This window comes from Methylobacterium frigidaeris (assembly GCF_022179185.1).
Lineage (GTDB): Bacteria > Pseudomonadota > Alphaproteobacteria > Rhizobiales > Beijerinckiaceae > Methylobacterium > Methylobacterium frigidaeris.
Window position 1 is genome coordinate 1 of the sequence record NZ_BPQJ01000051.1, and the last position, 45,434, is coordinate 45,434.

The following is a 45,434-nucleotide window of genomic DNA, read 5'->3' on the forward strand; positions in this document are numbered from 1 at the left end:
GATGCGCCGCTCGCCTTCGCATCGACACGTCGATGCGAAGGCGCGAGGGTATCAGACGGCCGCGCTGGTCCGCGCCGGGCCCCCGCTCCCGAAATACGCCCGCTCCAGCCGCTCGGCCAAGTCGGGCGCACCGGCCTCGGCCGCGAGCACGATCTGGCCTTGCGCCAGGGCATAGACCCGGTCGGAGACGGCCCGCGCCTTCTCGACCAGCTGCTCGACCAGCAGCACCGCGGTGCCCTGCCGGCGCAGGCGGGAAACCACCTCGAGCACCCGGTCGACCAGAACCGGCGAGAGGCCGGCGGACGGCTCGTCGAGCATCAGGAGGCGTGGGCGCTGCACCAGGCCTTGCGCCACCGCCAGCATCTGCTGCTGGCCGCCCGAGAGCGAGGCGCCCTTGTCGTGGCTCTTCGCGGCGATCTCGGGGAAGTGCGACAGGGCCTCCGCGATGCGCGTCTCGCGCTCGGCCCGGGGCAGGTCGTAGGCGGCGAGCAGCAGGTTCTCGCGCACCGTCTGCCCGGTGAAGACGCGGTGGCCCTCGATGACGTGCGACAGCCCGGCCCGCACGGCCGTTCGGGGCCCGGCGCCGGAGAGCAGGGCTCCCCCGAGCCGCACGGTGCCGGCCTGGACCGGCAGCAAGCCGGAGAGCGCCCGCAGCAGCGTCGACTTGCCGGCGCCGTTGGGGCCGAGCAGCGTGACGACCTCGCCTGCCCTCACCACCAGGTCGACGCCGTGGAGCACCCGGATCTTGCCGTAGCCCGCCTCCAGCCCCTGCACCTGCAGGAGGGGCGGGTTCCCTGGATCATGCGCCGAGATAGGCACTGACCACCTCCCTGTGGCTGCGGATCTCCGCAGGTGTTCCCGAGGCCAGGACCCGGCCGAGATTGAGCACCGTGACCTCGTCGCAGATCGCGAAGATCAGGTCGGCATGGTGCTCGACGAGGAGCACGCCGATCCCGGCATCCGCCACCGCCCGGATCAGCCCGCCGAGGCGCTGAATCTCGGAGGCCGAGAGGCCCGCCGCCGGTTCGTCGAGGAGCAGGAAGGCCGGGCGCAGCATCAAGGCGCGGGCGATCTCGAGGAAGCGCAACTCGCTGTGCTGCAGCCGCCCGGCCCGGACCTCGTCGAGGCCGTCGAGCCCGACCGCCCTGAGGGCGAGGCGGGCCGCCTCGCGCAACCGGCGCTCGTCCTCGCGGTGGCGCCTCGACGACAGCAGCGCCTCCGCCAGGGTGGCGCGTCCCGCGACGCTGCCGCCCAGCATCACGTTCTCGATGACGGTCGCCTCGCCGACGATGCGCGGGGTCTGGAAGGTGCGGGCGATGCGCAAGAGGGCGCGCGCCTCCCGCGCCTCGGCGAGGAGCGAGCGGGCGCCTAAGCTCACCTGCCCGGCTTGCGGCCGGTAATAGCCCGAGATGACGTTCAGCGTCGTCGTCTTGCCGGAACCGTTGGGGCCGATGAGGCCGTGAACGCCGCCGGGACGCAAGGTGAGGTCGAGCCCGTCGATCGCCTTCACGGCGCCGAAGCTCAGGCGCACGCCCGTGAGCGTGATCGGCTCAGCACTCGATGCGCCTGCCGCGAGGTCCTGCAGCGCCGCGGCGCGCGGGGCGATGCTGCGCTCGGCCGGGAGCGGCCGGTGCTGGCTCCGGTCGAGGAGGTCGGCGATGCCGCCCGGCAGCGCCACCACGATGACGAGGAGGAGGACCGCGTAGAGGAAGGTCGACCAGGCCGCGAGCGGGGCTGCCACCTCCGGCAGGATGGTGAGCACGATCGTGCCGATCAGCGGCCCCAGCACCGAGCCGCGCCCGCCGATCAGCACCGCGATGAAGAACAGGAGCGACAGGTCGAAGGTGAAGGCGTCCGGCGTGATGTAGGTCTGGAGCGAGGCGAACAGCCCCCCGGCGATCGCGGCGACGCAGCCGGCGAACAGGAACACCGCGACGAGGAGCCGGGGCTTGGAAATGCCGACGGCCTCGGCCGCGACCTCGGCGTCGCGGACCGCCACCAGCGCCCGGCCGTAGCGGCTGCCGGCGACGTTGAGGGTCATCCAGGTGCATAAGGCAGCGCCGGCGAGGCACAGGCCGTAGAAGCCGAGGCGCGAGTCGAACGGGGCCGGCATCTCCGGCCCGGTGATGCCGATGCCGCCGCCGGTCACGTCCTGCCAGGCGAGCGCGATCTGCGTGACGATGGTGGCGAAGCCCAGCGTCGTCATGGCGAAGTAGAAGGTGCGCAAGCGGAGCGCCGGCAGGCCGACGATCACCCCGACCAGGGCCCCGACGATCCCGGCGCAGGCGAGTGCCGCGACGACCGGAAACGCCGGCAGGACGGTGCCGGCCGCGAGCACGCTGGTGGTGTAGGCCCCCACCAAGAGCAGCGCGACGTAGCCGATGGCGAGCTGCCCGGCGAAGCCGACGACGAGGTTGAGGCCGGAGACCAGGATCCAGTAGATCGCCGCCCTTGTGGCGATCAGCGTCCAGTAATCGTTGCCGAAGAGCGGCACCGCGAGCGCGATGCCGAGGATCAGGAGGAAGGGTGCGGCAGCGGCGAGGCGCGCCCCCGCCCGGTCGCGGGCGGCAGGCCCGGAGGCCGCGAGAGCGGAAGGGACACTCATACGCGCCTCGCCTGGGCCGAGCCGAGGAGCCCTTGCGGAGCTGCCAGCAGCACGACGATGAACAGGGTGAAGACCGCGACGGAGGCGAAGATGCCGCCGACGACGAAGTTCGCGGTCTGCTGGAACAGCCCGAGGACGAGGCCGCCGATCAGGGCGCCGCGGTTGTTGCCGAGGCCCCCGAGCGCCACCGGGATGAAGCCGTAGAAGTTGAGATGCGGCCCGTTGGCGAAGAAGGCGAGCAGCAACTCGCCGCCGGCATAGCCGGCGAGCGCCCCGATGCCGCCGGCGAGCGCGTAGCTCATCACCCGCAGGCGCCGCTCGGGCAGGCCCAGCGCGCGGGCGGCGAAATTGTCCTCCGCCACGGCGAGGAAGGCGTGGCCCAGAAGCGTGCGCCGGTAGAGAAGTTCGAGGCCCAGGACGACGAGGAGGCAGGCGGCGACCGGCAGCCAGAACTTCTCGTCGAGGACGGTCTCGCCGAAGCCGCCGAGGAGGCGCGGGAAGGGCTGCGGCTCGGTGCTCCAGGTGATCGCCGTGACCTGCTGGATCATCAAGGCGAGCGCCAGCGTCGAGAGCACGTAGAGGTGCTGGTCGAGGCTCTTCAGCACCGGGCGCACCGCCACGAACTCGGTGACGATGCCGACGAGCGCGCCGCAGGCGAGGGTGAGCAGGAGCCCGAGCGGCCAGGGCAGCCCGAGGCGCAAGGTGAACAGCGAGCCGAGCACGCCGCCGAGCATCCCGAGCTGCCCGGCGGTGAAGCTCATCACCCGGGAGGTCGAGAACATCGTGTTGTAGGTGATGCCGATCAGCGCGTAGATCGCGCCGACGGCGAGGCCGGAGGCCAGGATCGAGGCGAGCATGGCGGCGCTCCCCCTCCCCTTCGTCAGGAATAGCCCGGGGCGAGCCGGAAGCTGCCGTCGCGGCCGCTATTGGCCGCCGACATCACCACGTCCTCGGTCGGGTAGCCGTTATGCTCCTTGGGCGTGTAGGTGTAATCGCCGAAGATGCCCGGATATTTCGTGAGACCGTTCCAGTGCTTGACGATCGCGTCGGGCGCGCTGGAGCCGGTCTCCTCCACCGCCTTGGCGATCAGGGTCACGGCGTCGTAGCCGGCCGCCACCCACCACAGCAGGGTGTCGGAGAGCGCGACCTTTCCTTTCAGCCGCGCCACGAACTCCTCGCTGCGGGCGTTGAGCTTGCCGGATTCGTCGTAGGAGCAGCTGCGGTAGCCGACCGCGTAGACCTTGTCCCAGTTCGCCGGCTTCTCGAGCAGCCCGCCGATCTCGCCCGAGGCCATCGAGGGATGGCCGACGAACGGCACGTCCCAGCCCATCCGGGCGCGGGTGTTGAACAGGCGGGCATCCATGCCGGTCGACACGCTCCAGACCACGATCACCTCGGCGCCGGCATTGCGGGCGCGCAGCAGGTCGGGGGTCATGTCGGGCTGGGTCGAGTCGATGTTGCCGAGATAGACCACCTCGGCCCCGTCCTGCTTGAACGCCGCGGCCGAGGCCTTGGCGGCGGTGACGCCGTAGCCGGTCGTGTCGCCGATGACCGCGACGCGCTTCACCTTCAGCACCTTGAGGCAGTAGCTGCGCACCGCGTCGTCCCACTGGGTGTTGGAGGGGGCGATGCGGAAGGCGTTGGGGTACTTCGCCGGGTCGATCAGGCTGTCGATCACGCAAGGGTGGATGTTCGGCATCTTGGCCCGCGCCATGATCGGGGTCGTCGCCAGGGCCTCGCCGGAATTGGTCGGGCCCCAGATGGCGTGGACCTTGGCCTGGCTGATCATCTCCTGGACGGCGTTGACCGCCTTGGTGGGATCCCCTTGCGAGTCGCGGGTGACGATCTCGATCTTGCGGCCCTTGACCCCGCCGGCGCCGTTGATCGCCTCGGCGGCGAAGACCACGCCGCGGTTGAAGCCGACCGTCGGGGCCGAGCTCGGGCCGGTCATCGCCGCGAGCCAGCCGACGCGCAAGGGCTCGCCCTGCGCCAGGGCCGGCCGGGGGAACCCGAGGGCCACCGCCCCCGCGAGGCCGGCAGCATTCATCACGAGCGCACGACGGTTCGTCGTCACCATGGCGTTCTCCTCCCGTTGTCGTCTCGGCCGGCGCGGTTGTTCTAGGCGCCTTGCCGCTCCAAGTGCCGGATCCGGTCCTCGTCGAAGGTGAACCCGAAGCCTGGCCGCTCCGGTACGATGGCGTATCCGTCGGCGAAGTCCAGTCTCTCGCAGTACAGTTCGGAGAACCATGGCATGTATTCGAGAGAATGGGCATTCGCGAGGGCGCCGAGCACGCTCAGGCTCTGCTCGGGGAAGAGATGGCTCGAGACCGGCAGGTCGTGCGCCTCGGCGAGGTGGCCGACCCGCATGAACTCGGTGACGCCGCCGACCCGCTGCAGGTCCGGCATCAGGATGTCGGCCGAGCGCAGCTCGATCATCCGGCGGAAGCCGTAGCGGGTATAATCGGTCTCGCCGCTGGCGATCGGGGTGTCGAGGGCGGCGGCGACGCGGGCCAGCCCCTCGACGTCCCAGGCCGGCAGCGGCTCCTCGAACCAGGTCAGGTCGAACTCCTCCAGCCGTCGGCCGAGGCGGATGGCGTCAGTCTCGGTGAGGCCCTGGTTGGCATCGGCCATCAGGCGGATCTTTGGGCCGATCGCCTCGCGGACCGCCCGCACCCGGACGATGTTCCAGTCCGGATCGCCGGCCGAGAGGCGCATCTTCATCATCCGGAAGCCCGCCGCCTTGAAGCTGTCCGCCTCGGCGATCAGTTCGTCGGTCGAGCGGTCGAGCCACAGGCCGCCGGAATGGTAGACCGGCACCCGGGCGCTGGCGCCACCGAGCATGCGGTAGAGCGGCAGTCCGGCGCGCTTGCCCGCGAGGTCCCACAGGGCGCTGTCGAGGGCCGAGATGCCCATGACGGGCATGCCCTTGTGGCCCATGAAGTTGACGTCGCGCCAGGCCCGCGACCAGAAGCCGGCGATGTGGCCGGCATCCTGGCCGATCACCAGGTCGGCCATCTCGTCGATGAGCGCGCGCAGCACCTTGGTGCGCCGGTCGTTCAACGTGAACACGACGGTCTCGCCGGTGAGCCCGTCCGCCCGCACCGTGACCAGGATGCAGCCGAAGGAGTGGAGCTGGCCGAGCGCCGAGCCGATCGGCCGCTCCGGGCGCAAGGTAACGGGACGCGTCTCGACGCGGTCGACCTTCATGGCATGTCCTCCCTTATGCCGTGCGGACGATGCCACCGACCCGGTAGCGGTCGAGCACGTCCGGATCCGGATCGCAGCCGAGGCCGGGGCCGGGGGGCAGCCGCACGTGGCCGTTCTCGGCCCGGATCCAAGGATCGAACGGGTTGGCCTCCATGTCGAGCCACAGCACCTCGACCAGCGGGTCTTCGACGCGGGCCGCGATGACGTGCATCGTGGCGACGAGGCCGGGGCCGAAATACGGGCTGTGGGGGGCGGCCCGGACCCCGTGCGCCTCGCAGAGCGTGATCACCCGCAGCATCTCACCGATGCCGCCGATCTTGGTGACGCTCGGCTGGGCAACGTCGATCGCGCCGGCCTCGATCAGCGCCTTGAAGCCGAACAAGCCGGCGGTGTTCTCGCCGGCGGCGATCGGGATGCCGCGGGCCCGCACCTGGGCGAGGCCGTGCGCGTCCTCCGGCGGCCAGACCGGCTCCTCGAACCAGGTGAGGTCGTGGGGTGCGAAGGCGTCGGCCATCCTGAGCGCCGCCGGCACGCTCCAGGCGCAGTTGACGTCGACCATCAGGGCAGCGCCGTGCGCCCGCGCCACCTCGGCGCCGGCCGCGACCGCTTCCTCCGTCACCTCGTGCAGCTTGATGTGGCGGTAGCCGGCGGCGCAGGCCGCCTCGACGTTGCGGCGCACGAGCGCCGGATCGTGGTAGGCGAGCAGCGAGGCGTAGGCCGGCAGCCGCTCGCGGACACCGCCGAGGAGCCGCGCCACCGGCTGGCCGGCGCGCTTGCCGGCGAGGTCCCACAACGCGGTCTCGATTCCCGAGTAGGCGAAGACGAACGGGCCGTTGCGGCCGAGCAGATGCGTGGCGTGGAGCACGCTGCGGGTCAGCGCCGCGATATCGCCCGACGAGCGGCCGAGGACGAGCGGCGCCACGATCCCGTCGAGGGCGGCGCGGGTCGCCCCGATGCCGGCATGGCCGAAGGCCTCGCCCCATCCGACCAGGCCCTCGTCGGTCTCGACGCGCACCAGCAGGATGTCGAGATGGGTCCAGGCCTTGCCGGCGAATGTGGCCGGGGGGCCGCCCATGTCGAAGGGAAGCGAGACGATCTGTGACTGGATGTCGACGATGTTCAATCGTATCTCCCTGGATCGTAATCTTTTCGATCGATCGAATATATCGTCACAATCTCATCCTGGAGTCGCAGGTGAGAATCGAAGTCTTTCTCACCCCGCACCCCCCTGCCCCGCCGGGATCCGCTCCCGTTCCATCAGGTCGGCCTCCCGGCGCAGCGCCTCGGCCAGTTCCGCCTCGCGTGCCCGGATACGCGTGGTGAGCGCCGCGATGCTGAGAGCCGCCACGGTGCGGCCGGCCGTGTCGCGCACCGGCACGCCGATCGCCCCCATCGTGTCGACGACCTGATCGAGGAGCACGACGTAGCCGCGCGCCCGCGAATCGGCGATGCGGGCGCGGATCTCCGCCTGGCTCAGGCGCGGATAGAGCCCGAGGCGCTGGACCACGATGCCGAGGATCGCGTCGACCTCCCGGTCGGGCAGCCAGGCGAGCAGCGCCATGGCGCCGGCCCCGACCCCGAGGGGGCGCCGGCTGCCGATATCGAGGTAGTTCGCCCGGATCGGATAGGAGCCGATCTCGCGCTCGACGCAGACCGCCTCGACGCCGCTCCTGACCGAGAGCAGGACCGTGTCGCCGGAAAGCTCGGCCAGCCGCACCAGGCTCGGCCGCGCCAGCGCCCGCAGGTCGTCGGGCCGTCCGGCGCTGGCGGCGAGCGCCATCAGCTCAGGCCCGGGCCGCCAGCGCCGCCCGTCGGCCGCGCGGGCGGCGAAGCCCTCCTGCGCCAAGGTGTCGAGGATGCGCAGGGCCGTGACCTTGTTGAGCCCGGTCTCGGCCGAGAGCTCGGTGAGGCGCCGGGGTGCGGGGGCGGCGAGCGCGCGCAGCACGGCGCAGACCTTCTGGACCGCGTTGGGCTCGGGCATGGCGGGCGAAGGGGGTGGGGCGTCGTCGGCGGACCTCATGCGTCCCCCGGCGACGCACGCGAATCCAGACCCGGCTGAGGGTGCATGGCGCCTCTCACGCGTTCCCGATGCTGCCGCCCTTGATGGGTCAGTTCCGTGTAACGGAACCAATTCGGTCAGTGTCGGCTCTCCCCATCCGTCGACAGATGCAATCGATCTCCGGCATGGACTAGTGTTGACAGGCTATTCGCCGGAAGGCAACCATCCTCCGAGAAGAGGTCGCCGGCCCGAGGCTGCGACGGCCCGGCCCGGAGGACGCCCGATGCAAGGTTCTGCCAGGCGGAAGAGTGTGCGTGCCTGTTGCCCCGTGGCGCCCACCCGATGAGCCGCATCACCGGCATCGGCCTCACCCCGTTCGGGCGTCTCGCGGGCGCCTCCACCCTCGACCTGATGAGCCGCGCCGCCACCGACGCGCTGACGGATGCCGGGCTGGAGCGGCGCGAGATCGACGGCCTGATCACCGGCTACTCGACCACCCACCCGCACCTGATGCTCTCGACGGTGTTCGCCGAGCATTTCGGGTTGCGGCCGGCCTATGCTCACGCGGTGCAGCTCGGCGGCGCCACGGGCTTCGCCCTGGTGATGCTCGCCCATCTGCTGGTCGAAGCGGGCGCGGCGCGGCGCATCCTGGTGGTGGCAGGGGAGAACCGGCTGTCGGGCCAATCCCGCGACGCGGCGATCCAGACGCTCGCCCAGGTCGGCCATCCGACCTACGAGGTGCCGCTCGGGCCCACCATCCCCGCCTATTACGGCCTCGTCGCGTCGCGCTACGCCCATGAATACGGCATCGACGAGATCGCCGAGCTCGCGGTGCTGATGCGGGCGAACGCCGCCCGCACCCCCGGCGCCCACCTGACCGAACCGATCACCGCCGCGATGGTGCGGGACTCGAAGCCGATCGCCGCCCCCTTGCGCCTGCTCGATTGCTGCCCGGTCTCCGATGGCGGCGCGGCCTTCGTCATCGAGCGCGCCGATCCCGCGAGGCCGGGACCGAGGATCCGGGGCGCCGCGCAGGCCCACACCCACCAGCACGTCAGCGCCGCGTCCTCCCTGACCGCCTTTGGGGCCCGCGACAGCGCCGGCCGGGCGCTGGCGCAAGGAGGCGTCGCGCTGGCCGACATCCGCTATGCGGCGATTTACGACAGCTTTACCATCACGCTGGCGATCCTCTTGGAAGAGATCGGTTTGGCGCCGCGGGGCGCCGCCGGGCGGCTCGCCCGCGAGGGGCATTTTTCCCCCGAGGGGGCGATGCCGCTCAACACTCATGGCGGCCTCCTCAGCTACGGCCATTGCGGCGTCGGCGGCGCCATGGCTCACCTCGCCGAGACCGTGCGGCAGATGCGGGGAGAGGCCGGCCCGCGCCAGGTCGCGGAGCCGCCGCTGGCGCTGCTGCACGGCGACGGCGGCGTGCTCTCCTCCCATGTGAGCCTCGTCCTGGAGAACGGCCGATGAGCGCGGAGATCCCGGACTGGACGACCGGCCGCGAGGGCCTCGCGCTCGCGCGCTGCCGGGCCTGCGGCCACGTGCAGTATCTCCGCCGCCCGTTCTGCCCGGAATGCGGCAGCGAGGACTTGGGCGTGGAACAGGCCTCCGGCCGCGGCACGGTCTACGCCGTCACGGTGGTGGCCCGCGCGCCGTCCCCGGAGCTCAGCGCCCACGCCCCCTACGGCCTCGCCCTCGTCGATGCCGAGGAAGGCTTCCGCTTCATGGCGCATTGTCCGCCTGAGGGCGTCGCGATCGGCGATCCCGTGCTCACGCGGTTTCGCAGCTTCGGGGCCGGCCTCGTCCCGTTCGTCACCCCGGAGGGCACCCCATGACCGCGAGTCTCCAGGCCGCCCTCGACCCAAGCGCGATCGCGGTGATCGGGGCCTCCGAGAATCCCGACAAGATCGGCGGCCGGCCGCTCCTCTACCTGTCGCGATTCGGGTTTCGTGGCGAGGTGTGGCCGGTCAACCCGCGGCGGGACGAGGTCCAGGGCCGGCGCACGGTGCCGCACCTCTCGGCCCTGTCGCGGGCGCCCGACCTCGCGATCATCGCGGTGCCGGGCGAGGCGGCGGTGGCGGCCCTCGACGAGTGCGCCGAGATCGGCGTCAAGGTGGCGATCATGATGGCCTCGGGCTTCGGCGAGACCGCGGACCCCGAGGCCAAGGCGGCCGAGCGGGCGATGGTGGCGCGCGCCCGGGCCCGGGGCCTCCGGATGATCGGCCCGAACTCGCAAGGCCTCGCCAATTTCGGCACCGGGGCAGTGGCGAGCTTCTCCAGCATGTTCCTGGAGGTCGAGCCGCAGGACGGCCCGGTCGGCATCGTCAGCCAGAGCGGGGCGATGAGCGTCGTTCCCTACGGGCTCCTGCGCGGCCGCGGCATCGGCGTGCGCCACGCCCACGCCACCGGCAACGACGCCGACGTCACGGTATGCGAGCTCGCCGCCGCGGTCGCGGCCGATCCGGGCCTGAGGCTCCTGCTCCTCTACCTCGAGAGCATCCCCGACCCGCACCACCTTGCGCAGGCCGCGGCGATCGCCCGCGATCGCGGCCTGCCGATCGTGGCGCTCAAGGCAGGCCGCACCGCAGCCGGGCAGGCGGCGGCCCGGTCGCATACCGGGGCGCTCGCCAACGAGGACCGGCTGGTCGACGCTTTCCTCGAGCAGCACGGGATCTGGCGGGCGCAGGACACGACCGACCTCGTCGCGGCCGCCGAGCTGTACCTGAAGGGCTGGCGCCCGGAGGGCCGCCGGATGGTGGCGATCAGCAATTCGGGGGCGACCTGCGTGATGGCGGCGGACGCGGCCTCGACCGCGGGGCTCGACCTCGCCCCGTTGGGCGACGAGACGCAGGCGCGCCTGCGGGCGATCCTGCCGAGCTTCGCCGCGACCCGCAATCCGGTCGACATCACGGCGGCACTGATGACGAACTCCGCCCTGTTCAGCCAGATCCTGCCGGTGATCGCCGAGGATCCGAGCGCCGACGCCTTCCTGGTCGGGGTGCCGGTGGCGGGCCGGGCCTACGCGGTCGACGATTTCGGCCGCGACACTGCCGCCTTCGCGGCGGCGACGGGCAAGCCGGTGGTGATCGTCGCGCCCCAGGAGCTGGTCGCCGCGCCGTTCCGCTCGCGCGGCCTGCCGGTCTTCTCCGGGGAGGGCGAGGCGGTCCGGGCGCTGCACCAGTTCATCGCCCATCACGAGCGGATCGCGGCGGCCGGGGGCAGGCCGCCCCCTCCGGCCCCTCCCCCGCCGAGCGAGGCGGCGCTGCGCCTTCTCGACGAGGCCGAGAGCCTGGCGCTGCTGGCGCGGGCCGGCGTGCCGGTGGTCCGCCACCGCCGCTGCCGCACGGCCGACGAGGCTGTGGCCGCGGCCGAGACGATCGGCGGTCCGGTCGCCGTCAAGGGCTGCTCGGCCGAGGTCGCGCACAAGAGCGAGCTCGGCCTCGTCCATCTCGGGGTGAGCGGAGAGGAGGCCGTGCGCGCCGCTTTCGAGGCCTGTCGGGCGGGGCTGGCGAAGGCCGGCCACGCACCCACCGGCGTCATCGTCGCCGCGATGGCGCGCGGGCGGCGCGAACTGGTCCTCGGCGCGCATCGCGACCCGTTCTTCGGCCCGGTCGTGGTGGTGGGCGACGGTGGCACCTACGTCGAGGCGATGCCGGACGTCGCCCTGCTGCTGCCGCCGTTCACGCAGGCGGAGGTGCGGCGGGCGCTCGGCCGCCTGCGGATCGCGCCGCTGATCGCGGGCGTGCGCGGCGAGGCTCCTTGGGCGATCGAGCCCTACCTCGCCGCCGCGGTGGCGGTGGGCGAGCTGATGACGATGGAGCCGCGGATCGCCAGCCTCGACGTCAATCCGATGCTGGTCGGCACCGAGCCCGGCGACTGCCTCGCCCTCGACGCCGTCGTGTTCGGGGACGGCCTGCCATCGCCTTGACGCCTTTGCGCCAAGCGCGACGGCGGGACATCCGTCCCCGGACCGCGCGCACGAACGCGACGAAGCCCGGAAAGCGTGCTTTCCGGGCTTCTCACGCCTGTCGATCAGAGCCCCGTCACAGGAACCCGATCGAGAACCACGGCACGAAGGTGAGGACCAGGAGGCCGAGGAACAGCGCGCCGAGATAGATCCAGATCCGGCGCATCCCCGCCTCGGGCGACACCTGCCCGATGATGCAGGCGGCGTAGTAGCAGAGGCCGAAGGGCGGGGCGAAGAGGCCCAGTCCCATCGCCAGGATCACGATCATGCTGTAGTGGACCTCGTGGATCCCGAACTGATGCGCGATCGGGAAGAGCAGCGGGCCGAACAGCACGATCGCCGGGATGCCTTCGAGCAGGCTGCCGAGCACGATGAAGGCGACGACCGAGATCAGCAGGAAGCCGGTCTTGCCGCCCGGCACCGCCGCCATCGCCCGGGCGAGGTCGTGCGAGAAGCCCGATTGGGTCAGCGCCCAGGCCATCGCGCTCGCGGCCCCCACGATGAACAGGATTGCCCCCGACAGCGAGGCGGTCCGCGCCAGCATCGGGATGATCTCCCGGCGCTTGAGCCCGCCGCGATAGATCACGAGGCCGAGCACCAGCGAATAGGCGATGCCGATGGTCGAGACCTCGGTCGCCGTCGCGACGCCCTCCACCACCGCGGTGCGGATGAGGAACGGCAGCAGCAGGGCCGGCAGGGCGACCAGGAGCGTCTTCTTCACCACCGAGGCCGGGGCCCGGGGGAACACGGTCGCGTCCTCCTCCTTGCCGGCGCGGTAGCGGGCCACTGCGGCCAGCACCAGGGCGAGCACCAGGGCGGGCAGGATCCCGGCGGTGAACAGGGCGGCGATCGACACTCCCGTCGCCGAGGCGATGGCGATCAGCACGATCGAGGGCGGGATCGTCTCGCTCATCGCCCCCGAGGCGGCGAGGATCGACAGCAATTCGCCGTCCTTCATGCCGCGCCGGCGCATCTCGGGAAACAGCACCGGGGCGACCGCCGCCATGTCGGCGGTCTTCGAGCCGGAGATGCCGGAGACGAGCAGCATCGCACCGAGCAGCACGTAGGACATGCCGGCCCGCACGTGGCCCAGCAGCGAGGCGAGGAACGCCACCATCACGCGGGCCATCCCGGTCGCGTCGACGAGCTGGCCGAGCAGCACGAAGAGGGGAATCGCCAGCAGGATCAGGCTGCTCATCCCCTCGTCCATCCGCCCGACCACGATGGTCAGCGGCGTCGAGGTGGTGGTGAGCAGGTAGGCGGACGTCGCGAGCGCGAACGAGAACGCGATCGGCACGCCGGCCAGGATGCCGATCCCGAGCAGGCCGACGAAGAAGACCAGGAGGGCCCAGTTGCCGATCCCGGCAAGCCACGGCGCAGCGAGGCTGAGGAGCGCGACGAGACCGAGGAGCACCGCTCCGACGCCGAGGAGGTCCGTCACGCGGTGACGGGCGAGGCGCAAGGCGCAGGCGAGGAGCGCCAGCACGAAGCCGACCGGCACGGCGAGCGCCCGCACCGTGCCCGACCAGCCGAGCGCCGGCGTCTCCACGAAGGATTGGTCCTCGGTGTAGTCGTAGGCCGCGTGCATGAGAAGGGCCAGGAAGGCGAAGACCATGCCGATGGCGAGCGCCTCGCACCAGGCTTGCGCCCGGGGCGAGAGCGAGCCGACCACGAAGGTCAGCCGCATGTGCTCGCCCCGCTGCACCGCCACGACGCTGCCGAGCATCGCGAGCCACAGGAACAGGATCGAGGCGAGCTCGTCGCTCCAGATGATCGAGTGCCCGATCGCCCGCGAGACGATGCCGGCGAACAGGATCAGGGCCTCGGCGGCGACGAGAGCCGCCGCCGGCACCTCGACGGCGAGGCGCAAGGCCCGCTCGGCCGAGGACAGCCAGTCGGCGGAGGGAGCGGCCGCCGGCCGCCCATGGGCGTCGGCGAGCGCGCTCATGCCAAGTCTCCCGTCACGGCCTCGAGGGCCTTCCACGCCTCGGGCCCGAACTTGTCCTTCCAGTCCCGGTAGAAGCCGGCCTGGGTCAGGGCCTTGCGGAAGGCGGCCTTGTCGGGGGTCTCGAAGGTAAGGCCGCGGGCGGTGAGCTGCCCCTTGAGCGTGCCGGTCAGGCGCACGACGTCCTCGCGCTCCTCCATCGCGGCGCGGTCGAGCTCGCGCCGGACGATCTCCTGGAGCGGCCCGGGCAGCTTTCCGAAGGCGCGACGGTTGGCGACGATCCAGAACGGATCCCAGATGTGGTTGGTCTCTGAGACGTATTTCTGCACCTCGTAGAGCTTGCCGGCATCGATCGCGACGAGGCCGTTCTCCTGGCCGTCGACCAGCCGAGTCTGCAGCGCGGTGTAGAGTTCGTTGAAGTTGATCGAGGTTGGGCTCGCCCCGAGGCTCGAGAACAGCGAGGTGAAGATCGGCGCCACCGGCACGCGGATGCGGTAGCCCTTGAGGTCCTCGGGCGTCTTGATCGGCTTTGCGGCGGAGGTGATCTGCCGGAAGCCGTTATCGGCGGCCTTCGCCGCGACGATGAGGCCGGTCTTCTCGATCTGGGCGCGGACATAGTCACCCACCGGCCCGTCGACCCCGCGCCAGACGTGGTCGTAGTCGGAGAAGGCGAAGCCCACATTGGTGATCGCCGCGCCGGAGGCCACCGTCGAGATCACCGAGCCCGAGATGTTGAGGAACTCGATCCCCCCGCTGCGCACCTGGGTGATCAGGTCGGTGTCGGAGCCGAGCTGGCTCGCCGGGAAGAACTTCAGCTCCATCCGCCCACCGGACGCCTCGCGGATGCGCTGGCAGGCCTGGTCGAGCCGGGCATTGATCGGCTGCGTCAGGGATTGGCCTGTGGCGAGCTTGTAGGTGAACTCGGCCGCCCGCGCCGGGCCCGTCCGGATGGCGACGAGTGGAAATGCGGCGGCGCCGGCCAGGAGCAGGCGGCGCGAGGGGGCCTGCCTCGAGAGGTCTTGCTTGGCCGCGGACTGGGATTCTGGCGTGGATGTCATCGGCTTCCTCCGGCGCGCCGTCATCCGCGCAGGGGGCGCGGTGCGGCATCGTTCGATCGCGACGTGGAGGGAGGCGCATGGCGCAAGGCGCGCGGCGTTTCGCGCCCATCATCCTCCCCTGCGGCGTCCCTCGATCCGGGACCGCTCGTCTCGCTTGGTCGCCGAGAGTAGGAACGAGGTCGATGTAGGACAATCCAGATTATTTGCGGTTTCGTGTAGGAGCGCTAAACTGTCGGGATGTCGGTCCCGCTCCGCGCCATCACGGTCTTCCACGCCGTTGCCCGCTCCGGCAGCATCACCCGGGCGGCGGAGGATCTCGGCGTCACGCCCTCCGCGGTGAGCCAGCAGGTCCAGTCCCTCGAGCTGGCCCTCGGCACCGCGCTGGTCGGCAAGGCCGGCCGCGCCATCGTGCTGACCGAGGCCGGCGAGCGCTACTTCGAGATGATCGGGGCCGAGATCGACCGGATCATGGAGGCGACGGAGCGCATCCAGGGCTTCCGCTCGGTGACCACGCTGACCGTGCGGGCGACGCCGAGCCTGTCGACGAAGTGGCTGCTGCCGCGACTCGCCGGCTTCATCACGGCGCATCCCGACATCGAGCTGCGTCTCGACGGCACCAACGAGCCGACGGCGTTCCAGAAGGAGAACGTCGACATCGAGATTCGCCACGGCACCGGCGGGTGGCCCGGCCTGTTCGCCGAGGGGCTGGTGGAGGAGAGCTTCCGCCCGGTCTGCGCCCCGTCCCTCGCGGAGCCCGGAGGCCTCGCGGCGGAGGACTTGGCCAGACACTTGCTGATCCACTCGGTGAAGTCGCAGGTGCAGTGGGCGCACTGGTTCAAGCGCGCGGGCGTGACACCGGCGGCGCGCTGGCGCCGGCTCCTGTTCGACCGGACCCACATGGCGATCGACGCCGCCGCCGGCGGACTCGGCATCGCGCTCGAGAGCGACCTGATGCTGTGGGGCGACCTGCGGGCCGGGCGCCTGATCTGCCCGCTCGCCGCGCCGCCGCGGATCACCCTCGTCACCCAGTGGGTGACCTGCCCGCCCGACCACCTGCGCCACCGCAAGGTCCGCGCCTTCCTCGACTGGATCCGCCACGAGCGCGATGCTTGGGCGATCGAGCGCGATGCTTGGGCGGCGGCGGCGGAGCGCGACGCGGAGCATCCTTAAGCAAGGCTACATGGTCGGCTCGGAAATCTGGATTGTCCTTCACGGAGCCGGCTTCTAGCGTCCGGGCCGTTGGATCCCGCCGGGCCGCTCGCACGCGCCAGCCGGGATCACGCCGAGACCGGCCCCGCCTTCCTTCGAGGACCGGCGGCGAGAGCCGGTCGGCCCAAGAAGAGACCCACTGGAGGAAACCGATGAATCTCTCCACCCTGCTCCTCGCCCGCGCCGCGTCCGGCCGCCCGGTCCGCGTCGGCCTGATCGGCGCCGGCAAGTTCGGCTCGATGGTGCTGGCCCAGGCCCAGCGCATCGAGGGGATGCACGTCGTCGCCGTCGCCGACCTCGATGTCGGCCGCGCCCGCGCCTCGCTCGCCCGCGTCGGCTGGCCGGAGGAGCGCTACGCCGCGACCTCGATGGGCGACGCCGTGAAGAGCGGCCGCACCTTCGTCACCGCCGATGCCGGCGCGCTCAGCTCCTGCGACGAGATCGAGTGCATCATCGAAGCGACCGGCCACCCGATCGCCGGCATCCGCCACGCCATCCAGGCGATCGATGCCCGCAAGCACGTCGTCATGGTCAATGTCGAGGCCGACGTGCTGTGCGGCCCGCTGCTCGCCGAGCGGGCGCGCCGCCAAGGCGTGGTGTACTCGATGGCCTACGGCGACCAGCCGGCGATCATCTGCGAGCTCGTCGACTGGGCCCGGTCCTGCGGCTTCGAGCTGACCTCGGCCGGCAAGGGCATGAACTTCGAGCCGCGCTACCGCTACTCCACCCCCGACACCGTCTGGGGCTTCTTCGGCTGGTCCGAGGAGGAGGTGAAGAAGGGCGACTTCAACCCGAAGATGTACAACTCGTTCACCGACGGCACCAAGGCGGCGATCGAGATGGCGGCGGTCGCCAACGGCACCGGGCTCGACTGTCCCGATGACGGCCTCGCCTTCCCGCCGACCGGCCTGCACGACCTCGCCCGGGTCTTCCGCCCGGTGAGCGACGGCGGCCGGCTGCCGCGCTCGGGCCTCGTCGACATCGCGGCGAGCCAGGAGCCGGACGGACGCGAGGTGTTCAACAACATCCGCTACGGCGTCTTCGTCACCTTCAAGGCGACGAGCGAGTACACCAAGGCCTGCTTCAAGCAGTACGGCCTGCTCACCGATCCGTCCGGCTGGTACGGCTCGATGTGGCGGCCCTTCCACATGATCGGGCTCGAGACCAGCGTCAGCGTGCTCTCGGCGGTGTTGCGCAACGAGCCGACCGGCTGCTCGAAAGAGTTCCGCGGCGACGCGGTGGCGACGGCCAAGCGCGACCTCAAGCCCGGCGAGATGCTCGACGGCGAGGGCGGCTACGCGGTGTGGGCAAACGCGATTCCCGCCTCGAAGAGCCTCGCCCGCAACGCCCTGCCGATCGGGCTCGCCCACAACGTCAAGCTCAAGCGCCCGGTCGCCCGCGACCAGATCGTGAGCGTCGACGACGTCGAGCTCGTCAACGACCTCGACGTGGTGACCCTGCGCCGCCAGATGGAGGACACGACCCGGCAGGCGACGACATCCAAGGCGGCCTGAGGGCCTGTTTGACTGATCAGTAGGTTTTATCCCACCCACCACCTCATCCTGAGGTGTCAGTCGATCGACGATCGACTGACCTCGAAGCAGGGCTCCAGGGACCGCACAGACTTCTGGAGCCCTTCCTTCGAGGATCCCTACGGTCGCACCTCAGGATGAGGTGGTGGGTGGGATAGAAAGCTGTCCGACTGCATTATCCTCGCAAGTCAAACAGGCTCTGAACCCGATGAGCGGCGGCGCCGGGCGGTCCGGCGCCGCGCATACTCCCTCCCGACGAGGCCCGCCATGTCCTCCTCCCGGCCCTTCGTGGTCATCGCCGAGTTCCGGGTGCGGCCCGGCTCCCTCGACGCGTTCCTTGACCTCGCCCATGACGATGCCCGCTCCTCGGTTGCGCAGGAGCCCGGATGCCGCGCCTTCGACGTCGCGGTGAGCGAGAGCGACCCGCTCACGGTGGTGTTCTACGAGGTCTACGACGACCGCGCCGCCTTCGACGCCCATCTCGAGACCCCGCACCTCGCCCGGTTCCGGGCCGGCTTCCCGGCCCTGATCGAGGAGGAGCGCCCGGTGCGCTTCCTCGCCCGCACCCTCAGCGGGGCGGAGCCGTCCTGATGACGCCGTCGACGATCGGATTCCTCGGCACGGGCATCATGGGCGCGCCGATGGCGCGCCACCTGTGCCGTGCCGGGCACGCCGTGCGCGCCTGGAACCGCTCGCCCGGCAAGGCCGCCGCCCTCGCGCAGGAGGGGGCGAGCCTCGCCGCCGACCCGGGCGAGGCGGTGCACGGCGCCGACGTCGTGATCTGCATGCTGAGCTCCGGCCCGGTCTGCGACGAGGTCCTGCTCGGGTCCGGCGGCGCGCTCGCGGCGATGGCGCCCGGCGGCCTGCTCGTGGTGATGAGCTCGATCCCGGTCGAGACCGCGCAGCGCCAAGCCGCGGCCGCGGCGGAGGCCGGACTCCACTACGTCGATGCCCCGGTTTCGGGCGGCGAGCGGGGCGCGGTCGCCGGTACCCTGGCGATCATGGCCGGGGGAAGCCCGGAGGCGTTCCACAAGGCCGAGCCGGTCCTCGCCGCGATGGGGCGCCCGACCCATGTCGGTCCGGCGGGCTGCGGACAGCTGGCCAAGCTCGCCAACCAGGCGATCGTGGCCTCGACCATCGTCACGGTGGCCGAGGCGATCACCTTCGTCGAGCGCGGCGGGGCCGATCCTGCCAAGGTCCGCGAGGCTCTCCTCGGCGGCTTCGCCGATTCGACGATCCTCAAGCAGCACGCCCTGCGGATGATCGAGCGCGATTTCGCGCCGGGCGGCCCGGCCAAGTACCAAGTCAAGGATACGGGCACCGCGCTCGCGCATGCGGCGACGCTCGGCCTGACGCTGCCGGTCCTGTCCCTCGTCGATCGGCTGTTCTCGGACATGATCGCGCAGGGCGACGGGGATCTCGACCACAGCGCGGTCATCCGGGAGCTTCACCGCCGCAACGGGCTTCCGCTGCCGTGAGCTGCGCGGGCAGCGGCCCGGGCCCACCTGCCAGCCCGCTGCCTGCAGCAGGGCTGTGACACGGGCGGTAGCCGTAGCGTCCGTACTCGGACGCCAGGGCCACGATGGCGCGGGTCAGCGCATCCTCGTCGGCCGGCGGCGTGGGCACGTAACGCTGCGTGCCCCGATGCTGGCCGACGATCCGGCAGGCGTGACGTTCCGAGAGGCCGTACTTCTCTCGGTTGCCGTCCACCGCCTGCCGGCGTCGCTCAGGGGCTATGAGTTTCCCGCGGCGACCTCCGCCAGAACCTGCCTCTCCGGCGGGAGATCGGCCACCAGACGCCGCAGCCGCGCGTTCTCGCGCTCCAGGTCCCGTCGGCTGGTCCGGGCCTGAAACGCCGCGCGTGCCGGAGGGCTTCCGGATCAAGGCCTTCGCCACCGGCCTCGCGCATCCGCGCCAAGTGTACGTCCTGCCGAACGGCGACGTGCTGGTGGTGGAGGCGAACGGGCCGAACGTCGAGCCGGTGCGGCGGCCGAAGGACCTGATCATGGGCTGGATCAAGGCCTTCGCCGGGGCCGGCGCCGGGGCCGAGGGCGGCAACCGCATCACGTACCGCGGCTCCGTCGAGTCCTGGAACATCCGCGACCGGCACATGTTCGAGACGCTCCGGCACCTGATGGCGGACGGCGCCAAGGCGATCGTCTGGGCCCACAACTGGCATATCGGCCATGCGGGCGCGACCGCGATGGGCTGGGAGGGCGAGTTCAATATCGGTGAGCTCGCCAGGACGGCCTACGGCGACAAGGCGGTTCTCGTCGGCTTCGGGACCGATCGCGGCACGATGGCGGCGGCCGACGACTGGGACGAGCCGATGCGGGTGATGGACGTGCGGCCGGTCCGGGAGGACAGCCACGAGGCCCTGTTCCGGGAGGCGGGCCTGCCGCGCGCCTTCCTCGATCTGCGGGAGCCGGGTTCGGCGGCGCTGCGGGAGGCCTGGACCGCGCCGCGCCGCGAGCGGGCGATCGGCGTCGTCTACCGCCCGGACACGGAGTTGCAGAGCCACTACTTCGAGGCGGTGCTGCCGGAGCAGTTCGACGCTTATGTCTGGCTGGAAGAGTCGCGCGCCGTCACGCCGCTGCCGCCCGCCGAGATCCGGCCCGGCGAGAGCGAGACGTACCCGACTGGGTTGTGAGCCGGCGGCGCGCGAGGCTGGATCACCGGGACGGCGGGCCGACCGCGCCGCTCAACCCGTCGATTGCATGTTGGAATCGTCGCTCGGCCCGATCGGCGGCAGGGCGCCGGTGCCCGGCGTCGCGTCGGGGTTCATGTAGCGCGGGTCGGCATGCGGGCCCGCGGCGGGCATCCGCGCCGGCGGACCGCCGCCGAGGCGCCTCAGGTTCTCCGGCGGCGTCTCGGCCTCGGTGGCCGCGACCGTGTCGGTGCTGCCGCCCGCCACCGCGTCGAGCCGCGCCCGGTCGGAGGCGATCCGCACGACCTCCGCCTGCCAGTCCGGCTCGCGGTCCATCCGGCGCCGCAGGTCGTCGGGACGGGCGAGGTCGAGGGGGCTGTCCTGCCCGAAATCCTGGCCGTTGCGGTCGGTGTAGGGATCGAAGTCGCGCAGGTTCGGGCGGGGCCGGGCGCCCGTGCGTGGGCGGGCGCCCGCGCGGCTCGATTCCGGACCGGGCCGGTCCGGCCCGCTGTCGCTCATCGCCACCAGCGCGAGTTCGGCGAGGCCGAGCGCCACCAGCAGGGCGCGGTCCCCGCGCCGCTCCTCGCGCATCAGCAGACCGGCGCCGACGAAGGAGAGGGCACTGGCGGCGTCGAGGGCGAGGTGCGCCCGCATCGAGAGCACCGGCAGGAGGCCGCCCTCGTGCCGGGTGAGGAGCGTGTAGGCGAGGTGCCACACCGGTCCGACGCTCATGATCCGGCGCGTGCCGGAGCCGCGCCCCTTCGTCCGGCCGAGCGCCGCGATGAGTGCCGGAATGGCATAGTCGCTGGCGGCGTGGAGGCGTGTGCTGATCACGCGGTGGCTCCTGTGGACGCAGCTGTGCCATCGTCGCGCGGCCCCGGTCGTCCGCCCGGATCGGTGTGGCCGAACACGGAAGACGGCGAGCTTCGATGCCGTGCATTGATTCTATTTGGGTTGATGGGACGACGATGCGACGGATGTTAAGCAGGATCGATGATTTTCGATGATGGTCACGCGAGATGTGCCTGCCGCGGCTGCCGGACAGGCCCACTCCCTCTCGCTCAAGAAATCGTCCTCGCTTTAACGCCCGTGAACGCGCCTCCGCCGGGATCTGAGATGCTGGCGAGGCCATGCGCTTCACGGTTCTCGACCCTGCGCCGCCGATGAGCGGCCGCGTCCCGCCGCGCGTGCGCGCAAACCGCGCTTCGGGAGCAGGCTCATGCTGGTGCGACGCAAAGGAAGCCGCGAGGGCGGCGGCAGGGGGAACGAATCCTCGACGGAGCGTCCGAGTGCCGTGCCCCAGGACGGGACGCCCGCCCTCGACCGCCGGAGCTTCCTCCGCCGCTCCGGCCTGACAGCGGGCGGGCTCGCGGGCCTCGGGACGTTGCGACTCGGGGCGGTGCGCCGGGCCGAGGCCGCCGGTTCCTCGACGAACCCCGCCGAGACGGTGATCCGCAAGAACATCTGCACCCACTGCTCGGTCGGCTGCACCGTCACGGCCGAGGTCGTCAACGGCGTCTGGGTCGGCCAGGAGCCGTCCTGGGAGAGCCCGATCAACCGCGGCGCGCACTGCGCCAAGGGCGCGGCGATCCGCGAGCTCGTCACCAGCGAGCGGCGGCTGAAATACCCGATGAAGCTCGTGAACGGCGAGTGGCAGCGCCTGTCCTGGGACCAGGCGATCGAGGAGGTCGGGAACAAGCTGCTGGCGATCCGGGCGGAATCGGGCGCCGATTCGGTCTACTGGCTCGGCTCGGCCAAGTACACCAACGAGGCCGCCTACCTGCTGCGCAAGTTCGCAGCCTATTGGGGCACCAACAACGTCGACCATCAGGCCCGCATCTGCCACTCGACGACGGTGGCGGGCGTCGCCAACACCTGGGGCTACGGCGCCCAGACCAACTCCTACAACGACATCCGCAACGCCAAGACGATGATCATCATGGGCGGCAACCCGGCCGAGGCCCATCCGATCTCGATGCAGCACATCCTCTCCGGCAAGGAGATCAACCGGGCCAACCTGATCGTCATCGATCCGCGCTTCACCCGCACGGCGGCGCACGCGACCGAGTACGTCCGCATCCGCTCGGGCACCGATATCCCGGTGATCTGGGGCATGCTGTGGCACATCTTCCAGAACGGCTGGGAGGACAAGGATTTCATTGCGCAGCGCGTCTACGGCATGGAGGACGTGCGCAAGGAAGTCGCCAAGTGGAATCCCGACGAGGTCGAGCGGGTCTCCGGCGTGCCGGGCGAGCAGCTGCGCCACGTCGCCGAACTCTTCGCCAGGGAGAAGCCCGCGACACTGATCTGGTGCATGGGCGCGACCCAGCACACCGTCGGCACCGCCAATGTCCGCGCCTTCTGCATCCTGTGCCTCGCCACCGGCAATGTCGGCAAGCCCGGCACCGGTGCTAACATCTTCCGCGGCCACACCAACGTCCAGGGCGCCACCGATCTCGGCCTCGATGTGACGAGCCTGCCGCTCTATTACGGTCTCGTCGAGGGCGGCTGGCGGCACTGGGCCCGGGTCTGGGAGGTCGAGTACGACTGGCTGCAGTCGCGCTTCGACGAGGTGCCGGCCACGGGCAGCCGCAAGGCGCGCTCGCGCAAGGAGAACATGGAGACGCCGGGCCTGACCTCGACCCGGTGGTTCGACGCCGTGAACCTGCCCGGCGACCAGGTCGACCAGCGCAGCCGGCTGCGCGCCATGATGATCTCGGGCCACGGCGGCAACACCGTCACGCGCCTGCCGGAAGCCCTCGACGGGCTCAACAAACTCGACCTGCTGGTCGTGGCCGATCCCCACCCCACCACCTTCGCGGCCCTGAATGCCCGCCGCGACAACACCTACCTGATGCCGATCTGCACCTCGCTGGAAATGGACGGCTGCCGCACCGCCTCGAACCGCTCGCTGCAATGGGGCGAGCAGATCGTGAAGCCGGCCTTCGAATCGAAGAACGACTACGAGTTCTTCTACCTGCTGGCGAAGAAGCTCGGCTTCGCGGAGTCGCTGTTCAAGAACATCAAGGTCGAGAACAACGTCCCCCTCGCCGAGGACCTGCTGCGGGAGATCAACCGCGGCGGCTGGTCGACCGGCTATTGCGGCCAGAGCCCGGAGCGCCTGAAGGCGCATATCCGCAACCAGCACGTCTTCGACATCGTCACCTTGCGCGCGCCGAAGGACGCGCCCGAGGTCGGCGGCGACTATTACGGCCTGCCCTGGCCGTGCTGGGGCAAGCCGGAGATCCGGCACCCCGGCAGCGCCATCCTGTACAACACCGCCCTCCACGTGAAGGACGGGGGCGGCACCTTCCGGGCCCGGTTCGGCACCGAGCGCAACGGCCAGACGCTGCTCGCGGAAGATTCCTTCTCCCTCGGCTCCGACCTCACCGACGGCTATCCCGAATTCAGCATGGCGGTGATGCGCAAGCTCGGCTGGGACAAGGAGCTGACGGCGGACGAGCAGGCGGTCATCGCCCGGATCGGCGGCAACGCCATCGATGCGGTGAACTGGTCGACCGACCTGTCGGGCGGCATCCAGCGGGTCTGCCTCGATCACGGCGTGATGCATTACGGCAACGGCAAGGCGCGGGCGAATGCCTGGAACCTGCCCGATCCGGTGCCGGTCCACCGCGAGCCGATCTACACGCCCCGGCCCGACCTGGTGGCGCAGTATCCGACCCGACCCGACGAGCGCCAGTTCCGCATGCCGAATGTCGGCTTCTCGGTGCAGCAGGCGGCGGTGGAGCGCGGCATCGCGACGGCCTTCCCGATCATCCTGACCTCGGGCCGCCTCGTCGAGTACGAGGGCGGCGGCGAGGAAACGCGCTCGAATCCCTGGCTCGCCGAATTGCAGCAGGACATGTTCGTCGAGGTGAACACGGCCGATGCCGCCGAGCGCGGCATCAAGGACGGCCAGTTCGTCTGGGTCTACGGCCCGGAGAACACCGCCCGGGTCAAGGTGAAGGCGCTGGTCACCGACCGCGTCGCCAAGGGCGTCGCCTTCATGCCGTTCCACTACTCGGGCTGGTACCAGGGCAAGGACATGCGGGAATACTACCCGCGCGATACAGACCCGGTGGTGCTCGGCGAGAGCGTCAACACCGTCACCACCTACGGCTTCGATCCTGTCACCGGCATGCAGGAGACGAAGGCGACGTTGTGTCAGATCCGGGCGGCGTGACGCCGGGCAAGTCGTCGGACAGAGATCACGTCCACAGGGTGCCATGGGCTGGCCGGACCGCCGCCACCGCTCCGCGCGTCCGGGCAGCGTGAAACGGCGGAAGGCGGCTCGTCATCCGACCCACGCCGCCTGGACAGGCTTCGTCAAAGCGGTCACCGGTTTTGTAAACCTGTGATACCGCCGCGCCTTCGAACGGACGCGTTCGAAGGCGCAAGGCAAGCCCGAACGGGCGTCGGCGCTGACGCGCCGAACGCCTTGCCGTCGACGCGTCGACGGCAAGGCGCGATGGTATGACACAACAAGCCTCCGAGCGGGCGAAGTGTCGGCTCGGCAAAGCAAGTCTGCCCAGACTTCAGTCATCGCCTCGATGGCAGCGATCACCTCGGCATCCTCCGCATGGAAGGCGATTGGCAGGATCCTGCGGATCGTCTCCTTCCTCGCCCTCGAAGCAGCCCTCACCCTCGGAAAAAATCTCCTCGGTCCACAGCATCTCTTCCGAAACAAGAATACAATCACTGTCGCCAATCTCGATTACGCAGTAAACATGTTTTGATTTCATGGTCCGACGCATAATTTTTTAATAAATTATACTTTCTACGCGCCAGCATGCAAGGAACTCGTTGATTGCACGAACCGAGCGTTTCGAGGACCGCCATGGTCTCTGATGCAGCTGGGCTCTCAGGTTCGTGGGTGGGTGGTCCCCTCCCCTCTTCGCGGTCCCGCACGACGACGCCGTCCGGCCGGACAAGAGTCGGCAGGCTCGGTCCGCAGCGCGGTCGCCCGGCCCCGCTTCCATTCACCAAAGGCAAGAATTTTGGAAAGTCTTTCCCTCCCCATATCGTAGAAAGAAAGAACATGCCTTACCTCCACGCATGACCCACAGTATCATGCGTGGGTCAGCAAACATGGATATGGGGCGGACGTGACGACCGAATTCATCAGTGTGACGTTCACGAACTCGTCGAACGAGATCAATCCGGTACGCGATCCGGCGATCGAGCCCGATTTCCTTGTGCGCTACGCCCGCGCCCTCGACGATTACGGGTTCGACTACACGCTCGTCCCCTACGCCTCCTCGTCCTTCGATCCGTTCACGATCGGCGCGACGATTGCGGCGCACACGAAGAATATCAAGATCATCGTTGCGCTGCGTCCGAACACCCTCTACCCGACCGTGGCCGCGAAGGCGCTCGCGACCCTCGACCAGCTGAGCGGCGGGCGGGTCGTCGTGCACTTCATCGCCGGCGGCAGCGACGCCGAGCAGGCGAGCGAGGGCGACTTCCTGGGCAAGGAGGAGCGCTACGCGCGGCTCGAGGAATATATCCGCATCCTGCGCCGCGCCTGGCATTCGGCGGAGCCGTTCGACTTCGACGGCACGTATTACCAGTTCAAGCAGTTCCGGAACGCCGTCCGGCCGGTCGCCGGCACGATTCCGGTCTCGGTCGGAGGCTCGTCCGATGCGGCCTACCGCATCGGCGGCGCGCATGCGGACATCTTCGGGCTCTGGGGCGAGCCGCTCGCCGAGACCCGGGAGCAGATCGCGCGCATCCACACCGAGGCGGCACGCGCCGGCCGCACCGACCGGCCGCGCATCTGGGTCACCTTCCGGCCGATCGTCGCCGAGACCGACGAGCTCGCCTGGGCGAAGGCGCATCGCACCCTCGACGCGCTCAACGCCAACCGTGCCAAGGGTCTCGGCAAGGCGCCGGCGACGGCCCCGCGTCCGGCCAATGTCGGCTCGCAGCGCCTGCTCGCCATCGCGGCCCGGGGCGACGTCCACGACCGCGCCCTGTGGTATCCGACCGTCACGGCGACCAATGCCAGCGGCGCCTCGACCGCCCTCGTCGGCTCGCCGCAGACGGTCGCCGACGCGATCCTCGACTACGTCGATCTCGGCGCCGAGCTGATCTCGATCCGCGGCTACGACAACCTCAACGACGCGGTCGATTACGGCCGCTACGTGCTCCCCCTCGTCCGCGAAGGACTCGCGCAGCGCCACGCCGTCGAGGCCCGCGCCTATGCGTGACGATCTGGTCGTCGCCGGCATCGACCTGTCCGGCGTCGTCGCGCGGCTCGCGGCCGCCGCGCCGGCGGCCGATGCCGCCGCGTCCTTCCCACGCGAAGGCGTCCGGGCGGTCCACGAGGCCGGCCTGCTGGAATGGGCGGTGGCGGCGCGCTACGGCGGCCGCGAGCTGCCGCTGGGCGACCTCGCGCGGCTCGCAGCGGGGCTCGGGCGCGGCGACCCGTCCGTCGCGCTCATCAGCCTGATGACGCTGTTCGCCCACCGGCAGCAGGCGATCGGAAACTTCTGGCCCGACACGCTCTATCGGCGCGTCCTGGCGGAGGGCGGACGCGGCCCGGTGCTCCTCAACGCCGCGCGGGGCGAGCCCGAGCTCGGCTCCCCGGCGCGGGGCGGGCTGCCGCGGACCCGTGCCCGCCGGACCGGGCGCGGCTGGTCGATCAGCGGGACCAAGCGCTTCGTCACCGGCTGCGAAGGCCTGTCCTACATCCTCGTCTGGGCGAGCACCGACGAGACGCCGCAGCGGGTCGGCACCTTCGTGGTGCCGGGCGGCGCCCCGGGCATCCGCATCGTCGAGAACTGGCGCAGCCTCGGCCTGCGGGCGAGCGGCTCGCACGACGTCGTCTTCGACGAGGTCGAGATCGACCGCGACGACGTGATCGGGCTCACCCCCGCCGACATCGCCGGCCAGGACAACCGCGCCCATGCGGCGATCACCCTCGTGGTCACCGCCCTCTATCTCGGCGTCGCCGAGGCCGCACGGGAGGCCTTCCTGGCCTTCGCCGAGGACAGGGTCTCGGCCAATCTCGGCTATCCCCTGGCCCGCACGGAGCGGTTCATCGCGCTCGCCGGGGAGATCGACCTCCTGGTCAGCGGTGCGCGCCAGATCATCCTCGGCGCTCTCGACCACGCCGCCGACACGCCCGACACGCTCCTGCGGGCCCGGCTCCTCGCCGGCCGGCAGATCAAGCAGGCCGTGCAGCTCGCCGTCGGCGCGCTGGGCAATCCGGGCCTGAGCCGGGACACCGCCCTGGAGCGGCATTTTCGCGATGTCCAGTCCGTGCTCGTCCACGCGCCGCAGGAGGACACGGTGATCGCCCTCCTCGGGCGAGGCGCCTTCGCGGCCGTCACCGACACCTCACGCCCGGACCGGCTGCCGGCCGCGTAGCGCCCGCCGGGGCACCCGAAACTCTCAGGATCTCATGATGACCGATTCCCTCTCTCCGTCGCGCCGCGGCGTGCTGACGGCCGCCGCGGCCCTGACCCTCGCACTCACGGTCCCGGCCCTCGCGGGCGGCGAGCCGCGCCAGGGCGGCGACGTCGTCTTCCTGATCGACTCGCTCGGGCCGACCTGGATCCCGAACAACAGCGCGATCTCGAGCTTCCAGGGCCACATCTGGGGCCACGTCACCGACAAGCTCGTCTACGTCGACGCCGACGGCAAGGTCAGCCCGTGGCTCGCCAAGGGCTGGGAGCAGAACGCGGACGCCACCGAGTTCACCCTGCACCTGCGCGAGGGCGCGACCTTCTCCGACGGCACGCCGCTCGACGCCGCTTCGGTCGTCGCCAACCTCGACATCTGGCATGCCGGCCGGATCAAGGAGGGCATCAACCCGATCGGCCTGTTCCCGAAGACCTACGAGCGCGCCGAGGCGCTCGACGCGCGCACCGTGAAGGTGGTCTTCAACGCGCCGACCCTCGGCTTCATCCCGACGCTCGGCTATCACGGCTCGATCCTGATCTCGCCGAAGACCCTGGCGAGGCCCGCCGCCGAGCAGGCGGATCTGGGAAAAACCGCCGGCAGCGGCCCGTTCCTCGTCGCCGCCTGGAAGGAGGGCGACTTCGTCAAACTGGTCCGGCGCAAGGACTACAATTGGGGGCCGGCCGCGGTCGGCCGGACCGGACCAGCGAGCCTCGAGTCGATCACCTACAAGGTCGTGGCAGAGCCCTCGCTGCGGGTCGCCGCCGTCCAGTCGGGCCAGGCCGACATCGCCTACAACGCCTCGCCGCAGGAGCTGAAATCCCTCAAGGAGGCCGGGCTCACGGTGGCGACGCCGCGCTATCTCGGCTTCGTCAACGGCTGGGCGATCAACACGAAGCTCGCGCCCTACGACGACGTGCGGGTGCGCCGGGCGCTCCAGGCCGGCATCGACCGCCAGGAGATCATCGACACCGTGTACACGCCGGACTGGAAGCTCGCGACCTCGTTCATCCAGAGCAACGTGCCGGGCGCGACCGACCAGAGCGCGCGCCTCGCCTACGAGCCGGACAAGGCCGAGCGGCTCCTCGACGAGGCGGGCTGGATCAAGGGGCGCGGCGGGATCCGCGCCAAGGGCGGCAGGCCGCTGACGCTGACGCTCTACTCGAACCCCTATCTCGCGACGGCGAAGGCGGTCGACGAGCTGATCGCCCAGCAGCTCGGCCGGCTCGGCTGGAAGGTCGACATCCGCGCCTACGACGTCGTGACGTTCGGCCAGAAGGTCCAGTTCGGCGGCCCGGCGGTCCCGGCCTACGAGGTGACGCGCAGCTTCATCGACGCCGGCACCGTCGCCAGCATCCTCACCAACGCCAATAACGGCGAGAACTGGTTCGCCCTCGGTGACAGCGACGCCAAGATCAACGAGCTGCGCGACCGGATCGCCGGGGCCAAGACGATCGAGGCCCGCGATCCACTCCTCGACGAGCTGCAGAGATACGTCCTCGACCAGGGCTACTTCATCCCGCGCACGCAGATCGTCCAGCGCATCTACGTGCAATCGCCGAAGCTCAAGGGCGAGACCTACAACGGCATCGCCTATGCCAGCTACTACACCGCGACCAAGGGCGAGTAGCCGTGGGCGGACCGCCATGAGGCGCTCAGGCCTGTTTGATCTAGCCGGCGGACTTCAAAACCTTCGTCGTCGTTCCGGGCTCCGCTGCGCAGCCCCGGAATGACCAGAGGATGTCAACGCCGTTGGGGCAGGCCGAACATCTCCAAGACACGAGACGATCTCTCATGAGACACCCCTACCTGATCTACGCCGGCAAGCGCCTCGCCCAGGCGGTGGCGGTGATCCTGCTCACCTACCTGTTCACCTTCGTGGTCGTCAGCATCCTGCCCGGCGATCCCGTCACCAACGTCCTGCGCGATCCCCAGAACGGGTTCAGCGAGGAGCAGATCCAGGCGATCATCGCCGCGCAAGGGTTGGACCGGCCGCTGCTGATCCAGCTCTGGACCTCGCTGACGCACTTCCTGTCGGGGGATTTCGGGCTGTCGATGCGCTCGAGCCGGCCGGTGGCGACGCTGATCGCCGAGGCGCTGCCCTCGACGCTGACGCTCGCCTCCGCGGGGCTCGCCGTGGCGCTCGGGCTCGCCTTCGCGGTCGCCTACGGCACGCAGTTCCTCCCGGGGCGGATCGGGAGCGCGTTGCGGGCCTTCCCCTCGCTGTTCCTGTCGGTGCCGAACTTCGTGATCGGCCTGGCGCTGATCCACGTCTTCGGCTTCCAGCTCGGCCTCTTTCGGGTGATCGAGCCCGACAGCGCCTGGGCGACGCTGTCCGCCGCGATCGCCCTCGGCATCCCGATCTCGGCCCAGATCGCCGAGGTGCTGATCGCCAACCTCGACCACGAGGCGCGCCAGGACTACGCCGCGGTCGCGCGCAGCCGCGGCCTCTCGCCGGCGCGGCTGTTCGGAAAGCATCTCCTCAAGCCGTCCTCGTTGCCCGTCGTCACCGTCATCGCGCTCACGGTCGGCGAATTGCTCGGCGGCTCGCTCGTCACCGAGGCGGTGTTCGGGCGTAACGGGATCGGCAGCCTGGTGCAGCGCTCGGCGGCGGCGCAGGACCTGCCTGTGCTGCAGGCCGTGGTGGCGCTGGCGGCCCTGGTCTTCGTCCTCGTCAACCTGGCCGCCGACCTCGTCTACCCGCTGCTCGACCCGCGGCTGAAGCTCGTCGGGAATCCGGAGCGCCGGCCCGAGACCGCCGACGAGGCCACCCCCTCCTCCTTGCGGACGGTGGCCGGATGAGCACCACCTCGCTCCTCGTCGTCCCGCGCCTCGCGGCCGGCCGGCTCTCGGCCCTGCGGCTGCCGCCGACCGTGATCCTGTCGCTCGCGATCCTCGCCGTCGTGATCGCCTGGTCGCTCGCCCCCGGCCTGTTCACCGCCTACGATCCGGCCCGCGGCATCCCCGCCCATAAGCTGCTGGGCCCGAGCGCCGCGCACTGGTTCGGCACCGACCATCTCGGCCGCGACCTCTACGCCCGCATCGTCCACGGCACCGCCTCCTCGGTGACGAGCGCGCTCATCGCGGTCGGCATCGGGGTCCTGGCCGGCGGGTTGATCGGATTGCTCGCTGGCTTCCTCGGCGGCCTCGTCGACACGCTGCTCGCGCGCCTCGTCGACGTGCTCCTGGCGATCCCGCGCTTCCTGCTGGCCATCATCATCGTGACGGCGCTCGGCTTCGACACCGTCAACACCGCCATCGCCACCGGCATCTCGGCGGTCGCGGTCTTCGCCCGGGTGATGCGGGCGGAGGTGATCAAGACCCGGCAGGCGACCTTCGTCGAGGCGGCGTTCCTGCAGGGCGGCTCGCGCTGGCACGTCCTGTGGCGCCACGTTCTGCCCAACGCCTCGCGCTCGGTGCTGGCGCTCGCGGTGCTGCAGGTCGGCCTGTCGATCCTGGTGATCGCCGGCCTCGCCTTCCTGGGCTACGGCGACCCGCCGCCGGCCTCGGACTGGGGCCTCCTGATCGCCACCGGCAAGGACTACCTCAAATGGCCGTGGCTGGTTTACGCCCCCGCCCTCGTCACGGTCGCCGCCGTCCTCTCACTCAACAGGATCAGCCGATGGCTCCGCCGGACGGATTGACCGTGATCTCGCAAGGCAACCCGCCCCTGCTCCGGGTGGAGGACCTGTCGGTCTCCTATGGCCGCCAGCCGGTCGTCTCGGACGTCGGCTTCGAGATCGGCCGGGCCGGGAGCCTCGCGCTCATCGGCGAATCCGGCTCGGGCAAGTCGACCATCGCCCGCGCCGTGCTGCGGCTCCTGCCCCGTACCGGACGCGCGACCGGCCGGGTCGCGTTCGAGGGCCGCGAGGTGCTGGGGCTCCCCGAGCGCCGGTTCCGGCCGTTGCGGGGCCGGGCGATCGGCTTCGTGCCGCAGGATCCCGGCAACGCGCTGAACCCGGTCCGCACCGTCGGCGCGCAAGGGGAGGAAGCGGCCGCGCTCCTCGACGAGCCGAATCGGGCGCGCCGCACGGCGCTGATCCTCGAGACCTTCGCGGCGGTCGGGCTCGACGACCCGCGGCGCGTCTACGACTCGTACCCGCACCAGCTCTCCGGGGGCATGCTCCAGCGGGTGCTGATCGGCCTCGCGATCCTGCCGCAGCCCGCCCTGCTGGTCGCCGACGAGCCGACCTCGGCCCTCGACGTCACGGTGCAGAAGCGGATCCTCGACCTCCTGTCGCGGCTGCGGGAGGAGCGCGGCATCGGGCTCCTCCTCATCACCCACGACCTCGCGATCGCGGCCGAGTGGGCGGATGCCCTGGTGGTGCTCAAGGACGGCGCCGTGCAGGAGGCGGGCCGCACCGCGACGGTATTCGCCTCCCCCGCCTCGGCCTATGCGCGCAAGCTCCACGCCGACGTGCCGAGCCTCAACCCCGACCGCTACGCCGCCTCGCGCGATGTCGGCTTCCGGCGTCGCGAGGCGGATGCGAGCCCGAAGATCGCGGTCAGCGCCGTCACCAAGACCTTCCGGGTCGACGGCCGGATCACCACGGCTGTCGACGGCGTCTCGTTCGCCGTGCCCACCGGAACCACGCACGCGCTGGTCGGCGAATCGGGCTCGGGCAAGACGACGACGATCAGGCTGCTGCTCGGCCTCGAGGCGCCGGATGCCGGATCGATCCGGGTCGCCGGTCACGAGGTCGCCGGCCGCACGCACGAGGCCTTGCGTGGGGTGCGGCGCCAGCTCCAGCTCGTCTACCAGAACCCGTTCACCTCGCTCGACCCGACCTGGAGCGTCGAGGCGCTGGTGCGCGAGCCCCTCGACCGGTACGGCATCGGCACCCGGGCCGAGCGGGCGGAGCAGGTCCGCGCGGTGCTGGCCGATGTCGGGCTCAAGGCCCACCTGCTCCCGCGCCGGCCGGACGCCCTCTCGGGCGGCCAGCGCCAGCGTGTGGCGATCGCCCGGGCGCTGGTGCTCAAGCCCGACGTGATCGTGCTCGACGAGCCGACCTCGGCCCTCGACGTCAGCGTCCAGGCCGACATCGTCGAGGTGCTGCTCTCGCTGCAGGCCGCGCTCGGGCTGACCTACGTCTTCGTCTCCCACGACCTCGCGCTGGTGCGCCAGCTCGCCCACTCCGTCTCGGTGATGCATCGCGGGCGGATCGTCGAGGGGGGCACTGTCGCCGACATCTTCGACAACCCGCGTCACGCCTACACCGCGGCGCTGCTGGACGCGGTCCCGTCCGGAATCGCGGGCCGGGCCCGCAGGGCGCCTCGGACGGGGACAGGCGAACCGCTCGTCGCGTGATGCCGCCATGCTCAAGGGGCGGATCGCCGTGCCAGGCCCCTCCCCTTCTCCCGGGCGACTGAAACGAAGTGGAAGGCGATCCCGGGAAAGGGGGGAGGAGGTTGTGAGAACCTGCCCTCCCGAACGACCACCCGCCGCCGTCATGTCACCGTGGGTGGGATTGCTCTGGTCATCCAACCCGGGGCCGTCCGAACCGCAGACACGCTCCGGTCCGCGGCCCATGAGCCCTTCAACGGCTCAGGCGGCCAAACGGAACTCGTCGCGCGCATGCATGCGCGCTCCCGCATCGCGTCGACGACATCGCGGGTGAACAGCGTCGGGCAGGTCTCCGACGCCCGGAATCGCACCTTCCACGAGGCGCTCCGTGCGCGACCCGTGACGGCGCCATGATCGTGCAGGCGTCGGCAATCCGGAGGTGACCGACCATCATCGTTGCGCCGAACGCCGCTGCACGACCGCACAGGGCGACGCCGCCAGCGGACCATCGAACGGGTCACCGGTCCGCTGCTCTCAGGCTTGTCCACCACCTGCTGAATCGACGGCTCGTCTCGCTTCTGTCTGCTGAGCGTGCTCATTGACTCGCAGCCTTCATTGCCAGGACACCACGCCCGGCAGAAGAACTTCGGATGACGACGCCAGGTCCGGGGTCTCTACCTGGAAAGCGAGGTTATCCACCGGGTAGAATCCCGCATCGATCTGCTATGGCCTCACCTCCGGCATCGATCGGACGATCGATCGGAGGCGTCCGGGCAATCTCCTGCGGCCTGCTCGCGCTTCCGGACAGCATCCCTGACGAACTCCTCCCGGTTCTGTCCGCCGGCCCGGCGACTCTGAACCGTCAAGGCGCCATGGCTCCACCATGGCCCGGACAAGGATGCATCTGATCGGCGGCCGGTATGAGCGCCGATGGTCCGATCGTCACCGGGAACGCATCGGTGCCCACCGTCGCTGCCGTCGACATCGACCAGACCCGGCATACGGTGATTGACCGAGTCAATGAGTCGACCGTGTTTGCCACATGCGTTTTGCCGTTGCGAGTCCAAGGCAAGACGGACCGAAATACGCTACGCCTTTTGTCTTCTGAAAATTCGGAAAATCTGTCAGCCGCAGGCGTTTCAAGAATCTGTTTCTATAGTTTTGATTCTAGGTTTTAGGCCTGCAAGGCCACTCCAACGCCTTGTCCGTGAAGGTAAATTTCCGAACCCCGGAGTCCGAAATACGGCCTTGCCGGATTGATCTACGCCTCTGACGGATTGATGTACGGCCCATTCGGGAGCGATGTACGTCCGAATCTGACTTGTCCACAGCCGTCCACAGGACCCGTTTTTGTCATCCGAGGGCAGGACCGATGTACGGGGGCTGCCAAAACCGGGGGCCGACCGATTCGCTTTTTGGCAAAGCCGGGCGGACCGAAATACGGGGGTTTTGGCAGTCCCCTCCGCGACCTCCTCCGCCGCCGGTTTTGTCACGGATCGGCGGACCCATGTACGGCGGATTTGTCATTCGACCGGTTCACCATCCGCAGCACGGGCTCGCGCTCGCCGTCGATGATGCTGAGGTCGTAATCGGGCAAGGGAACCGCCGCGTCGACGATCTCCTTGATCGCCTGCCGAAATTTGTGCTTGGGGAGCTTCGACCCACTCCGCTTGTGGAGTTCGGTCATGCCGTACCGGGCTTCCGTCTGTCCGGCGGCCTTGCGCGCCAGTCGATACAGGAACTTCGCGATCGGCCGCGTGATCAGGAAGTAATCCGGATTCAGGGTGAGGATCGAGGGCTTGCCGTCCGGCTTGACGACCCCCTCGTAGACCCAGTCCGGAATATCGATCTCGACCTGGTCGATGCGGTCGGCGCTGGTCCGGGACACGACCTTGTAGCGGCCGATCAGCGGAAACGCCTCGGTCTCGCGGCGGCGCGTCTTTGCCCTGTCGCTCGACAGGTTGGTGATCTTGATCCGGGTCGCCTGAAGACGGTCCAGCGCGCGCTCGAGGTCCTCGTACTGCTTCCCGCCCAGTTCGCGCCGGCAGAATTTCAGAATCTCGGACGCGGCGGGTCGGTAGGTCCGGGGCGGCAGTGACGGCCGCAAGCCCTTCGAATCGTCGATCCGGTACTGCCGCGTCTGCTCCGCGAGGTGCGAGATCATGTTGATGACGATGTCGTAGTCGTAGGCGGTGGCGAGCCCGACCTCGGCGCCACCCTCGACGGTGATGACGGAATCCTTCAGCTCGTAGCGGATGACCCCCTCCCCCGTCGTCTTCGACAGGGCGAAGGGCGCGATGTCCATCAGGTTCATGTCGTCCTTGATCGGAGCGTCATGAACGGTCGGCACGAAGAACGCCAGCTGGGCGTCGTCGAGCGGCGGCGGGCGGACGAGGGCGCGGGGCTGGCGCGGCACCTCGTGCTCGATGATCTTGGCGACCTCCTCGGAGCGGATGGCGTCCGCCAGGATCGTGAGGGATTTTCGGAGCGGCTCCTCCTCCCCAAACTCCGCGAGCTTGAGATCCGCGAACGAGCGTCGGCTGTAGAAGCGCCGGATGCGGCTGAGGCCGTCCTTCGACAGGGGAATGAACTCGTCCCCGCGCAGGTGCGCGACCTGCTGTGCGACACCCTGAAGGTATTCGTTCTTCTCGTGGAGCGAGAGTTTGGCGAACTCCTCGCGCGTCTTGAGATGCAGCTTCGCCATCGGCCTACCAGTTCCTCAAGCGCTTCCATAGCACAGCATCACCTTGCGCATTCGTCTCCGGCGCCTCGGCCTCGGCGCATCAATATCGATCCGGTCTCCCCTCCCGCCTGGCATCGGGCGGCCCCGGGCAGGATTTCGTCTCCCATCGCTGCCGGGATCGCAGCCGCCCTCCCCTTCCCGGCATTCGCGCTCCCCGTCGTGAGCGGGCGACCTGCGTGAGGCTCCCGCATTCGTCCCGGAGCGTGATGGTGCGGGACGCAGTCCGGCGCGGCCGCCCCTGTTCCTGTGACGGTGCCCACCAGTCCGGAAGCACGGGCGATGTCCCTCCATGGCGTGTCCGGCGGTCAAGCTTGTGCGAGGCTTGCGACGGGCTCGACTTCCTGTCCCGAATCGGTCCTATCTTCTCGCTTGCGGTGTTATGGTCGAATTTACCGTTTCACCGTGAACGAGGCCGGACAGATGACTCAACACGCTCAGCCGAGCGGACCCTGGGCGCCCAACCAGACGGCGGGCCGCGATGCCCAGATCCTGGGTGCGAAGCTGCGCGAGATCGCCTCCGTCGTGTTCTCGCCGTCGGAAGCGAAGACGCTGCGCCGGTACACGTCGGGCGAGGTCGCCCGCATCCTCGGCGTGACCGACAGCCGGATCCGGCAGCTCTCACCCAGTCTCCTCGTCTCGGAACCGGAGGTCGCTCCGGGCGGCCGCCGGCTCTTCACCTTGGCCGACATCCATGCGCTGCGCGCTCACCTCGATGAGATCGACCGCGTCGGCCGACGGTATCTCCCGCACCGGGATCCTGCCAAAGGCGAGCACCTCCAGGTCATCGCCTGCGTGAACTTCAAGGGCGGCTCGGGAAAGACGACGACATCCGCGCACCTCGCCCAGTCGCTGGTCCTGCGCGGCTACCGCGTGCTCGCCATCGACCTCGATCCGCAAGCCAGCCTCTCCACCCTTCTCGGAGTCAGGCCCGAGAACGAGCGGGAGCCCTACCCCACCATCTACGATGCGATCCGCTACGGAGACCAGCGGCGCCCCTTCGACGAGGTGATCCGGCAGACGTACTTCACCGGCCTGGATCTGGTCGCCGCCGACCTGGAGCTGGAGGTTTTCGAGTTCGAGGCGCCGATGCAGTCGGCGCGGCGGAAGCCGAACGACCCGGAACCGCCGTTCTTCGCGCGCATGGGCCTCGCCCTGACCGAGGTGGCGGACCGATACGACGTCGTCGTGATCGATTGCCCCCCGCGCCTCGGCTACCTGACCATCGCGGCCCTCTGCGCGGCCACCGCGCTCCTCATCACGATCCATCCGCAGATGCTCGACGTCTCGAGCATGCGCCAGTTCCTGACCATGATGGACGAGATCATGGAACCCGTGCGGGCGCAGGGCGCGGCCCCGACGCATGATTGGTTTCGCTACCTCATCACCCGATTCGAGCCTCAGGACACGCCACAGACCGAGGTGGTCGCGATGCTCCGCGGCCTGTTCGGCGAGCGCGTCCTGACCAAGGCCATGCTTCAATCGGCGGCGGTCTCGAATTCGGGCCTGCGCGGGCAGACCGTGTACGAGACGCCCCTTCGACGTGACGAGGTCACGGGATCGACGTACCGTCGAGCCCTGGACGCACTCGACGCCGTCAACGGGGAGATCGAAGGGCTCATCACCCGCGCATGGGGCCGCACATGAACCAGAAGAAGCGCCTCAGTGCCATCATGGGCACGCCCGTTCAGGCCGATGCTCCGCCACAGGCCTCACCTGAACCATCAATGGGTTACACCCCTGTAGCAGGTGCTACGCCTCACGCTCCCGCCGTCGAGAAGCGTCCCGCGGCGGCGCGCTCCATGGCGGCCATGTGGGCTGCCTCCCGACCCGCTCCGGCGGAGGTCGACGGCGCAGTCGTCGATCTCGACCCCGATCTGTGCCTGCCGTCCGCCATCGCGGACCGTGTTCCCGACGTCACGGATGCGACATTCGGAGCCTTCGTCGATCAGATCCGCGAGGAGGGCCAGCACACGCCGATCCTCGTACGCCGGCATCCCCGGCAGACCGGACATTACGAGATCGCCTATGGGCGTCGCCGGACGCGGGCAGCCAAGGCACTCGGCACGCCCGTCCGTGCCGTCGTGCGCGATCTGAGCGATGCCGAACTTGTGGTCGCGCAGGGGTCCGAGAATCTCGCCCGGGAGGACCTGTCCTACATCGAACGGGCGCATTTCGCCCGGAACATGGAGCAGGCCGGGATCGCCCGGGATGTGATCCTCAAGGCGATGAGCGTGCATCGCCCGGATCTCGCCAACTACCTGGCGGTGGCCGAGGCGATACCCGCGCCGGTGCTCGCCGCGATCGGGCCGGCGCCGAAGGTCGGGCGCCCTCGCTGGCTCACGCTCGCCGACCGGATCAAGGCCGCGACATCGGAGCAGGTCGATGCCGCCCTTGTCTCCCCGGGGCTTGCCGGCAAGGCCTCCGACGAGCGGTTTACGGTGATCCTGAATGCCTTGGCGCCGCCGCCGCCGCGCAAGGCGAAGCCGCGGGCCGAGACCGTCAAGGATGCCAGAGGCGTGAAGTTCGCCCGCATCGAGCGGAGCTCCGACGGCATGCGCGTGACGCTGGACGAGAAGGCGGAGCCGGGCTTCGCCGATTATCTCGCCGAGCGCCTTCCCGAAATGCTTGCCGCTTACCGGCAGGGCAGGGGCTGACCCGATCCCTCCCTCGAACGGAGGGGAGACGGCGACGCCGTCAGGAGGGGCCCACCGGACCGAGGTCCGGGAGGCCCGATCCCTGGAGTTCCGGATGGCCTCCGGGAATCGCTCTGCCCGGCCTGTCGGGGGTCTGAACTCCGCCGGTCGCGACGGACCCCGCAGTGGCGTGACACGGACCGGTTCTCGGACCCGCTCCGCCGTCACGGCGGGAACCGTCTGCCCAGTATGGGCCGCTTCGGACGCGTCGTCTCCACAGTCCAACAGACGCATCGCCGTCGTGTCGAGATCCCGGCTGCCGAGAGCAAACCCGGTGCTTCGCGCCACGGCGATGTCGCGCGAGAGTGCCGCGTCCGAGTACGACACGGCGCGATGAGGCCTACGAGATCGATGACAGGGCGGGGGAGGGGGCGGCCAACGGATTCATCTTTGCTTCACCATGTCCGGCGCGTCGCGCTCATCCCTCTCGCCACGCGGGTCGGCAACTGGACGGCGGTGGCGGGCATCGACCTCGCGCTCGCCCGCAGAAAGGTCCGATGACCACCCACAGAAGCGTCGATGAATGATCCGGGGCTCGACGCCGTCAGGACGCGGTTCGTCATCGAACGACTGCCGCACGTTCTTACAGGAAGGCAGGACCCGTCTCGGTGTCTGATCGGCAGGCCGATCGGATCAAGCGCGATCCGGCGTCACGCCCCGCGAAAGCGTGAGTGCGGTGCCCATGCGACGGCGCGTCGGGATGCCCGATACGCTCGCCCGGCGGTCGATCGAGGGGAGGGGAGGGCACCACAGCCTCGACTCGGCCTCAGGCGGCGGGCGCAGGCTGGACGAGGCCGGTCTCGGCTTAGGCCGAGACTGGCTTCGTCGACATGCACCGGCAAGGCCGGACCGCCGAGATGTGGGAGACGCGGCCCGGCATGGGCGTGACCGCGCTGGTCCAGGCCACCCCCGGCATCGGGCGTGGATCCCGCCCCGCCGCAGGCAGCCCGGGAGATCGCCCGTCACAGATCGCACGATTGCGGCGCGATCCGGCGACGCGCTCGCACGGCCCGGATTCACCCTGCATGGTTGCGGACGGCAATGCGGCGGATCACAGATGCTTGAGACCGTAGCTCGCGAGAAGCGGCAGAAGCTCGTCCCGGGCGCGAAGACGGTGCTGACGAGCCGCCGCCAGCGCGGCGTCTGGATCGCCCGTGCGAATGGTCTGGGCGATCTGACGGTGCTCCGCGATCGACGCGTCAAGGCCGCGGCGCAGGTTGAGCGTCAGCATTCGGGCCCGGTGTGACTGGTCGTTGATCGTATGCATGATCCGGCTCATCCGCCCGTTGCGGACATGCTCGATCAGCATGTTGTGGAAAGCGCCGTCGGCTTCGCCCCAGGCCGGAAGATCGGCGCGGGCGTGCGCCTCCTCCATCGCCGTCGTCCAGGAATCAAGGGCATCGGCCGCCGCGGCGCGTTCGGCGCTCGGCAGGGCTGCGATCAGTTCGGCCGCCCGGCCCTCGATGCCGATGATCACGTCGTAGATCTCCCGCATGTCGTCCGGGGCGAGCGCCAGGATCAGGATGCCCTTGCGCGGCAGAACGCGGACGAGGCCGTCCTCCTGCAACCGGATCGCCGCCTCATGGACCGGGGTCCGGCTCATCCCGAGCCGCAGGGCGATCTCCTGCTCTGAAGCCTGGTAGCCCGGCGCGAAGGTCGCGTCGCGGATGTTCGCGCGCATCGCCGCGTAGGCGTCGTCGACGAGCGAGGTGCGCTTCTCCGTCTCCTCGCCGGGCACCCTCTCACCCTCTGATCCTCTGGACTGAGCCCGCATCATCCCGCACCTCCCTTGAGGTCTACGCATATCATCTTCCATGCAACGCGCGGAACCGGGGTTGACAGGGTGGTCTTCCCCTGTCAACGGTATTCCAGCTTGCATGGAAGATAGCGCTCAAGAATGAATGGAGCGCCCAGGCAGCAGGAGGAAACGATGAGCGCTTCGCTGGAGAGAGCGACCATGCGCCGTGTATCATGGCGCTTGGTCCCTTTCATATGCCTTCTCTACTTCATTGCCTTCATCGACCGCGTGAACATCGGCTTCGCCGCGCTGACGATGAACAAGGATCTCGGCTTCTCCTCAGCCGTGTTCGGCTTCGGGGCCGGTGTGTTCTTCTTCGGATATTTCCTGTTCGAGGTGCCCTCGAACATCATCCTGGACAAGGTGGGCGCCCGCCTGTGGATCGCCCGGGTGATGATCACCTGGGGGATCATCTCCGGCGCCTTCGCCTTCGTGAAGGGCGAGTATAGCTTCTACGCACTGCGCTTCCTGCTCGGTGCGGCCGAGGCCGGCTTCTTTCCCGGCATCATCCTCTATCTGAGTTACTGGTTCCCGGCCCGCTACCGCGCCGGCGTCGTCTCGCTGTTCATGGCGGCGGCTCCGATCTCTGTCGTGCTGGGCTCGCCGATCTCGAGCGCGCTGCTCGGGATGGACGGCATCCTCGGCCTGCACGGCTGGCAGTGGATGTTCCTCATCGAGGCGGCTCCGGCGGTCGTGCTCGGTGTCGTCGTGCTGTTCTACATGACCGACCGGCCCGAGAAGGCGAAGTGGCTCTCGGAGGAGCAGCGCGACTGGCTCGTCGCGGAGATGAACGCGGAGCGGGCCGCCAAGCAGACGGCGGCCAAGCACAGCATCATGGCTGGTCTGGCCGACATCCGCGTGCTGGCACTCGCCCTGATCTACTTCGGCACCTCGGCCGGCCTCTACACGCTCGGCATCTGGGCGCCGCAGATCATCAAGAGCTTCGGCCTGTCCACCATGGCGGTCGGCTTCCTCAACGGCGTGCCGCCGACCCTGGCGGTGATCGCGATGATCCTGTGGGCGCGCCACTCGGACAAGACCGGCGAGCGCACCTGGCACGTCGTCATCGCCTGCCTCGTCGCCTCGGCCGGCCTCGTGCTCGCCGGCGGTGCCACCTCGGTCGCCGCCGTGATCGCGGCGCTCAGCCTGGTCAATATCGGCATCAGCGCGGCCAAGCCCCCGCTCTGGGCGATGCCGACGATGTTCCTGTCCGGCTCGGCCGCGGCGGTCGGCATTGCCACGATCAACTCGATCGGTAACCTCGGCGGCTTCGTCGGGCCCTGGGCGATCGGCTGGATCAAGGACCGGACCGGCAGCTTCACCGGCGGGCTGATCTTCGTCGCCGGGCTGCTGATCCTGTCCGCGGTCCTGACGCTCATCGTCGCCCGTGCGGGGCGACGCGCCGGAGCGGCGGGCGCTGCCGCGCACTGAACACCCTCTTCCCCTTGATCCCTCATCCCACACGGAGACTCGTCATGACCAAGACCTACAAGATCGCCGCGATCCCGGCCGACGGCATCGGCATCGAGGTCATCGCCGCCGGCGTCGAGGTGCTGAACGCGCTGGCCGAGAAGACCGGCACGTTCCGGTTCCAGTTCGACCACTTCGACTGGGGCTCGGACTACTACAAGACGCACGGCGTGATGATGCCGGCCGACGGTCGCGAGCAGATCAGGAACCACGACGCGATCTACTTCGGTGCCGTCGGCGCGCCGGACGTGCCGGACCACATCACCCTGTGGGGCCTGCGGCTCGCCATCTGCCAGCCCTTCGACCAGTACGCCAATGTCCGCCCGACCCGGATCCTGCCCGGCATCACCAGCCCGCTGCGCCACGTCTCGGGGCCCGAGCTCGACTGGGTGATCGTGCGTGAGAACTCGGAGGGCGAGTATGCGGGCGTCGGCGGCCGCGTTCACCAGGGCCACCCGGAGGAGGTCGCCACCGACGTCTCGATGATGACGCGCACCGGCGTCTCCCGCATCATCCGCTACGCCTTCAAGCTCGCCCAGAGCCGCCCGCGCAAGCTCCTCACCGTGGTGACGAAGTCGAACGCCCAGCGCCACGCCATGGTGATGTGGGACGAGATCGCCGCCGAGGTGGCGCAGGAATTCCCGGACGTGACCTGGGACAAGATGCTGGTCGACGCCATGACGATGCGCATGGTGATCAAGCCCGAGACCCTCGACACCATCGTGGCGACGAACCTGCACGCCGACATCCTGTCGGACCTGGCCGCGGCCCTCGCCGGCTCGCTCGGCATCGCGCCGACCGCGAACATCAACCCGGAGCGGAAGTTCCCGTCGATGTTCGAGCCGATCCACGGCTCGGCCTTCGACATCACCGGCAAGGGCATCGCCAACCCGATCGCGACCTTCTGGACCGCCTGCCAGATGCTGGAGCACCTCGGCGAGAAGCCGGCGGCCGACCGGCTGATGCGCGCGGTGGAGCGGGTGACCGCCGATCCGAGCCTGCACACCCCCGATCTCGGCGGCAAGGCGACGACCCGTCAGGTCACCGACGCCGTCATCGCGGCGATCCAGGGCGACAACGAGTAAGGGGCACGCCGTGACCGAGCCCGGAGACTTCCTGCGGCGGCTCTTCGCCGCCGCCGTGGCGGCGGCCGATCCGGCCGTCAGCCTCGCCCGTCACCTGCCCGAGCCGCCCCGCGGCCGCACCATCGTCGTCGGGGCGGGCAAGGCCGCTGCCGCGATGGCCCGCGCCGTCGAGGCGGCCTGGCCGGGCGAGATCTCCGGGCTCGTGGTCACCCGCTACGGGCACGGTGCCCCGACCACCCGGATCGCGGTGGTCGAGGCCGCCCACCCGGTACCGGACGCGGCCGGCGAGGCCGCGTCGAAGGCCATCCTCGAGGCGGTCGCCGGGCTCACCCCCGACGACCTCGTCCTCTGCCTGATCTCCGGCGGCGGCTCGGCCCTGCTGTCGCTCCCGGCGCCGGGGCTCACCCTCGCCGACAAGCAGGCCGTCAACCGCGCCCTGCTGACGTCGGGTGCCGCCATCGGCGAGATGAACTGCGTGCGGCGCCACCTCTCGGCGATCAAGGGCGGACGGCTCGCCGCCGCCTGCCACCCGGCCCGGGTGGTGACGCTGCTGATCTCCGACACGCCCGGCGACGACCCCCTCGACATCGCCTCCGGCCCGACCGTCGCCGATCCCACGACCTGCGCCGACGCGCTGGCGATCCTCGAGCGCCACCGGATCGAGATCCCGGTGGCGGTCCGCGCCCATCTGGAGAGCGGCGCGGGCGAATCGGTGAAGCCCGGCGATCCACGCCTCGGCACGCCCGACCTGCGGATGGTCGCCACACCGCTGATGGCGCTCCAGGCCGCGGCGGACCTCGCCCAGCGCGAGGGCATCACCCCCTGCATCCTCGGCGATGCCCTGGAAGGCGAGGCGCGCGAAGTCGGCAAGGTCATGGCCGGCATCGCCCGGAGCGTCGCCGCTCACGGCCTGCCGTTGCCCAGGCCTTGCGTGCTGCTCTCGGGCGGCGAGACCACCGTGTCGGTGCGGGGCGACGGCCGCGGCGGGCGCAACGTCGAGTTCCTGCTGGCGCTCGGCGCCGCGCTGAACGGGCATCCGGGGATCCACGCCATCGCCGCCGACACCGACGGTGTGGACGGTCTGGAGGAGATCGCCGGGGCGGTTCTCGGCCCCGACACCCCGGCGCGTGCCGCCGCGCTCGGCCTGTCCCTGGCGGCGAGCCTCGCCCGCAACGACGGGCACGGCTTCTTCGAGGCCCTGGGCGACGCCGTCGTCACCGGCCCGACGCTCACCAACGTCAACGATTTCCGGGCGGTCCTGATCGCCTGACCCGACCTCACACACCGGAAGGCGGCCGTTCTCGCGCGGCCGAATGTGTCATGCGCCGTCACCGCCACGCCAAGATCGTCGCCACCGTCGGCCCGGCCAGCAACACGCCGGAGCGGCTCAAAGCCCTGTTCCTCGCCGGGGTCGACACCTTCCGGCTCAACTTCTCCCACGGCAGCCACGACGACCACGCCAAGGTCCACGCCGCCATCCGGGCGCTGGAGCAGGAGACCGGCCGCCCGATCGGCATCCTGCAGGACCTCCAGGGCCCGAAGATCCGCATCGGCACCGTCAAGGATGGCCGCCTCGATCTCGACGCGGGCGAGAGCGTGCGCTTCGTGCTGGAGGGCGGGGGAGGGGACAAGCAGGCGATCCCCCTGCACCATCCGGAGATCTTCGCTGCCGTCGTTCCCGGACAGGAACTGCTGATCGATGACGGCCGCGTGCGGGTGCGCGTCACCGGCCTGGACGCCGCGTCCCTCACCGCCGAGGTGGTCACGGGCGGGGTCCTCTCCAACCGCAAGGGCGTCAACCTGCCCGGCACCCTGCTCGACCTCTCGCCGCTGACTGCAAAGGACCGCGCCGACCTCGCCTTCGGGCTCGAGCTCGGCGTCGACTGGGTGGCCCTGTCCTTCGTGCAGAAGCCGTCCGACATGGTCGAGGCGCGCGCCCTGATCGGCGACCGGGCCGGGCTGCTGGCCAAGATCGAGAAGCCGCAGGCGCTGGAGCGGATCGAGGACATCATCCGCCTGTCGGATGCGGTGATGGTGGCCCGCGGCGATCTCGGCGTCGAGATCCCGCACGAGGACGTGCCCGGCCGCCAGAAGGAGCTGATCCGCGCCTGCCGGCTGGCGGTGAAGCCGGTGATCGTCGCGACGCAGATGCTCGACTCGATGGTCGGCGCTCCGGCGCCGACCCGGGCAGAGGCCTCGGACGTCGCGACCGCGATCTACGACGGCGCCGACGCGGTGATGCTCTCGGCCGAATCGGCCGCCGGCCGCTACCCGGTCGAGGCGGTGGCGATGATGGACCGCATCATCCGCTCGGTGGAGGGGCACAAGCTCTATCGCTCGATCGTCGCCGCCTCAGACCCGGGCGAGGAGGAGACGCCGCCGCACGCGGTGGCGACCGCGACCGCGACGCTCGCCGAGGCGCTGCACGCCAAGGCGATCGTGACCTACACGGCGAGCGGGACGACCGCGGCGCGGGTGGCGCGCAAGCGGCCTGAGCCGCCGATCCTGGCGCTGACGCCGAGCCTTGCGACGGCGCGGCGGCTCTGCCTGCTCTGGGGCGCCCACAGCGTCCAGACCGGGGACGTGAACTCCTACGAGGAGATGGTCACGAAGGCCGCGCATTACGCGCAGGCCGAGAACTTCGCGATGCCCAACGACCACATCGTCGTTGCGGCCGGCATCCCGTTCCACACCACGGGCAACACCAACAACATTCGGGTGTTGCAGATTTGATACCGCCGCGCCTTCGAACGGACGCGTTCGAAGGTGCCAGGCAAGCCCGAAC

Annotated in this window: 34 protein-coding genes and 1 pseudogene; 22 read left to right on the forward strand and 13 right to left on the reverse strand. The window is 70.1% G+C overall.

Annotated elements, in window-relative coordinates; all coding sequences use genetic code 11:
* Positions 1 to 51: 51 nt before the first annotated feature.
* The 7 genes from MFF64_RS30805 to MFF64_RS30835 form a co-directional block, all read right to left on the reverse strand.
* Complete coding sequence (locus MFF64_RS30805) at positions 52 to 819, reverse strand: ABC transporter ATP-binding protein (RefSeq protein WP_099907435.1); 768 nt, start codon at positions 817 to 819, stop codon at positions 52 to 54.
* Positions 800 to 2,605: a branched-chain amino acid ABC transporter ATP-binding protein/permease gene (locus MFF64_RS30810; RefSeq protein WP_099907433.1), complete on the reverse strand. Its 1,806-nt coding sequence runs from the start codon at positions 2,603 to 2,605 to the stop codon at positions 800 to 802. Before MFF64_RS30810 ends, MFF64_RS30805 begins: the two co-directional genes overlap by 20 nt.
* The gene (locus MFF64_RS30815; protein WP_099907431.1) at positions 2,602 to 3,462 is read right to left on the reverse strand and encodes a branched-chain amino acid ABC transporter permease; all 861 of its coding nucleotides are present in this window, start codon (positions 3,460 to 3,462) and stop codon (positions 2,602 to 2,604) included. Before MFF64_RS30815 ends, MFF64_RS30810 begins: the two co-directional genes overlap by 4 nt.
* A 23-nt stretch (positions 3,463 to 3,485) precedes the next feature.
* The gene (locus tag MFF64_RS30820; RefSeq protein WP_238193253.1) at positions 3,486 to 4,682 is read right to left on the reverse strand and encodes an ABC transporter substrate-binding protein; all 1,197 of its coding nucleotides are present in this window, start codon (positions 4,680 to 4,682) and stop codon (positions 3,486 to 3,488) included.
* Positions 4,683 to 4,723: 41 nt separating this feature from the next.
* Positions 4,724 to 5,812: a mandelate racemase/muconate lactonizing enzyme family protein gene (locus MFF64_RS30825; RefSeq protein ID WP_099907429.1), complete on the reverse strand. Its 1,089-nt coding sequence runs from the start codon at positions 5,810 to 5,812 to the stop codon at positions 4,724 to 4,726.
* A gap of 13 nt (positions 5,813 to 5,825) precedes the next feature.
* On the reverse strand, positions 5,826 to 6,935 hold the full coding sequence (locus MFF64_RS30830) for a mandelate racemase/muconate lactonizing enzyme family protein (RefSeq protein ID WP_099907427.1): 1,110 nt from the start codon (positions 6,933 to 6,935) through the stop codon (positions 5,826 to 5,828).
* A gap of 90 nt (positions 6,936 to 7,025) precedes the next feature.
* Entirely contained in the window at positions 7,026 to 7,832 is an 807-nt protein-coding gene (locus tag MFF64_RS30835) for an IclR family transcriptional regulator (RefSeq protein ID WP_099907425.1), read from the reverse strand.
* Between the two features lie 321 nt (positions 7,833 to 8,153).
* Here MFF64_RS30835 and MFF64_RS30840 point away from each other — a divergent pair, with 321 nt between their 5' ends.
* From MFF64_RS30840 to MFF64_RS30850, 3 genes are read left to right on the forward strand one after another with little or no spacing between them, the layout of a single operon-like run.
* Complete coding sequence (locus tag MFF64_RS30840) at positions 8,154 to 9,284, forward strand: thiolase family protein (protein WP_238193254.1); 1,131 nt, start codon at positions 8,154 to 8,156, stop codon at positions 9,282 to 9,284.
* Positions 9,281 to 9,649 (forward strand): Zn-ribbon domain-containing OB-fold protein, encoded by a 369-nt coding sequence (locus MFF64_RS30845; protein WP_099900620.1) that lies wholly within the window; start codon positions 9,281 to 9,283, stop codon positions 9,647 to 9,649. Before MFF64_RS30840 ends, MFF64_RS30845 begins: the two co-directional genes overlap by 4 nt.
* A complete protein-coding gene (locus MFF64_RS30850) occupies positions 9,646 to 11,742 on the forward strand; it encodes an acetate--CoA ligase family protein (RefSeq protein WP_238193255.1) in 2,097 nt (698 codons plus the stop codon). Before MFF64_RS30845 ends, MFF64_RS30850 begins: the two co-directional genes overlap by 4 nt.
* 115 nt (positions 11,743 to 11,857) lie before the next feature.
* Here the strand turns inward: MFF64_RS30850 and MFF64_RS30855 are convergent, their stop codons facing one another.
* On the reverse strand, positions 11,858 to 13,729 hold the full coding sequence (locus MFF64_RS30855) for a TRAP transporter large permease (protein WP_099906242.1): 1,872 nt from the start codon (positions 13,727 to 13,729) through the stop codon (positions 11,858 to 11,860).
* Positions 13,726 to 14,784 (reverse strand): TRAP transporter substrate-binding protein, encoded by a 1,059-nt coding sequence (locus tag MFF64_RS30860; RefSeq protein ID WP_099906244.1) that lies wholly within the window; start codon positions 14,782 to 14,784, stop codon positions 13,726 to 13,728. The genes MFF64_RS30855 and MFF64_RS30860 overlap by 4 nt, the downstream gene beginning before the upstream one ends.
* Positions 14,785 to 15,021: 237 nt before the next feature.
* Between MFF64_RS30860 and MFF64_RS30865 the strand changes: the two genes are divergently transcribed.
* From MFF64_RS30865 to MFF64_RS30880, 4 genes are all read left to right on the forward strand, one after another.
* Positions 15,022 to 15,954, forward strand: a complete 933-nt coding sequence (locus tag MFF64_RS30865) for a LysR substrate-binding domain-containing protein (protein ID WP_099906246.1) — start codon at positions 15,022 to 15,024, stop codon at positions 15,952 to 15,954.
* 191 nt (positions 15,955 to 16,145) lie between these two features.
* A complete protein-coding gene (locus MFF64_RS30870; protein ID WP_099906248.1) occupies positions 16,146 to 17,507 on the forward strand; it encodes an NAD(P)H-dependent oxidoreductase in 1,362 nt (453 codons plus the stop codon).
* A 285-nt stretch (positions 17,508 to 17,792) separates the two neighbouring features.
* The gene (locus MFF64_RS30875; protein WP_099906250.1) at positions 17,793 to 18,116 is read left to right on the forward strand and encodes a putative quinol monooxygenase; all 324 of its coding nucleotides are present in this window, start codon (positions 17,793 to 17,795) and stop codon (positions 18,114 to 18,116) included.
* The gene (locus tag MFF64_RS30880) at positions 18,116 to 19,003 is read left to right on the forward strand and encodes an NAD(P)-dependent oxidoreductase (RefSeq protein ID WP_238193256.1); all 888 of its coding nucleotides are present in this window, start codon (positions 18,116 to 18,118) and stop codon (positions 19,001 to 19,003) included. The genes MFF64_RS30875 and MFF64_RS30880 overlap by 1 nt, the downstream gene beginning before the upstream one ends.
* Here MFF64_RS30880 and MFF64_RS30885 read toward each other — a convergent pair.
* Positions 18,995 to 19,375: pseudogene (locus tag MFF64_RS30885) on the reverse strand (IS3 family transposase); the annotation flags it as partial. The gene MFF64_RS30880 and the pseudogene MFF64_RS30885 overlap by 9 nt on opposite strands.
* Before the next feature lie 11 nt (positions 19,376 to 19,386).
* On the opposite strand from MFF64_RS30885, the gene MFF64_RS30890 reads away from it, so the two are divergent.
* Entirely contained in the window at positions 19,387 to 20,175 is a 789-nt protein-coding gene (locus MFF64_RS30890) for an erythromycin esterase family protein (protein WP_309296472.1), read from the forward strand.
* Between the two features lie 51 nt (positions 20,176 to 20,226).
* Here MFF64_RS30890 and MFF64_RS38685 read toward each other — a convergent pair whose 3' ends face one another.
* Positions 20,227 to 21,006, reverse strand: a complete 780-nt coding sequence (locus MFF64_RS38685) for a hypothetical protein (RefSeq protein WP_438823107.1) — start codon at positions 21,004 to 21,006, stop codon at positions 20,227 to 20,229.
* Between the two features lie 385 nt (positions 21,007 to 21,391).
* Here MFF64_RS38685 and MFF64_RS30900 point away from each other — a divergent pair, with 385 nt between their 5' ends.
* The 8 genes from MFF64_RS30900 (at position 21,392) to MFF64_RS30935 (ending at position 32,884) form a co-directional block, all read left to right on the forward strand.
* Entirely contained in the window at positions 21,392 to 24,355 is a 2,964-nt protein-coding gene (locus tag MFF64_RS30900) for a formate dehydrogenase subunit alpha (protein WP_238193257.1), read from the forward strand.
* Positions 24,356 to 24,722: 367 nt separating this feature from the next.
* Positions 24,723 to 24,908: a hypothetical protein gene (locus MFF64_RS30905; RefSeq protein ID WP_133123090.1), complete on the forward strand. Its 186-nt coding sequence runs from the start codon at positions 24,723 to 24,725 to the stop codon at positions 24,906 to 24,908.
* 369 nt (positions 24,909 to 25,277) lie between these two features.
* Positions 25,278 to 26,381 carry an LLM class flavin-dependent oxidoreductase gene (locus MFF64_RS30910; protein WP_238193258.1) on the forward strand — a complete coding sequence of 368 codons (1,104 nt, stop codon included), beginning with the start codon at positions 25,278 to 25,280 and terminating at the stop codon, positions 26,379 to 26,381.
* Positions 26,374 to 27,543 carry an acyl-CoA dehydrogenase family protein gene (locus MFF64_RS30915; protein ID WP_238193259.1) on the forward strand — a complete coding sequence of 390 codons (1,170 nt, stop codon included), beginning with the start codon at positions 26,374 to 26,376 and terminating at the stop codon, positions 27,541 to 27,543. The genes MFF64_RS30910 and MFF64_RS30915 overlap by 8 nt, the downstream gene beginning before the upstream one ends.
* Positions 27,544 to 27,580: 37 nt before the next feature.
* The gene (locus MFF64_RS30920) at positions 27,581 to 29,206 is read left to right on the forward strand and encodes an ABC transporter substrate-binding protein (protein ID WP_238193260.1); all 1,626 of its coding nucleotides are present in this window, start codon (positions 27,581 to 27,583) and stop codon (positions 29,204 to 29,206) included.
* 164 nt (positions 29,207 to 29,370) lie between these two features.
* Positions 29,371 to 30,378: an ABC transporter permease gene (locus MFF64_RS30925; RefSeq protein ID WP_099905088.1), complete on the forward strand. Its 1,008-nt coding sequence runs from the start codon at positions 29,371 to 29,373 to the stop codon at positions 30,376 to 30,378.
* The gene (locus tag MFF64_RS30930; protein WP_099905090.1) at positions 30,375 to 31,220 is read left to right on the forward strand and encodes an ABC transporter permease; all 846 of its coding nucleotides are present in this window, start codon (positions 30,375 to 30,377) and stop codon (positions 31,218 to 31,220) included. Before MFF64_RS30925 ends, MFF64_RS30930 begins: the two co-directional genes overlap by 4 nt.
* Positions 31,199 to 32,884 carry a dipeptide ABC transporter ATP-binding protein gene (locus MFF64_RS30935; RefSeq protein ID WP_099905092.1) on the forward strand — a complete coding sequence of 562 codons (1,686 nt, stop codon included), beginning with the start codon at positions 31,199 to 31,201 and terminating at the stop codon, positions 32,882 to 32,884. The genes MFF64_RS30930 and MFF64_RS30935 overlap by 22 nt, the downstream gene beginning before the upstream one ends.
* Positions 32,885 to 34,349: 1,465 nt before the next feature.
* Here MFF64_RS30935 and MFF64_RS30940 read toward each other — a convergent pair.
* Entirely contained in the window at positions 34,350 to 35,564 is a 1,215-nt protein-coding gene (locus MFF64_RS30940; protein ID WP_238193261.1) for a replication initiator protein A, read from the reverse strand.
* Between the two features lie 459 nt (positions 35,565 to 36,023).
* Between MFF64_RS30940 and repA the strand changes: the two genes are divergently transcribed.
* Positions 36,024 to 37,247, forward strand: coding sequence for a plasmid partitioning protein RepA (gene repA / locus MFF64_RS30945; protein ID WP_238193267.1), 1,224 nt, complete (start codon positions 36,024 to 36,026; stop codon positions 37,245 to 37,247).
* Complete coding sequence (repB, locus tag MFF64_RS30950; protein WP_238193262.1) at positions 37,244 to 38,257, forward strand: plasmid partitioning protein RepB; 1,014 nt, start codon at positions 37,244 to 37,246, stop codon at positions 38,255 to 38,257. Before repA ends, repB begins: the two co-directional genes overlap by 4 nt.
* Before the next feature lie 1,090 nt (positions 38,258 to 39,347).
* On the opposite strand, the gene MFF64_RS30955 is transcribed toward repB, so the two are convergent.
* Positions 39,348 to 40,073 carry a GntR family transcriptional regulator gene (locus MFF64_RS30955; RefSeq protein WP_099900326.1) on the reverse strand — a complete coding sequence of 242 codons (726 nt, stop codon included), beginning with the start codon at positions 40,071 to 40,073 and terminating at the stop codon, positions 39,348 to 39,350.
* A 153-nt stretch (positions 40,074 to 40,226) separates the two neighbouring features.
* On the opposite strand from MFF64_RS30955, the gene MFF64_RS30960 reads away from it, so the two are divergent.
* Genes MFF64_RS30960 through pyk form a run of 4 tightly spaced genes read left to right on the forward strand, consistent with a single transcriptional unit; the run spans position 40,227 to position 45,382 of the window.
* Positions 40,227 to 41,525 (forward strand): MFS transporter, encoded by a 1,299-nt coding sequence (locus tag MFF64_RS30960; RefSeq protein WP_238193263.1) that lies wholly within the window; start codon positions 40,227 to 40,229, stop codon positions 41,523 to 41,525.
* A 44-nt stretch (positions 41,526 to 41,569) separates the two neighbouring features.
* Positions 41,570 to 42,649, forward strand: coding sequence for a tartrate dehydrogenase (locus MFF64_RS30965; RefSeq protein WP_099900330.1), 1,080 nt, complete (start codon positions 41,570 to 41,572; stop codon positions 42,647 to 42,649).
* Between the two features lie 10 nt (positions 42,650 to 42,659).
* A complete protein-coding gene (locus MFF64_RS30970) occupies positions 42,660 to 43,919 on the forward strand; it encodes a glycerate kinase type-2 family protein (RefSeq protein ID WP_238193264.1) in 1,260 nt (419 codons plus the stop codon).
* A gap of 50 nt (positions 43,920 to 43,969) precedes the next feature.
* Positions 43,970 to 45,382, forward strand: a complete 1,413-nt coding sequence (gene pyk / locus MFF64_RS30975) for a pyruvate kinase (RefSeq protein ID WP_238193265.1) — start codon at positions 43,970 to 43,972, stop codon at positions 45,380 to 45,382.
* Positions 45,383 to 45,434 lie beyond the last annotated feature (52 nt).

Excerpts from the sequence above, each read along its gene's own strand:
- MFF64_RS30810 (WP_099907433.1), bottom strand. The coding sequence starts at position 2,605 with ATGAGTGTCCCTTCCGCTCTCGCGGCCTCCGGGCCTGCCGCCCGCGAC.
- MFF64_RS30815 (WP_099907431.1), bottom strand. The coding sequence starts at position 3,462 with ATGCTCGCCTCGATCCTGGCCTCCGGCCTCGCCGTCGGCGCGATCTAC.
- MFF64_RS30820 (WP_238193253.1), bottom strand. The coding sequence starts at position 4,682 with ATGGTGACGACGAACCGTCGTGCGCTCGTGATGAATGCTGCCGGCCTC.
- MFF64_RS30825 (WP_099907429.1), bottom strand. The coding sequence starts at position 5,812 with ATGAAGGTCGACCGCGTCGAGACGCGTCCCGTTACCTTGCGCCCGGAG.
- MFF64_RS30835 (WP_099907425.1), bottom strand. The coding sequence starts at position 7,832 with ATGAGGTCCGCCGACGACGCCCCACCCCCTTCGCCCGCCATGCCCGAG.
- MFF64_RS30840 (WP_238193254.1), top strand. The coding sequence starts at position 8,154 with ATGAGCCGCATCACCGGCATCGGCCTCACCCCGTTCGGGCGTCTCGCG.
- MFF64_RS30845 (WP_099900620.1), top strand. The coding sequence starts at position 9,281 with ATGAGCGCGGAGATCCCGGACTGGACGACCGGCCGCGAGGGCCTCGCG.
- MFF64_RS30850 (WP_238193255.1), top strand. The coding sequence starts at position 9,646 with ATGACCGCGAGTCTCCAGGCCGCCCTCGACCCAAGCGCGATCGCGGTG.
- MFF64_RS30855 (WP_099906242.1), bottom strand. The coding sequence starts at position 13,729 with ATGAGCGCGCTCGCCGACGCCCATGGGCGGCCGGCGGCCGCTCCCTCC.
- MFF64_RS30860 (WP_099906244.1), bottom strand. The coding sequence starts at position 14,784 with ATGACATCCACGCCAGAATCCCAGTCCGCGGCCAAGCAAGACCTCTCG.
- MFF64_RS30865 (WP_099906246.1), top strand. The coding sequence starts at position 15,022 with ATGTCGGTCCCGCTCCGCGCCATCACGGTCTTCCACGCCGTTGCCCGC.
- MFF64_RS30870 (WP_099906248.1), top strand. The coding sequence starts at position 16,146 with ATGAATCTCTCCACCCTGCTCCTCGCCCGCGCCGCGTCCGGCCGCCCG.
- MFF64_RS30875 (WP_099906250.1), top strand. The coding sequence starts at position 17,793 with ATGTCCTCCTCCCGGCCCTTCGTGGTCATCGCCGAGTTCCGGGTGCGG.
- MFF64_RS30880 (WP_238193256.1), top strand. The coding sequence starts at position 18,116 with ATGACGCCGTCGACGATCGGATTCCTCGGCACGGGCATCATGGGCGCG.
- MFF64_RS30900 (WP_238193257.1), top strand. The coding sequence starts at position 21,392 with ATGCTGGTGCGACGCAAAGGAAGCCGCGAGGGCGGCGGCAGGGGGAAC.
- MFF64_RS30905 (WP_133123090.1), top strand. The coding sequence starts at position 24,723 with ATGGCAGCGATCACCTCGGCATCCTCCGCATGGAAGGCGATTGGCAGG.
- MFF64_RS30915 (WP_238193259.1), top strand. The coding sequence starts at position 26,374 with ATGCGTGACGATCTGGTCGTCGCCGGCATCGACCTGTCCGGCGTCGTC.
- MFF64_RS30920 (WP_238193260.1), top strand. The coding sequence starts at position 27,581 with ATGACCGATTCCCTCTCTCCGTCGCGCCGCGGCGTGCTGACGGCCGCC.
- MFF64_RS30925 (WP_099905088.1), top strand. The coding sequence starts at position 29,371 with ATGAGACACCCCTACCTGATCTACGCCGGCAAGCGCCTCGCCCAGGCG.
- MFF64_RS30930 (WP_099905090.1), top strand. The coding sequence starts at position 30,375 with ATGAGCACCACCTCGCTCCTCGTCGTCCCGCGCCTCGCGGCCGGCCGG.
- MFF64_RS30935 (WP_099905092.1), top strand. The coding sequence starts at position 31,199 with ATGGCTCCGCCGGACGGATTGACCGTGATCTCGCAAGGCAACCCGCCC.
- MFF64_RS30940 (WP_238193261.1), bottom strand. The coding sequence starts at position 35,564 with ATGGCGAAGCTGCATCTCAAGACGCGCGAGGAGTTCGCCAAACTCTCG.
- repA (WP_238193267.1), top strand. The coding sequence starts at position 36,024 with ATGACTCAACACGCTCAGCCGAGCGGACCCTGGGCGCCCAACCAGACG.
- repB (WP_238193262.1), top strand. The coding sequence starts at position 37,244 with ATGAACCAGAAGAAGCGCCTCAGTGCCATCATGGGCACGCCCGTTCAG.
- MFF64_RS30955 (WP_099900326.1), bottom strand. The coding sequence starts at position 40,073 with ATGATGCGGGCTCAGTCCAGAGGATCAGAGGGTGAGAGGGTGCCCGGC.
- MFF64_RS30960 (WP_238193263.1), top strand. The coding sequence starts at position 40,227 with ATGAGCGCTTCGCTGGAGAGAGCGACCATGCGCCGTGTATCATGGCGC.
- MFF64_RS30965 (WP_099900330.1), top strand. The coding sequence starts at position 41,570 with ATGACCAAGACCTACAAGATCGCCGCGATCCCGGCCGACGGCATCGGC.
- pyk (WP_238193265.1), top strand. The coding sequence starts at position 43,970 with ATGCGCCGTCACCGCCACGCCAAGATCGTCGCCACCGTCGGCCCGGCC.